Raw genomic sequence first — 57,671 nt, 5'->3', positions numbered from 1 at the left:
CTAGCTGAGATGTCAACATATTTTTTTTCATAGCTGATAGTTTTTATTGTGTTATTTATTGGAACTCCCCATATATTCCATCCATTCAATTTTTAGGTTTCTATCAAAGGGGAGTAATCATAGGGCTTGCCCATTTTAAAAAGTTCAACTACCCAAAATCAGTACTACTTACCGTCACGAAGGAATTCGGGTAGGATACAAATTTGCAAATGTTATTATATGAAGTCAATACAACCTTCTCAGGTTACCATGAACTTATTGGGATAATACCATAAAAAAATCCCTGCCAGAATTTCTGACAGAGATTAGAAACAATATAAGTGGAGAAAGGTAATAGAGGTAATAGGTAATAGGTAATAGGTAATAGGTAATAGGTAATTTACGATACTCACTTATAACCTCATACCTTTTACCTCTTACTTTTTACCTTTTACTTTTTACCTTTTACCTCTATCCCCTTTCTCCTTTTAAGCCATCATCAAAGGTGGCGCTAACTCTTTGCTATTCTTCAACACCTCAACGGTATTGGACAAGATATCAAAAGCATTTTCTGCCATGGTATTTCCTTTGTCCAACGTAGGATTGACCTCTACAATTTCCCAGGCACAAACCTTAGGACTCTGCACCAACAATGCATTCAAGTCTTTCGCTTCTTCAACCGTCAAGCCATTCGCTACGGGAGTTCCTGTCCCCATAGAAATGCTAGAATCCATACTATCGACATCGAAAGACACGTAAATAATGTCACAATCTTGCAAACGCTCCAATACTCGGGCTGCAATGGTTTTAACACCTTCTTTCCTTACTTCTTCTACAGAGAAATTCTTAATACCATGCTCTTTCATAAACACCTCTTCCGGCCCCTCTGTATCTCTTACCGCTACAAATACGATATCCTCTGGAGTAATCTTAGCTCCTCTGATTCCTGTATTCTTAATGGCTTCCCATTGGGCAATCGTCTCCTCATCCAACGTATTAACCTGCTGAGCGATGTTGTCAGACCCCGATACCATAGCCAAGGGCATACCGTGCATATTCCCAGAAGGCGTCGTGTAAGGAGAGTGAAGATCTCCGTGCGCATCAATCCACACCACACCTAATCGCTTTTCTGGATTGGCTTTCTTAATACCAGAGATCGTTCCAGCAGCAGTAGAGTGATCCCCTGCCAATACTACAGGAAAACTTCCCTCATCCATCACAGATGCTGTCGTCGCCGCTACTCTGTCCAATACAATCTTGACGCCATCCGCATATTTGGCATAAGGAAAACGGTTTTCTTTCAACAATACATTGTTCACATCTTCTACACCAACAATACTGTGCTCTGCAAAAAATGATGATTGCTTGGTTAATGATGCCACGATCATTGCATCTACGCCCAATCCTGCACCTCTGGTTCCTGCCGCAATTTCTGACTTTACGGTTACTAGTTTAATATTTTGCCTCATTTTCATGTCCTATTCTGTAAGGATAGTTAGTATGTGTATATATGTAAGTCTCTTGATGTACCCTACTGAAGAAGTAAAAGAAGAAGAGGTCTATCAACCTCTCCTTTTCCAAAATGAATAATTACTGCTTCTTATTACTGTAGGGTTAGTATGTGTTTATGGATGTAAATATACTGGGATGAAAAGTTCATTTACAAGGATTTTGTTAATTTTTTAATGAATAATCGATTTTATGTTAATATTTTAACAAAAGTGAGCAATAAAATAACTGCTGATACTCAAACTCATGCTGTCAATAAACCTCATTATGCTCACTTAATTTTCAGGAAGCTCCCCCATTCTCCTAAATAATTCTTAGTTTTGTGAAAAAAAAAGAAGGGAGATAAACATTTATCACCGAAATTTGTTATAGTTTTGCATTGAGGGTATTTTATTTAGATTTATACTAAATAACCTTTAATTTGCGAGACCTGTAATAAACTGTTTATATATAATGAGTGCAGAAAAAGATACACAAATCCTAGAGGAATTCACCTCCAAAGAATATGAGCATGGTTGGACGACTGATATTGAAATGGAGTCCGCACCCAAAGGACTAAATGAAGATATTGTTCGCTTTATCTCTGCCAAGAAAAACGAGCCAGAATGGTTATTGGAGTGGAGATTGAAAGCCTTTGAGCAGTGGAAAAAGATGACTTGTCCAGAGTGGGCAAACGTGGTATTTGAGCAAATCGACTACCAAGATCTTATTTATTATTCTGCGCCAAAGCAAAAGGTTGCTCCTAAGTCATTGGACGAAGTGGATCCTGAGTTGCTGAAAACATTTGAGAAGTTAGGTATCTCCTTAACAGAACAAAAGCGATTGACGGGTATTGCCGTTGATGCGGTATTTGACTCTGTATCGGTAGCCACTACCTTTAAAGAGACACTTTCTGAGTTGGGCATTGTATTCTGTTCTTTCAGTGAGGCAGTACAAGAGCACCCAGAGTTGGTAAAACAATACTTAGGTTCAGTTGTCCCTGTGAATGATAACTTCTTCTCAGCATTGAACTCGGCAGTATTCTCTGACGGATCATTCTGTTATATTCCAAAAGGCGTTCGTTGTCCAATGGAGCTTTCAACTTACTTCCGTATCAACGCTGCTAACACAGGGCAGTTTGAGCGTACGTTGATCGTTGCTGAAGATGAGTCATACGTATCTTACCTGGAAGGATGTACAGCTCCTCAACGTGACGAGAACCAACTTCACGCTGCGGTTGTAGAGATCTTCGTACACAAAGATGCTGAAGTAAAATATTCTACGGTACAGAACTGGTATCCTGGAGACGAGGACGGTAAAGGTGGTATTTACAACTTCGTAACCAAAAGGGGTATTTGTGATGGCGACAACAGTAAGCTTTCTTGGACACAGGTAGAAACAGGTTCATCCGTAACTTGGAAATACCCTTCTTGTATCCTTAAAGGAAATAACTCTGTTGGAGAGTTCTACTCTGTAGCCGTAACCAACAATATGCAGCAAGCGGATACCGGTACGAAAATGATTCACATTGGTAAGAATACCAAGTCAAGAATTGTTTCTAAAGGGGTTTCTGCTGGACGTTCTCAGAACAGCTACCGTGGACAGGTTAAGGTATTGAAGCAAGCTGAGGGTTCTCGTAACTTCTCTCAGTGTGATTCCCTATTGATGGGCGATCAGTGTGGAGCACATACCTTCCCATATATTGAAGTAGACAACAAAACGGCTAAAGTAGAACACGAAGCAACGACTTCCAAGATTGGTGAGGACCAGATCTTCTACTGTAACCAAAGAGGTATTGACACAGAGCAGGCAGTTGCTTTGATCGTCAATGGATATTGTAAAGAAGTATTGAACAAGTTACCAATGGAGTTTGCTGTAGAAGCTCAAAAACTTCTGGCACTTAGCTTAGAGGGTTCTGTTGGGTAAGCCACAGGACATTCAATAACTTATACATGAAGAAGCATTCCGGTAGTTGTTACTGGAATGCTTTTTTTAATTTTCAATTATTAATTTTCAATTTTCAGTTATTTATTCACTACTACTCACTGTTCACTGCCCACTGTTCATTGCCAGCAACTTACATTGTGGCATTATTTTTTCGGGATTTTGATTAACTTTTTTTTTCTGGAAAATCAACCATCTGCTTATTCATATGAATAGCCACCCCAAATATATATATATACTATTCTTTTGCTCCTTCTTCTTTTATGGACTGCTCTCTACTGCCTGTTCACAAGACATACAGCTCACGCAGTATTATGCAGCTCCCTTATATGCCAATCCGGGATATACGGGCATTGACGAAGGCACCCGAATCACAGCCAATTATCGTAATCAATGGTACCAGCTTCCTGTTAACTATGTTACACATATGGCCTCTTTTGATCATCGATTCAGAGATAAACCTATATCTTTGGGGTTACTTTTAAAGAATGATTTGATTGGTCCCAATGCAGACCTACCGATTTACCAAAATAGTGTTCACTTTTCGGTGGCCTACCTCCTAAAGGTGTCAAAAAAAATCTATATCAATAGCAGTATTCAGGGGGGAGTTATCCAAAGTACCCTCAACTACGCCAACTTCGTATTTGGAGACCAGATTGATAACTTGGGTAATATGAACGGAACGGCTGAAGCATTAAATAGGGAACGGATTTTTCAACCTGACATTTCCTTTGGTAGTATCTTGTACAGTGATCAATGGTGGTTAGGAGCCGCCTTCATGCACCTTAATGCACCTCGCTACTCTTTTTTGGGGGAGCAAATTGCACTACCTCTTAAAGTAGACCTACAAGCTGGTTATGTAATTCCTTTCGAATACAACAAACGGCGAGGATACCTTCCTACCTTGGACAATAAGACATTAACGGTCACCCTTCAATACAAATTCCAGGGAGCTTCAGATCAATTGAGTCTGGGGGTATACGGATATGCCAATAGCTTTATGCTAGGACTATGGTATAGAGGATTGCCAATTAAGGAAAATAGTGACCTGGTATTCAATCAAGACGCCCTGGCACTATTGACTGGTTATAGATACAAGAATCTTCAAATAGGCTATAGCTATGACATTGCACTCTCTAACCTACCGTTGGATAAAGCTAGTTCTCACGAGATCTCATTGTCTATTACCTTCAATGAGCCCAAACCTTATCGGGAAAAACCTCCTAAAAGGATTAAGGTCAATACCAAGTGTCCGAGACCATTTCTTTAATACCGTTTATTGTTTATCGCTTATCGTTTAAAATTTTTCATTAACTGTAGCAAAGCGATAAACAATAAGCAATAAGCGATAATATGAAACTATACTATACTACTCTTCTTATTTGGCTGATTTACTTGACAACAAGTTTCTCTCTGCAAGCCCAGCATTTAATTGCAACGGTAGATGGCACAGACTATCACCTGAACCAAACTCACATCAAGGGATGTGGTGGTGTCGCAGTGGCTTTTCGATTATCGGAGGAAAATGGTTTAATCAGTGTCAACTGGAACTTTGGAAATGGGAATACCTCTTCCCAAGTACGTCCATTTGAGCAGTTCAATACTATAGGAGTATTCACAGTCAAGGCTATTGCGGAATATGATAACGGAAACAGCGTTGCCTTGGAAGGAACAGTAGAGGTTTTTGATGCTACTCCACCTAGCATTGAGGTTGTACCCGAAGGGGGATGTGCAGGGACGACCTTCAGCATTTCCAATACAGACCCTACCTTGGAAGATGTTATTTATATTGTAGACAATACTTTGATCAGAGGTGATGCCATCGATGTTACCCTAAATAACCCCGGAAGCTATGATATTCGCTTACTTGCCATCAATGCCAACGGTTGTGAAGTTAGCGCTCTACTAAGCAATGGCATCACAGTAGTCGAACCTTTTGAGGTAACACTCAGCCCAAGTATTTCCATAGGATGCTCGATAACCCAGGAAGTCACTTTTACTGCTGATATTACCACACAAAGTGGTTTCCCTTTATCTGCTGTCGTTTATGAATGGAACTTTGGAGATGGCAATACTGTCACGACAGAAGTCCCACAAGTCTCCCATACCTATGCCAATTCACAGCAAGAATACCTGGCAACGGTTACGGTCAACTCTTATGGATGTCGACAGGTATCCGGTAGCAGTAGCGTAGCTTTTGCCAACATTCAAGAAGATATCACAATCAGCTTTCCAGAGACCTCTTATTGTGATCCTTATCGCCTAGTATCTTTCACACCCGACTTCCCTTCTTCCATGGATGGACTACTTGTACAATGGGAGTTTGAGGACGGCACTTTACTGGAGAGTACTTTACCTGAAGGCGTACAACACACCTTGACTAACAATAGTAATCAAACCATTACACAAAATATTCAGGTTACCATTGGAGAGGTAGCTTTATGCCAGGAAACCTATTCCTTTGAGGTGACTCCTACCCAACAAGTAACTATCAACGCCGTCACGTCCTATTGTGACAGCCCCTATACCCCTATCATTGAACTAGAGGATGATAGTCAACTAGGAAACTATTATTGGAGAATACAAGGCGACGACAATTTACAGTTTCCCAATACCATGACGCCATCCTTTGGGGCTTTTACTGGCAATACTACAATTGAGCTAGTAGAAGAAAAAGAAGGGACTATCTGTATCTTGGAAGAAGTATCCTTGCGTTACGCTCCCCTTTCGGTAGAGATCACTGGAGGCACATTAGGCTGTGCTCCTTTCGATGCTACACTAACAGCTTCTATCAATAACTTACCATCCGGCAGTACTATTACCTCCCATGAATGGATCTTGGAGGACATTACCGAGCAGCAGGTTGGAGCTACCGGAAGAGCGACCTACCCTACTACCTCCCAAAATGGCAACACATTTAGCCTAGAGAATCTACCATGGGGTGACTACCGTGTCAGCACTCAAATACAAATTCAAAATCCCGACGGACCACAAACCTGTATTGGAACTGCCGAAACATTAGTACAAGTTCGACTTTTGCCAACCTTATCCTTCACTCCTTCTGGTAATGATTTGTGCTTAGGTAATGCGATTCAATTGGAGAATACCTCTACTTTCTCAGACCCTAATTATCCCGACAGCTATGCCAATGAAGTAGTTTATCAGTGGGATTATGAAAGTGATAATATCTTTGTTCCTGCTGAAAATGACCGTGGAGATGGTGCCCATACTTATCAGGGCTGTACACTGAATATGTTACAGTTTCCTACACTATCGGCCTATTATCCGAATTATGCCTGTTCTGTACAAGAGCAACTCCCTATAGAAACCACCTTATGTTTATTACCTTGTCAGGAAGAAGCCTTGGCCAACGACCCATCCTTAGACACCTGTGACCTTATCACTCCCAGCGCCTTGTTCACGGTAACAACTACTCCTTGCCCTCTTGGCTTAACGATCAGTAATCAATCCATAGGAGATGTTTTCACTTGGGAAGTTACTGCCAAGGGGAATTCCACCACCTTTGGCCCTAATGCATCCCCTCTCTTTCCTGAAGATAGTCTCACACTATTTCTGGAGCCTTATGGAGGATTACAAAGTGGTGACAATATCAGTATTACCCTAATTTCAGGCACACTGCAATCTACTTGTACCGAAAGTAATAGTATCACGGTACAAATGCCCGATACACTCCCTACTCCTATGGTCTCATTTCCAGAGATCTTATGTACAGGAGAGGAAGACAGTGTAATTGTAGATAGTGAAGATGTCCAACAATATAACTGGACCTTAACAGATAGCCTTGGAGCTACGGTTATCACTAGTGCGACTAACACAGGAACGCTTCCTTTGAGCATAACGCAACCTGGAAGTTATCAGGGACAGGTTACTCTTGATTACGCAAACGGGTGTACGCAAACACTTTCCTTTGGTCCCATAGAGGTCAAAGGTATTTTCTTTGACCTTAACCGTAGTACTGCCACTACCTGTACAGATACAGAAGTTAATTTCTTTGTTGATTCCACCTCATTCAGTTCTTCTTCTGATAGTCTGCAATGGACATGGATCATTGATGAAGATACGATTGCAACTGGACAAAACAGCACAGGAGAAATCACACCTTTCTCCTATAGTTTCACTACTCCAAAAGCTCCACAAAGAGCACGTTATAAGGTGAAATTACAAGTGACTACCGAAAATGGCTGTGCTCATGAAGACTCTGTAACTATCAATGTATCACGTCCATCAATCACCTTGGATGATCTTCCAGTGGAATATATTTATAGCTGTGACACCACCTATATCAGCGTCAGCCCAAGCTTTACGGCTGATGAGGTCCTCAACCGTCCGGCTCCCTCTTTTACGTGGTATTGGGTAGATACCCTATCCAATCAAACGACCCTTTTACTGCAAGAAGAAAAAGACTTATATGCTGCATTACCTTCTGGAAGGAATGTTATTCGATTATTCGTTACTGATGCCAATAGCTGTATGGACAGTGCTGACTTGGCTATTGATATCCCTGAGCAGCAGTATCCTGTAGCAGCCTTTAGTGCGAGTGACACGGTATTGTCTTGCCCTGGGATCATCACCTTTAGTGATGCCATTGATGGAACAATTGGTAACAGTACTCCAAGACAGTATTATGACCAAGCAGGGGATTCCATGCAAGCCAACTACCCGGTAGAATGGATATGGGATTTTGGAGATGGAACGGTCAGAAGTTCAATCACCGGAAGTATTTCCCATTATTTTAGTCCACCAGAGGGTGATGGCTATTACGTCAGTATGTCGTTAAAAGAAATCCTGCCTACCGGAGAAATCTGTATCACGCCTTCTGACACCTTATTTATTCGTGTAGGAGGTGTTGCGGGAGCTTACGAACTCGATCGTAGAATCGGTTATGAGGGAACAGCCGTTTATATGACGGCACTACCAGAGAAAGACCCAGAAGAAACCTATTACCTATGGGCCTCAGGAGATGGACAAGCGGGACAAGTAGATACGATAAGAAATCGATTGCACTTCAGAAATCAAACGTTTCAGTACGAAGCAGTCAAAACTGCTCCCGGCCATACTCCATCCCTCACCTTTTATGATGAAGAAGGTTGTCCCTACCCTGCGGCCTATTCGGGTGACATCAATATTCTTTCCTGTCCAACACTATTATTTAAAGATAGTGCACATTGTTTAACGCAAGGAGATCTATCCATCAGCTTTGATGAGAATATACAGGCAGACGCTCTGATTCCCGGCGAAGAAGTTCTAGTATATACCATAGATGATGAATTTGGAAAAGCGGCGTATTACGCTACCCTACAGTACGCTTGGATACTATCCGATGGGTCTCTACTGCAAGGACAGAATGAACTTACGTTCTCTGCAGGTCCAAACGAGAATATTCTAAACATAGACCCTGACGGACCTGGGAAAACCATTGGCATCAAGACATGGATAGAAGCACGTTATGTTGACTTAGAAAACCCAGCCAAAAATATAACCGAAACGGTTTGTGAAGAGGAACTATCTTTTCATTTAAGCCTGTTTCCCTCCCCTGATATAAGCATAGAACACGGCACTATCTGTGAAGGACAATCCGTAGTATTCAATGCCTTACTGGACTATTCCCCTTTTACAGGTGAACAGGTACAAGAAACACTTATACTTTGGGATATCGATGGAGATGGTCAATTTGACGACGGCACAGGTGAGCAATTAGAATATACCTTCGAAAACAGTGGAATGGATTCTCTACAGGTATTGGTGAGTACAGAGAATCATTGTGATATTACGTTTACCCATTATTTCCAGGTCAACCCCATGCCTGTACCTGAAATCACTGTCGATCCAGTGTGTCTGGGAGAACCTTCGGTATTTACGATTACAGGGGAAGTTAGCGAGACAAGATGGAGGTTTCATAACGAAGGAAATCCTTCCCAATGGCACCTAACAACTACTAACACTACAGCTTATTATACTTATCAAAAGAGTGGTGTACAAACGGTTACGGTAGCCTACACCCTCCCTTCCGGATGTGAGGATTCCCTAACCCTACAAACAGAGGTTTTACCTCTTCCAAGTTACACCCTGAGTAATGATATCTATATATGTGAAGGAGCTACCGCCACACTCTCTATAGAGAGCAGTAGCACTCACCAATGGAGTACCGGAAGTACGGCGAACAGTATCACCGTTGCCCCTTCTGTAGATACAACCTACTATGTAGAGATTAGTGAAAATCACAACAGTGGTATACGTTGCGCTACTTTAGATAGTATTAAGGTCTATGTTATTCCAACCCCTCCCATTGCCTCCCAATACGAAAGTTGTGATGGAGAAGCCATCCTGGTAGATGGTCGAATTACAGACTATGACAGTCTTCAGCAAGTCTACCAATGGAAAAACGAAGAGGGCAACATACTTAGTCAGGAAGCTACTTTCAGCATTGAAAAAGAAGGCGTCTACACACTAGAAAGTATTGTAGAACATCTCAACGGTACAAGGTGTACTTATATACAGACCTTCGATGCCATCTTTCATCCTAACCCTCCCAAGGTCCTGCAAAAGCAAACCTTTTGCTTTGAGTTTGGTGATGTATTGACACTCAGTGGACCAGAAGGTTCACAATACCTATACACCTGGGGTGATGTCAGTACTGAGCCTACGCTTGAGGTATATGCTGAAGGGAGCTATACACTTACCACCACCGATACGACCTATAGTACCTGGTGTACCACAACAGAAGAAGTATACATTACTGATCTTTGCCCTCCAAGGGTCTTTGCTCCCAATGCTTTCACGCCCAACCAAGATGGACTGAACGACGAGTTTTATATCAAAGGTGCTAATATCAATACCATAGAGCTTTTAATTTACAACCGATGGGGAGAGGTGATTTTTAGTAATACCTATGACAATATTCAAGAAGCCCAGCAGCCAGGCAATGGGTGGAATGGTATGTATAAAGGGAAAGATATGCCCGCAGGAGCATACAACTATGTTATTCGATACATCAGTGACCTGGAACCCGATAAAGGTAAAAAAGCAGAATATGGAAGTGTAACCCTGATTCGCTAAGAAAGAAGACAGGTCTTGAAAGAACTCATTTTTGAGAATAAAGCTCCATGTAAAAAGTAAAAGGAGAAAGGAGAAAATTAATAATTTTCTCCTTTCTCCTTTTACTTTTTACATACTATTCTTTAACCATTCAATAAGATTATTCATCTCACCTTTCAAAGAAGCCTGGTTAAACTTTTCTTTAAGATCTTCTATTTCGTGAGGGTCTACTGAGAAACGCTCTTTCCCCTCGTCTAATTTATCTTTTGCTCTTTTGACCAATTGTCTGCAATGGTCTTTTTTCTTTTCAAAGATTTCTGTGATTTCGGAGTAATCGTAATTAAATACTTCCTTCATCAAGTATACTCCTCGTTCAGAAGGGGTAAGAGTCGTCATCAGTTTGGTGATACTGGTAGACACCTCTGAAGGCAAATCAATAAAACTGCCATTCAACTCAATATGCGGGAGCTTATTGGTAAGTTGCTGCATCAAATGCTGTATAGAAACTTCCTGTCTCTTCTTCAATCCCTCCAAATAATTCAGGCAGTTATTGGTGATCGCCCTGGCCAAGTAGTTTTTCTTGTCTTCAATCTTAGACAGATCCACCTTAAGTAGCTTGAGCATAGTATCTTGCACCAAATCCTCCGCGTCCATTCCTACTCCTACCATGCGGTTAGCGATGGCATATAATAAGGGCTGGTATTCCAACAATACATCTTGCGACCTCATAAAATTAAATCTAACGAATTTATATCTGCCACTAAAATAGTTTGACTATTCACAGCACCACAGATACATTCTCAGTAAAAAGCCATTGATAACGGTTAAACCACTGGTTATCAACATTTGTTATAATTAAGTCAACACGATCAAAAAACCTCATAGTCGTGTATTGATAAGGCAATTTTACAACCTTAATCACATAAATCCTAACTATTCATTGTCCAAAATATTATATTAATTGTCCTATTAGATTAAATCTTTGTGATTAGTGAATGTTTCCTTCTTTTTAGTATTACTGAAAGTTAACCATTGACTGTAAATTTAGCAATACTTCTATTTCACAAAATAATTGACTTCTATCAGCCGGCGATATGCGAGGTCGATTTTTCCGATTTATAGAGTAAATGCGTATTATTGGTCTTTATATCCATCAAAAAGTACATACCTTTTGGCTTTTTTGAACTAAGAACACAAACAATGAATAAACTAGCTTTACACTGGAAGATCCTCATCGGCATGGGGTTAGGTATTGCCGTTGGACTAACGATGAGTTTCACAGGACAGATTGAACTATTTGGAAACACCATCGACTTAACACGTTTTACTGCCCACTGGATTAAACCCTTTGGGGATATCTTCATCAAATTACTAAAACTGATCGCCGTTCCACTGGTATTGGTTTCTCTGATCAATGGGGTTTCCTCCATGTCAGATATCTCCAAGTTGTCCAAGATGGGACCAAAAACGATTGGCATCTATCTTTTGACCACCGTGATTGCGGTTTCTATTGGCTTGATCTTCGTTAACGTCTTTGAGCCTGGTAAAGGCTTCTCAGAAGAAACTCGTAACATGTTTGCCGACAAGTTTGCTTCAGCCGTTAGCAGCAAGCAATCCGTAGCAGCCAAAGTGGGAGATGCAGGACCCTTACAAGCCTTATTGGATATGGTCCCTTCTAACATCTTCGCTTCTGCCAGCGACAACGGTTCCATGCTAAAAGTAATCTTCTTTGCTATCCTTTTCGGAATTGCTTTGGTTATGATTCCTAAAGAGAAAGCGGCACCTGTCAAGGCCTTCTTTGAGGGAGTCGATGCGGTTATCCTTACCATGGTCAACCTGATCATGCTCTTTGCTCCCTTTGGTGTATTTGCCTTACTGGCTTCCCTTATCACTGATATCGCCAGTGGTGACCCATCCAAAGCCGCAGAGCTATTGATGACTTTATTGCAATATTCTGCAGTCGTAGTACTAGGATTGGCTACGATGGCCTTTGGTATATACCCCCTATTATTAAAAATCATTGGAAAATATAGCTATAGCAAGTTCATGAAGGGAATTTTCCCGGCACAAATCATGGCATTCTCTACGAGTTCCAGTGCAGCGACCCTGCCTGTAACGATGAAACAAGTAGAAGAAGAATTAGACGTCCATGAAGACACTGCTAGCTTCGTACTTCCGCTAGGGGCTACCATTAATATGGACGGAACCAGCCTTTATCAAGGAGTCGCTGCTGTATTTATTGCTCAAGCTTATGGCATCGACCTTAGCCTGGGACAGCAATTAAGTATTGTACTGACCGCTACCCTAGCTTCTATCGGCTCTGCTGCCGTTCCCGGTGCAGGAGTTGTTATGCTAATTATTGTACTAGGGCAACTTGGACTACCGACCTCAGGTATTGCCCTGATTTTGGCTCCCGATAGAATATTGGATATGTGCCGTACCGTCGTAAACGTGACAGGAGATGCTTCAGTATGTATTATGGTAGACCGCACCACTGAAGGACACGCACCGCTTAAATAATGAAGAATTATTAATGAAGAATGAGGAATCTTTGATTCCCTTAAAGTATAAGCCCATAAACGCTAAAGGCGTTTATGGGCTTAATTATTCTTCATTATTAATTCTTCATTCTTCATTCAAACTCACTGTGAGGAGACAAATGTTCTTCCCAAGTCAAAGAACCCAAAGGACTCTTGATAAACCCTAAATAAGTTACTCATATAATGGTCATAATACTCTGCCATTGCCATCATGACTTTTGCCTTGATATGCTTATTATTCTCAAATACCTCTTGAATATTGGTTGCAGGAATCACATAAAGCTCACAGCGATCTGAAAAACATATTGCATTATAAATACGTTTACGGTTCTCCAATAGTGCATTGGTTCCAAACACTTCTGTAGGACGCATATGTGTTAACTCCTCAAATTTATCTTCTACGTCAATATTGAGGGTCACGATTCCCTTATTAATCAAGTAAAGTCCTTGGCTAGGATCTCCCCTAAAAAAAATCACCTCTCCTTTTTCATAATGCCGTACGTACATAAAAGGCAAGAACTCGTACATCTCATCCTCACTAAGGGTAGAGAAAAACGTATTTTGTCTGAGGAAACGAAAAATCTTCTTTTCTTCTGCCGTATAGCTTCTTTTAAAAAAACTGAACATATATATCTATCGATTCTAGCCTTTGCTGTTAATTAAAGTGGTTGCTGCCAATCGTAAAAATACGGATAATCCTAAATATAGGAGATTATTGAAGTATTCATTGAAAATACTATCCCTTTTTATGTTTCAAAGTAATAGTCAACACCTCTGCAGTACTTTTGGTAACCTTGTATCGATCATCCATACGATACCCCATCACCCATATCACCTGCCCTCCACTACATAACACCTCCACTTGTGGCTTATCTATCGTTGGCACTTTGCTATCCTTTAGAAAATCACTCACTTTTTTGGAACCTCTCATCCCAATAGGGCGAAACTTATCTCCCGCTTTCCATTTACGAATCAAAAGAGGAAATACTAACTTAATTTGATCAAAATATGCGATAGTAGGTTCTTTAGATATTTCCAGATTGTCCGCTACAGAAGTAGTCATTTCACCTTCCCATAAAGCCGTTTTGAAATCCCTTGTTTCCTCTTCTAAATCGATCGAATCACTTACCTCATCTATCAGAGCACCTATAGGGGTGACTATAAAGGCACTCCGGTCACTACTCAACATATAAGCCTCACTTTCAAAAAACCTTCCAGCTCCTTTCTCCAGTCCTTCAAAAAACTGTTGCACCTGATCAAAATGAAAACCATATGGCTTAAGCAAATAATACAGCTTAATAAACTGCCTCCCATCTTCTTGCCATGGTTTTAGTTGATAAATCTCTCGACCCCTTTCCTGAGTAAGCATAACCTCTTTTAACTTATTCAAATCATTAAAAAATGCTTCCTCTACCAATCCCACTCGATAGGCTGTTTTCTCAATTCCCCTCGCTACCTGAGGAACTACTTCCTCCAACGCAGGGACTACTTCATTACGGATCTTGTTACGGGTATACTTATTGATTTGGTTAGAAGCATCTTCTCTCCATACAATACTCTTGACACCAGCATATTCTTTCAATGTTATCTTATCGGTAAATAATAAAGGACGGCAAAGTACTCCTTGCTTAGGTCGTATACCGTGCAATCCTTCTATTCCCGTACCCCTGGCAACATTAAACAATACCGTTTCAATCAAATCATTTTGATGATGGGCCGTAAGCAAGTAATCCAATTGATGCGTTTCCAATAGCTGATTAAACCACTTATAACGCAACTCCCTTGCCGCCATTTGTACTGACAACCCATGATCTCCAGCATACTCCAACGTATCAAACCGCTGTACATAACAAGCTACTCCTTGCTGTTCAGCAGTTTCTCTTACCATACGCTCATCCAAATCGGAGGCCTGCCCTCTCAAACTAAAATTACAGTGTGCTATCGTAATCTTATATCCGAAATGCTGTAGTAAATACCATAATACCATGGAGTCTACTCCCCCACTAACGGCAAGCAGCAATTGATCTTCTTTTCCAAAAAGGCCTTCCTGCTTAAGGTAATCCTCAAATTTTTCTTCAAAAGCTCTTTCGCTCTCCAAACCCATTTATCAATTTTTAATTATCAATTATCAATTATCAATTATCAATTATCAATTATCAATTATCAATTATCAATTATCAATTATCAATTATCTACAAAAAGTTATTTTATCTCAACCAATGATACAACTCATTAGTGAGCTCATGATGAAGTAAACTTATAGCGAAGTGCTATTTTCAAATGGTTGAAGGAAGAAGGATAAAGGATGAAAGATTAAAATGATTCTCCAGAAGTTATTTATTCCTTCCTCCTTCCTCCTTCCTCCTTCCTCCTTCCTCCTTCCTCCTTCCTCCTTCCTCCTTCCTCCTTCCTCCTTCCTCCTTCCTCCTTCCTCCATATTAAGGTATGTTAAAAACCTGCCCACTCCTATTCTTTCTTTGTCAAAACTCATAAAAGAAGCAATGATTTGATAATATTACATACATTTGTACTTCACCAAAATAATCAGGGCTGAAATATTAGAAAAAGTCAAAATCCTTTAAAAAAAGCTAAAGAAGTATACTTATCTGTTTTGAAGGATTACTTTATAAGACTATAGACCAACAATAGAGATTATGAGACAAAACATTTCGATTATTGGCAGCTTGCTTTTGCTGCTTTTGACGATCAACACGTATGCACAAGGTGATAAAATTAACTTTAAAGCCGCTAAGTTAAAATCTGAATCAGTAGGCGGTGAAAAATTCAGGGTCTTTTTGAGTACTCCTTCCCAACGAGTTAAAATCACCCAAGGAAATTCAACCGTATACTGTGATGTCGCTAGGGAAAATACCAAAACTCGTTTTGTAACAGCTACAGGAAATGTAAAGGTCGTAGATCAAAAAACGACTATTACAGGAGACAAGCTAACGTACAACCCGAAAAATTCAGAAATTGTCATTACTGGAAAAGAAGTAGTCTTGACAGATGAAGACCTAAAACTTTATACGGACAAACTGTACTATTACAGCAAAAATAAAACAGCCAAGTACCTGACCAACGGAAAGGTTTTCAAGAACACCATGACACTAACCAGTAAGGAAGGTTATCTGAAAGAAGAAAAACTAGACTTTAAAGGCAATGTAGTCATTGATGACCGAGAAAAGGATCAACACCTGGAAAGTGAGGCTGTAACCTATCATAGAGACACAGAAATTGCCACATTTAATACAGAAACCACTATTACTTCCAAGGATGGTGATGTAGTTGCTCAAGCAGGTAACTACAATACCAAAACAGGAGAGGTAAACTTTGAAGGAGAGGCAGTTGTTGAAAATGACGATTACGTGATCGTGGCTGATTATATTGACTCCCAAAAAGACAGTGGTGACTCTTATGCCAAAGGAAATGTTATTTTCTACAGCAAGACAGACTCTGTTACCATTTTTGCTGACGAGGTAGTCCATGAAGGTAAAGAGACCAAAGCATATGGTAATGCACTAATGGCCCGTCCAATGCAAGGAAGCTTCAAGAACTTACTTTACATGGCCGCTGACACCTTGTATTCTTATAATGATACATTGACAGAGGAAACTACACTATATGCTTATCATGGTGTACAAGTATACAATCAGGATATCAAGTCGAAGTGCGACTCCCTGGTATACTTCTATAATGACTCTATGATTTACTTCTATGAGGAACCTGTGATCTGGGCACAAGGCACTCAAATGGAAGGACGTACCATCAAGGCCCAAATTACTTCCAAGGGAATGGAAAAGATGTACCTTGACCGAGATGCCTTTGTAATCTCCAAAGACAGCACCAACAACTACAACCAGATCAAGGGACGTAAGATTATTGCCAATATGGATGGTAAAAAGATCGACTATATTGATATCAATGGTAACGGCGAAGCTATTTACTACGTGATGGACGATCGCACCAAAAAAGTAGAAGGCATGAACGTTACCAAATGTGCCAAGATGACCATGGACTTTGATGATGCTGGCGAGCTTAATGAGCTGAAATACCATGCCCGTCACGATAGCCAGATTGTTCCTCCGGAACAAATCACCAAAGAGAACAGCCGTCTATCTGGCTTCAAGATCAGAGAAGAGGAAAAACCAAAAGAAACAGAGGTAGTAAGTAAGGTACGTAAACGTAGAGGCGTACCAAGTCATTTGCCAATTGCTTTCTTTACGAAGAAGAATAATTAAATCAATAAAAAAGCGCTCTCAATGTACCGAGGACGCTTTTTTATTAATTTATCCAAATTTTATTTGGACAATTAAACTTTATTATCAATATTCGTGCAACAAATCTTTAAAAGAGAGATACCAATGTTATTCAGTATAAAACATATCGCCCCATCTACAAGCTATAACGCTATCGGACTAGAGCAGTTGGATAGAAGTTATAATGGGTTGGCTGTATGTAGCGGTGTTTTCCGAGAAGGGAAATGCTGATTATCCTGAATAAGGAAAATATACATAAGCCGATCCTTCCAACAAGGGATCGGCTTTTTTATTGCCCCACAGAAGCGTATCTCTTCTATTCTTAAATTATTTATTCACCATTTAAAAACTACTGCGATGCTAAAAAGAGCAGAACGTGGAATAGGCCTACCTACCGTAGGTTTAGCACAAGGCACACTGATGCCTTCAAACAAACGTAATCACAACATGAACTCAAAAGAAACTCAAGACACTGGACCTGGACCGGTACCTCTTGCCCCTTAGATCGATTAGGCAAGATATCACACGGTCCTCCATTAACACAATTGAATTATGGAGACGATCAAAAAACTATTGAAAACTATTATTGTGCTAACGATTCTTGCTGGAATCATTCATTACAACCAAGACCTTTGGACATTAGCCAAAGGAATTGCTCCCGCTTTATGTATCTTTATGGGTATGGTATGGTTTATCCTTCACGGTGCTAAAAAGAAAGCCGTTAAGAAAGAAGAGGAAAAAGCAACCACCAAAGAAAAAGAAGAGTTGGTATTGGCCGAAAATATCTTTGAAACAATGGATAACTGGTCAACACTAGCTAGCGGCACCAAAGTAGGTAGCAAGGTATTGAAGAAAGAAAATGGGAAGGAAACCCTATTGACCGTTACCCTAGTAGAGAAAGCGCTACAAGCGTAACAGTGATAGGATGTTATCTCTTCTTTAAAGTTCTTCAGCACACCTCACCATAAAGCGTATGCTTATGTTAATTAAATTTATTGTATCACCTTAAGCGCCCCGATTGCATTGTTCAAATGTATCGGGGATTTTTTATTGCGCAATAAATTGTTCTCCCATATTATACCCTGTACCTGCTTGAGCGATCACATGGGATCGCCCCTACCTTTTACCTTTTACCTTTTACCTTTTACCTTTTACCTTTTACCTTTTACCTTTTACCTTAAAAAATTATATCTTTGTCTGTTCAGGATGCCATTCATCACTAATCATCCTATGGATTAAAGCCGTTTTTTTTTGTTATATCTATAAACCAGAAGTAGCCCGTGTCGTCTGCAGTTAAGAAAAAAGTCGGTACCTACCCATACACCAATGTACTTTTCAGTATGAGTAGCGCACTGTTTATGATAGGACTTATGCTTCTTTTTTTAAACTACGCCCGCATCCTCACAGAAGAAATGCAAAATGCTGTGGAAATGCAGGTGGTATTAAAAAAAGGTATCTTAGAGGAGCGTATACAAAAGGTAGGTAAATCTCTATCTTCCAAACCATATATCTCCAAGAAACATCCTATTACTTTCACCTCCCGAGAAGACGTTGCTGCCAAAGTAAAAGCAGAAACGGGTGAAGACTTTATGCAACTATTGGATGAAAATCCACTGAGGGATATTTATACGATTATCGTCCGAAAAGAATTCCTTACCCCTACTCACACCCAGCAGATCGTCGCAGAACTTTCTCGGATGGAAGAGGTACACGAGGTGATCTATACCCCAAACTTAATCAAGGAAATCAGAAGAAATGTCACCAATGTAAGTAAGGTATTAGGGGTGCTAGCGTTGGCTTTTATATTAACCTCTATCTTTTTGATCAATAATTCGATCAAACTGGCTTTATACTCTCAGCGCTTCCTGATCAGAAGTATGCAATTAGTAGGAGCAACTAATGGGTTTATCAAAAAGCCATTTTTATGGAGAGCATGTTACCATGGCATTATCGGTGGAAGTATTGCCACACTTTTGATTGTGGGACTCCAGTATATGATACAATACTCCTGGCCTGAGATACAAGAAATTTCTGATTATTATTTCACAGGCTTAATCTTTGTCAGCTTAGTACTATCCGGTATTTTGATTGGTACTTTAAGTGTTTACGGAGCGATCAGCAAATACCTTAAAATGAGATTAGACGACCTTTATTAATACGTCTATTAAAGAATAAACTATTTACTCTTAACATAAACAATTTAGATTAAGATGAGCGATTCTAAAAAAGCATTGGCCTTTGGCAAACGTAATTATATCCTAATGTTGGCAAGTGTACTCGTCATTGCCCTTGGATTTATCCTTATGGCTATTGACAGCGAGCCTCATGGCTTTGGTGTATTAGGCCTGACTGTAGGACCGATTACGATCATGGTTGGGTTTGTCCTTTCTGCTGCTTCCATACTGGTCAAAAGTGAAGAAGAAACTAACTAGATCATCAATACTTAAGCATTAAACTTTAACAATCATCATGGAGATTATCGACGCAATTATTCTTGGTATTATCCAAGGACTTACAGAATTTTTACCCGTAAGCAGTAGTGGGCATCTGGAGCTAGCCAAAGCCATTTTGGGTGATGATAGTGTAAAAGAAGAAAGTATGTTATTTACGGTAGTACTCCATGCAGCAACAGCCTTGAGTACAATTGTCATCTTCCGTAAAGACATTTACTTTATCCTCAAAAACCTATTGAAATTTGAATGGAATGAGGATACCGCTTTTTCTTTTAAGATTATTCTTTCAATGATTCCAGCTGCTTTTGTAGGGATGTTCTTCAATGATGAACTAGAAGCGCTATTTAATAAACAAATCTTATTAGTAGGCTCCATGCTAATTGTAACGGCTATCCTACTAATCATGGCTGATAAGGCTAAAAATACGGAAAAGAATGTCACTTTTTTCCATGCACTTGTGATCGGTATATCTCAAGCTATTGCCATTCTTCCAGGTATTTCCAGATCAGGAGCTACGATCTCTACGTCTGTATTACTAGGAATTGACCGTGACCGAGCAGCCCGCTTCTCTTTCCTAATGGTTGTTCCATTGATTTTGGGTAAAATGGCAAAGGATGTTATGGATGGCGCTCTTACAACAAGTGACGACACTTTTGTGCCTTTGATGGTTGGCTTTTTAGCAGCCTTTATTTCTGGGTTGATTGCTTGTCACTGGATGATTGCTCTGGTAAAAAGAAGTAACCTAAGTTATTTTGCGATCTATTGTTTAGCTGTAGGTGGAGGATCGGTACTGTATACCTTTCTGGTATAGATCGTTATCAACTGCCTTTAGTGCAAAAGGATCTATCATTCATAAAGAGATTATTCAAAAATGCCGGTTTTTCACCGGCATTTTCTATTTGCTATATTATATTTGAGCGATAAAAGAAGATCAAACCTCAAAAGGAAATATTGGAATAACTATATTTTAGACTAAAACATAGCGTTCTATTTCCCTTTATAAACCATAAATTCATGTCGAAGAGAAAGCAACGTAGAGAAGACTTTGACTTTGCCGCAGGTGAAGTATTATTGATCGACAAACCTTATGAATGGACCTCATTCGATGTGGTCAACAAAGTAAGGTACGCTGTAAAAGTAAAAAAGGTGGGCCATGCGGGTACCCTGGACCCATTAGCGACAGGATTGTTGATTTTGTGTACAGGCAAAATGACCAAGCAAATTCAATACATCCAAGCAGAAGAGAAAGAGTATGTTGGACAAATGGTTATTGGTGAAACCAGACCTTCTGTTGATATGGAAACAGAAGTTGACAGCACCACTGATTACAGTCATATCACCGAAGAGGACGTAAGAAAGTTACTTCCGGAGTTTACGGGATTAATACAACAGATCCCCCCTGCCCACTCAGCTGTAAAGGTAGGCGGAAAGCGAGCGTATAACGCTGCCCGTGAAGGAAAAGAGATTAAGATTGATCCTCGTGAAGTGGAGATAAAAGAATTAGAGATCTTACATATAGACTTCCCTACTATCGATTTTAGAATGGTATGCTCTAAGGGTACCTATGTCAGAAGCTTTGTGCGTGACTTTGGAGAAAAGCTAGGTGTAGGAGCCTATATGTCCGGTTTAAGACGTACTCGTATTGGTGAACACAAACTTACTGATGCTTACGCCTTGGATAAGTTTATAGAAATGATCAAACAAGAACAGTAGGCATCTCATCAACATGAAAGTATACCGCAGCATAGAGGAGTTTATTCCACCCCCAAAAACAGTAGTGACAAGTGGCACCTTTGATGGCGTACATTTTGGCCACCAGCAAATCTTGAAGCAAATTACCACAGCGGCAAGAGAGGAAGGAGCCGAAACTGTGATGATCACCTATTGGCCACATCCACGTTTTGTGCTGTTTGATGATCCTCAAAAACATCCAAAACTACTAACTACGTTAGAGGAGAAAATTAAGCTTCTCGAACAAAATGGATTGGATCACCTGATTGTTTTGGAGTTTAATAAGGAGTTCTCCAAGTTGACTTCCATGGAGTTCATACAACATATTCTTATTGATGGGATACAGACCAATAAACTGGTGATTGGCTACGACCATAAGTTTGGCCGTAATCAGGAAGGTAGTTTTGATTATCTAAAAGAGCACGCTCCTTCTTTTGGATTTGAGGTCGAGGAAATCCCCAAGCAGGAACTCGAGGAAGTAGCCGTCAGTTCAACCAAGATCAGGGAGGCTTTACATCAAGGGGATGTCAAACGAGCTAACAAGTACTTACGCTATCGGTACATGATCCATGGTACCGTTACGGATGGTAATAAGTTAGGGCGTAAAATCGGTTTCCCCACAGCCAACATCAAAGTGGATGTGGACTATAAACTGATTCCTAAAAATGGCACCTATGCTGTGGAAGTAGAGATCAATCAAAAGCGCTATATGGGTATGCTTAATATAGGCAACAAACCTACTGTAACTGATGGATCGCAAAAAACTATAGAAGTCAATATCTTCCACTTCAATGAAAACATTTATGGGGAAGAGATTAGTGTCCGATTCGTAGACTTCTTACGCAATGAGCAAAAGTTTAGCAATGTCGATGAACTGATTCATCAGCTGAGCATTGACAAACAGAACACCTTACAGCTTTTTCAAAGCTAGCAGTTGTTCATGATATTTAGTTGAGCTTCGCTCGTTGATGATGTTTAGTTGATTAGATAAGTAAAACAACTAAACATTATGAACGAGCGAAGCTCAACTAAACATTATCAACAGTTTCAGACTTGTTTCCTATAACCGGCAAGGTAATCACATAATCTGTTCCTACCTTAGGGACGCTGTTCACCTCAATCCTCCCTTTGTGGTCTCTTTCGATCACTCCTTTACTCAACCATAATTCATGCTGGGCAAACTCACTACGCTCAGATCGATAATTATTCATTTGCTTCAATAGATCGTCCTCTAAGCCTTCTCCATTATCCGTTATACTAACTTGTAAATCTCCCATCGACATATAAATAGAGATTTGCATCTTCCCTTTTCCCCTAATAGAATCCATAGAGGTTCGTAAGATATTGGCAAAAGCTGATCGTAAGGCGTGCGGACGACATATAATGTCAGGGGTGTTGGCTATAGAAGTTTTAATGGATATTCGATTGGGGTCATAAATCTCATTAAGTTTCCCTAAAGCATCTTTTAAGATATAAGAGATATTATCTCTTTGATAATCGTTATCAGTAACTTCCTTGGTCACTAACTGCTTTAGCTCTTGATATAGTGGGCTATCTTTTATAATAGGAGCCACTTCATCTTCCGGAAGAAAATTAGATAAGTCTGCCCCTACTCCTTCCAGTTCATAAATTCCCTGCAACTTATCAGTAGTAAACTCCAGAATTTTTTCTGTAGTATTTTTCAACTTCAACTCCGAAGCCCTTTGATGCTTCAATTCTGACTCTGTTTTTTGAATCAAACTTTCGAGCTGTTGTATCCGCTCCCGGTACTCTGTCATGGTTTCTCTCTTGCTTTCGATCCGCTGCAATACATTTTGTTTCATTGAAAAGAGGCGAATCATTGCCCATAATAACATTCCAAATAATAGCAAAATAATAGCAAATGAAGCATACTGTTGTTGGGTTTGTACCTTGAGACGTTCCTCCATGGCAATCAATTGATTATTAAGAAAAGTAGCTTGATCCTTTGTATCTAGCTGCTCCACTTGTCTGACAGTTGCCGATGTGTCTTGGGTTAGTGCAACCGTTTGTACCATCACCCCTACCGTTACCAAAAAGATAATGATTAGGCTCTTTCTCATGTTTGTTTATATTGTTGGGTAAAGAATGCAAATGAATGTACTTGGCGACATTTACGTTTTGTTGATAGTGTTCTTTATAAACTAATAAATAACAGTGGAATAAACACTTTTTTTCAAGAAAAATATAACGAAATAAAGGTGGTAGTGACTTTACAACAGTATTAGATTCACTTTACAAGGGCAAAACACAGAATTTAAAACAAAAAAAATGAGTTATTTATAAACGGCAAATCGAAATGTGATCACGATTCACCTTGATTTGTGCACAAGATAATAAAAAATAAAAGGCTACTTAAACAATGATTAAACACTGTTTAAGTAGCCTTTTATTTTTTACAATATTGATTGATGAAGTAGTTTAATTTCATCAATAGATAACACCCTCTTGTGGATCACAGCTCCATGAGTCCTGACTGTATGTACTCCAGAAGTCTTGCCGGATCGTATTTGATGAACTGTTTGTGCAGCACTCAAATCAATGTTTAATTCATCTACATAATCACCATTTACATACAATTTTAACGTTGAATTAGACGCTGAATAAGTATATGTGATATAGTTAATTTGATTAGCGATAAGACTTCCTGCTTCCAAAACTCTACTAAAACCGCCTCCATTCATTCTTACACCTAAAGCAGCTTTATGATTATCATTAGTGTTTTGTCTATAAGATGATAATTGTAATGTATCTCCAGAACCTGTACCTCCTTCTGTGTCTAAAGCTATTATATTCCCTCCTTCACCGGTTGATGAAAGCTGTAAAAATGAAGCAGATAATGAGAAGTCATTGAGAGAAAAAGGTGTAGATAATGTTTTTTCGATTCTTGACCCACTTCCTGTATAGATTAAACCATCACTTTGAACGTCAATAGCATTCCCATAGCGTTCATCTAACGATAAACTTTTGCCTGATTGATCAAAAAATGTAAGTAGATGCCCGTATTCATCATTCCCATTGATACTGTTGTAAAAAGGTCCATCGTAGTTTTTTTGAATAACTTTATTGAAATGATACGCAAAATCCGCATCAATAGACAATACAGAGTCTATTGATACAGTCACTCCGCAACCACGTTCATTTACAGGAATAGCCTTATACTTCACCTCAATCTCATTCCCCGTACTTAGATTATCTATCGCAAAAGCCCTAAGTCCTAGCCTTTCACCTTCACTCCAAACCTTGCTCTCCAAATATGCATTGATATACGCTCGCCCCTCAGCAAGTAATCCCGTCATTGCCTGAGCATCCGCCTCACTAGGGTAAAGCTGAATTATCATATCATCCCCCTCAATCTTCTCTGTACTCAAAATTTCCGTAGTCTCCTCCAGATAAGTCACCACATCGTAAGAGTCCCCGCTATTCATTTCCAGCCACTTAACACAGATCTGCTTAACCGTAGTAATAAGCCACCCCACACCATTCACATCCGTAGTCCCAAGCGCAAGAATCTTCTCCCAAATCAGCTTCTTCTCCGCATCCTCAGTATCAAACTCAATAGGATCAGTGGAAGTTCCGATGTTAAAAACACGATCCTGTACAGGCGTAGTGGCTGTAGTCGAATACCCCACCTGAGCACTATCATAAGATCCTTCACCATCCAAAGCCGCCGGATCACCCCCGTTGGCAGTGATCAGGTTATCAATACTAGCCTTGATATTCGCTATAGTCACCAACGAGTTTTCTGTATCCAGGGTAACGTTTGCATTCTGCACCCAAGCGCCAGGCTTCAATACAAAGTTACCATTCCTAGCCGTAAGCGTTCGCAGAGCTGTAAAGCGGTCATCCACCTCCAACGTGCTACGGAGCTGTGCCAAGTCATCGACAGAAATAGCCGTAACTTGGGCAACGTTATCAAAGTAAAAGCGCACTCTCGCACCGCCTGCCTGATTAATCGTAAGAGAACCAGGAAGCGAATGTGTATTAAGCGAATAAGCACCCGAAACAAAACGCCAAGTAACATCCTGAGCAGCCGAAGACGTAAAGTCCACCGTCATTGCATCAGCGGTAAAGAACAGCTCCAAGTCATAATCACGGGTAATTGCCGTAGCCTCATTACTATCAATAGAAGAGCCAACAACGTTGGTGGCTACCACCTTATAAGTATATGAGGTATTATCAAGTAGCTCCTCATCAAGATAAGTCTCTACGTCTGCCGATACCTCGGCAATCTTCTCATAGAAGCCTCCTTCTTGCTTCCTGAAGATCTCGAACTTGTCCTCATCATTGCTATTATCTGCCCAATTCAGGCGGATAGCACCGATACCCTCCGGCAGAGCAGTAAGGTTATTAGGCGCAATAGGGAGAATCACATCACCTGTATTGACACGAGTCTTATTGCTTGCCAGGTACGAGACAATATTGTCATTTACTACATTGTCTGTATCAATAATAAGGGAATCTCCGGCTCGCATTACCTGGTTAATGGATACGCTCGGATTATCGGCAATAAGCTGGGATACTGCCTCGGCAGTACCGTAATACGTTATAGCAAGATCAATAAGATTTTGCCCCTCGGTTATAGTGATTCTCTTCCTCATTTAATCAGTGCTTAAACGGTGTTTATAATGCGCTTAATTCGGTGTTAAGGCGGGTAATTTCGGATTCTAGCCAAGCCTTAATTGCGGATATTCCTTGTGTCTGTGTGCTTTGATGCAAGTCTGCATTAGCAAATACAAAACTTTTCTTTTCGCCTGTAAGGGCATGGCAGATCACACGAAAAGGCTGCCCGTCTGCGGTGTTCTTTTCATAGGAGATGGCTTTTGCCTCTCCTGCATTTACGCACTCCTCTAATTCCTCATACTGTGCATACTTCTGTATCACAGCATCCAGCTCATCCTCTTTTGCTTGCCGTGCCGATCGGGCGGCAATGATTTCATCTACAGTTGCCATATGTTTGTATGTTATAGTTTCATAATCTTACCCAATACCATGAAAGGCATACGGTTATCATGTGCCTCATCGCCTCCGATACTGTCCATCGTCAAGGCATCGTTGTTTAGCTCTGCATTGACTTGGAAGTCATTCGTACCGTCATCCAATAAGCCCCAATCAAATGCCTGGACATTACCGCCTCCACCTGTATCAGTAGAAGTGGTCTTCACAAAGTCCTGACTAATGGACACACCATCTTTTAGGATGTCTACATCAACGGCTTTGGATGCCAGAATACCCGTAGGTGTGTGAGTAGGTAATTGTGCCTCTGTAAGGGTAGTTTCTCTTTCGCCTCCAATGTTTCCAATCTCAAAATATTCGGACAGGTTGGCTTCTGGGTTTCCGTTGGCTAGTGCAGAATCTGCTTTACCAACGATCACACGCCCTCTTAGGTCTGGCGTTTGGATATTACCGTGTTTCTTTCCGTTACACAACGCAAAACCAACCATGTCGCCAATCCCGAGACCTGAAGCGTCGAAGTTGGCAAGGCTACCATAGTAATCGACGATCATTCCTGACTTCAAACCTTGGAAGTTGGCAATCGCATCAGAGTTTCTTTTGACAGGATTGTTGATGACTACATCAAAGTCAAACTCTCCAGTACCTCTTGCCCCAAAAGTAGGGACAAGCTTTTCCTCTTCTGTCCAGGTGAAGTCACCTACCTTCTGAAAGCCTTCAAACTCGTCGTGTGGCTCATGGGCTAAGGGCGTTTTGACAATGTTGAATACAGGTACTTCACTTCCTGTTGCTGTTCCTTGGAAAGCATCTACCTTATAGTGTTTTCCCTGGTAAATAATGACTCCCTCTGTGCATTCATAATCGAGACCATCAACGGTCCATTCTACGCCGTATGCTCGGGAGGGTACGGAAGACTCCTGCAGGATCTTGGCAACGATTTGCGCTATATCTTCAATCCCTCCGAAGATGTGCGTAAAGTCTTCCGTCACTGGGCGAATACTTCTTTGTGGTTGATTAAGTAATTTCATATTAGACGTATTGAATCTCGTAAATAAATCCTGCGTGCAGGTAGTCCTGCAGAATCGCCTTTAGCTTGTCTTCCTGACTTGATAGGTAGGAAGGTATTTGCACCGTGAGTTGCGCCTGCTCCAAAGAGACTCCTTCACCGGAAGTCCTCAGGTAAGAGCTTCCCAGACGTGGCGTCATCGATTTGTAAGAAGATGGTGAGAGTAGAAATTCATCATAATTCACCAATACGGTTGTGATGTAAATCTCATCATCATCAAACTCCTGTCTTAATAAGGTCTCTACCGAGATCTTGGAGCGTCCCCAGGATAACTTATAGGTTGTGGTATTTCGGAACGAAATGAGTAATGCTTTCAATGCCACCAATGGAGTAATCAGCACCCGAACAAAGGCAATCAGTTTTTCTCTCAACTTGGGAGGTAGCGATCGATACGACAAAAGCTCAGAATCAAGATCAAACATCTGCAATATTGGTTATGTTGTAGGTTTCTATTTCCATCCAGCCACTCGCTGGGTAATAGCGAGCTTCAACAGGAGCATAGGTCCCTGTTTCAGATCGAGCCTGTATTACTTGTGGGTAAAAGTCCGTCACCCCTTCCACTTGCTTTACCAGGTTCACCATGTCGGACACCTGAAACATGCCGTTGAATGGCAGGTTCTGTATATAGTTGATCACGACTTGCTGTACTGCAGGGGCAATGACATTGACATCAAACTCAGGCTCGTAATACAACTTAGCAGTAAGGCTCAGTTTATCGGAGGGTAATGACACCACTGCAAGCTGCGCCCCAGGTTCCGCAATATCCCGCAAGTAGGCTTCTGCTCCTGAGCGTTCCGCCTCTGTCAAGGCGCCAGACTCTCCCTTTAACTTTACAATCGCATACCCATTGCCACTTACCGACACGTTGGAGATAATCTGCTTACTATCATCAATCGTATCGTAATAAGGTTGCTTGGTCTCCAGGTTAAAAAGGAGTGTATCCCCGTGTTGGTATTGCAGCATCTTCTCGGCATACCACTCTTTCGTATGCACCTTTGCCGTGAGGATCATTCGCTCTACCTCTGCTTTGTGTGTATCGAAGATCACCTCATGGATATGGATCACATAAGCCACTACATACGCCACTAGCCTCCAAATAGAATACTTACTATTGTTATCAATATCGACCCCTTCCAAGGCATCCTTGATATCCTTTTCTTCAGAGAGTGTTGCCAGCTCCGCAACCTCTTCTTTCTTGGTCATCATGGAATCGAATATCTCCTGTACACTCCTTGCCATAGCTCCTTATATTTAGTAAGTGAAAATCACTGCCTGCGGCAAAGACGGGTCGTCATCCACATGCACAAACTCCTCTGCAATCCCAATGCGGGTAAATCCGGCAAAGAGTGCAGCCTGTACTGCCTTGTATCTTTCTGCAGAGGAACTGATACGAATGTCCACTGCTCTGCCTCGGGTATGGGATGAGTTCGGCGCACCGCCTACCTTTTTATTATACTCCTTGTCCCTGTAGGTCGAGGTCAATACAAACGGAAAACCTGCGATGGTCCGCATGGCGTCAAGCTTTGCTAGCGTATCCTGGTGCATGTGTTTATACACCTCTTTGTCGCCCATCTTAAACTCTCTCTTCTCAAAATTTATCATCTTCACTTTTCGTTTAGGCTTCTTGGAAAAAATAGCCACCACCGCTATGATCGTGATGGTGGCTATTGTTATACCTATTACACTCACTGTACACTAACGTTTAGTAGTGTTCGTTCTGAAAGTCTGGAACTCTCCAGCTTCGGGGTCTTTCCCTGCAGCGGCTTTGGCTTGTACCAAACCAGGCCGTATCACCTCGTCGAGTCGGTCCAAATAGCCTTCTTCATCCGCTTCCTTCAATAACTCATGCAACTTGCGAATCCCTCCCCCGGATTTCTCGAGCAATTCTATGGTCTCGACCGCCATTTCAATGTTGTCCTCCGTGAGTTCAACCTGTCCAAAAATCTTTTTCAACTTTTCACCTGCTTTCTGCAGGGCTTCCTTGTTCTTCACCAGGTTCACCCCTGATACAATCAGGTTGATGATGATCTGGATCAACCAGCGGAACTGGATGGCTTTCTGTACCAATTCGATAAACTTCATACAATTAACAGTTATATGCTGCCGCTATAATAAAGTAAGCTTCTTCCATTAGGTGGGGTAAACCTTATCACTTACCTTTAATTCCCCTTTGTACGCTCTCTCTGTTCTTTTTTGAACTCCTTGAACTCCTCCCTCAACTGCTCAAATTCTGACTGATGGGAGTTCTGCAATGATTCAATGGTATTGCCTAGTTGGACATATGCTTGTGTGTTCTTTTCGACCACCTCTGTCATCTTATTGGAAAGGCTGAATACTTGTACCGATACAGCCGTTAATGCTGCAGACAGTCCGAGCATAATTCCAACCAAGAGCTTTACGGTATATGGTTGGTCTTTTGTATCCGCAACCAACTCGCCTGCTTTCGCTAAATTCATATCTTCCATCCCTTCTATAGTTTTTCAAATTCTAAATTGAAGTCCTCAAACCCCTCATCGATATCCAGCGACTTCAAGCGATACCCATCTTGCCTTAGTGCCTGCTGCAGCTCTGCCTTGAATCGGTTTGTGTCTGCCTCACTGGACTTGATAAAACGATCAATGCCAAAGCCTGCTTCTGGGTGTTGCCTCCAGTCTCCCTTGTGACTGACCAGGTTTAGGCGGATATTTTGCTCATCGGCTTCTCCTACCACAAAATCACCATTCACTATCAGCAGCTCATTATTCTCATTGAGTAGTATATCCTTAGCCATGACGAAGCTTCTTGTTTTCGATCTGTGTAAAGTCTGGCTGCTCCTTGGATAGCTGGGCAATCATATTGGTCTTGAAGGTTGCCCCTCCGTCCGATGGGGCTACTGCCGCCGTGTTGATTGCCTGGATAATGGACTGCACTTGCTTGCTTAGGGTATCGAGTTGCTTTGAAAGCTCCTCACCCTTGACCATCGAACTCTCTCCAGAACCGACCACCACCTTGTCCACACTCAGCTCAACCTCTTCCAAGTCGGAGTATTTCAGGATGCATGCATTACGGGTATTTCCTTCCAAAGCACCACATACCACACTGGAACCTACTTTGGGATAAAGCACCATGCTGCTCTTTCCCTCAATCGCTGCTAACCTCACGGAGTATATCTCCTCTTCCTCCGTTTCCACGGTACAGGTCTTGGAGGTTCTATCCACCTTTGTCACGGTAGCATCAAAGAGATGCTCCTGCGACACTTCACGCTTGATGATCTCTTGGATCAGCTTTACCAAATTGTCCATTACACCTTAAATCCTAGTTTACATTTGCGGCTAAACCCTGAAGTAGAGAACTCGGTTTCTACTTCCTGCACCGTAAAGGTTCCCTCAAACTCCTGATAAGAACTGGAGGGAATCAGTGCTACCTGATCACCTGCCTGCACCAATGGGTAGCCAAAACCTGTGACTGTTCCCTCTACACCATCAAACTTCCAGTTGGCAAGCTCCTGCTCTGCAATCTTCTGCAGCTCTACCTTGCTTTTATCCAGAAAGTTCAAGGTTCTTACGGCTCCGTCCTTATCTCCTGCAGTAGCAATCACCTTCTTTCCTGTTCTGGAATTGGAGATTGCCTTTACCAGTATCTTGGTATCCCTGGCTTTCTTTAGCTTCAGTGAATGCTTACGCACATTGTAGCGCATATCATACACATAAGTTTTGAAGCTGGCAGAATAGCGGAACCCGACACAGAGCTTCCCATCCCGGAAGTAAGTAAGCAAGCCATAGTCTCGAAGCTTGTCCAATGCCTGGACACCGGTAGCGTTCTTCAGGGCGATACTTCCAAGGCTGGTATTTTCATCCACGAAATACTGCTTGGAATAAGCAGGAGCGACATGGTTTAAAAGGTCTTTAAGCGTTGCCTTTTCAAAGGACCTATCCGCTACTGCCGTCTTGAGCTTGTACATCTCATCCTCGCACTCAATCTTTAGAGGGTAGCCGGTTGCAACACTTTTCACATACCCTTCAAACTCCTTTTGCAACCGGCCATCATAACCCAACCACACCTGTACCTTGTCACCCTCCTTGATATACTGCTCAATCAACCTATCCTTTAACATCAAAGCCCTCGGTATATATAAGGTTGCCGTGTCGGTATTTTTCTCTACCGACTTTCTGATCACTACCTTATTAATACCGGTATTCAGGTCTGACCGTATCTCCAGCTTTCCGATAACAATCCTGCTGGAAAGTGTATAGACATTGCTCATAGCTCCAACAGGTTTAATTCCGGTTCCCGAACACTCCTTGCCGTGATTGTGAACTCTTGCGTATCCACAAACCCAGCTTCCGAGGGGATATCCATATCTACCAGCAGGATATCCACAATTCCCAAGGCGGTCAACTTCTCATTGTAGGCCTTGATATTCTTGTTGTACTCAAAGAAGTCATTCAGTGCCCTTACCTGGTCATCGGGGTACTGGTGGGTATCCCCATCCACCAGCCTTCCCCGAAAACTCAGTTCCCAACCCTTCATCGAGATCACTTCCACCACTTCACTCTCCCCCTCATTTACTTCTGTCACCACAATATGCTTGCGGCGACGGGCATTGATCACCGGCGTCTCCTGGAACACAAACCTTGAGGAGCCATCCACCGCCTCCAATGTCAGCTTCATGGGATCAGGAGCCACAAACACCTCAGGCTTGTTATATACCTTGGGCTGCTTGTTGTCTGCTACGATCTGTGATGCTACATTATGTTCCTTTACCTTAAACCTCATTGCCTGATTCCTAAAACGCCTTGCTCCGAGAGCCATTCAATCTGTCTTACTTTTTCCCAGAATACCTCATCCGGTAACTCTTCAGGAAAGGGGATATGAAAAAAGAAAGTAATTAAAGCATTAAGCTTCCTTATTTCATCATGCCCTTCCCGGGTATCAATTCGAGGCGCTCCCTCTACAATGGCGAGAGGGTCGCCTTGGGGACGCTCATCAACTCAAATAGCGTATCCGTTACCGAGTAGAAAAGCTGATCATCCGTGGTTACTTCTTCCTTGCCGGTCAACAGGCAATTGGAAAGGATAATCTTTCGTGCCTTCATGGGGTCCTTGTCAATATACTTCTCCACTTGTGAGCGAGTATGTCGATCTGGACGGCAAGCAACGTATTCCTTTTCATCCCCTTCTTCGGTCTCTACAGACAATACCGATAGCTTACCACGCTTTGCCTTCCATGCCTTGCGCTGGCTCTCCGTAGAGCCTGCAATCAAAATTTCTTCTTTCTTCTCTTCCATTAGACGTTATACTTGATATCAATTGCAAACATATCAAACTGCTTTGCCAGTCCCATCTCGCCTGTGACCTCTCGGCCCTGGCTCTGGAACTTCACCCATAACTTATCCGTGATCACGTTGCCGGACTCATCGGCATAAGTTACCGTTACCTGGAAAGGCTTGATTTTGGTCAGATCCTTGTCGCCTCCCATCGCATTCTCTACCGCCACCACTTCCGACATATACAATGTCAAGGAAGCACTGTGGCTATACTTGCCCATACTGTAAGACGTCGCCTTGTCATTGCCCAATGAATAGTTCAACTGGTGCTCTCGCTCCGTGCTGTAGCTTACCTCAGAGATTTCAATGAGGTCCTTGCCCAGCAGGTTGACATTCACATCGGCACTGTCGTACGCCTTACCGTTTATCTTCGCTGTTGTGCTCATAGTGCTTTCCTAAGATTTACCGCTCCACGGATCACACCAATGTGACCGAATGGAACCACTTCAAAATCTACCAATAGCTCCTTGGGAGGTGTCAACAGGTCAGAGTTTGGATCTACCACCGTGCGGCTCTCCACAATCTCCTGGTTCGCTTCCATGCGACCCAGTGCCTGTTCCCCGATACCCTCAAAGTATTTGATGACGGTCATTGGCAACTTTCCGGTATTCGGATCGACAGGTTGCGTACTCTTCACCTTTGGCAAGAGTGCCTGTCGCAATACTCGCTTTGCCTTGTTGACGGTACGCCCCAAGCTGATTGAATGCTCATTGATATTTCCCTGTGCATCCTGCTCCACTGGCGTACAGGTATGATCATCATTCCATCGCACCCCATCCAATCCCGTATAGCGGATTGGGAAGATGTACCCTTTCAGGTCGAGGGTGTCCCATTCTGCTTCCATAGAGGCAGAAGTAACATGAGAACTTACACCCGCCGTAAGCCAATCGCCTGTCGTTGCATCCGTCAGGTTCATGGTTTCTACTTCTGCGATGTTCCCGTTTACCGGCACTTTTGCCACGCAACCCAATGCCGTACCCACTGCCGCATGCTTTTGTCCGATGCTGTCCTGTGTAGCAGCATAGTCGTAATCCTGACCGATCACGACAGAAACATGGGTAGCCTTCAAGTCCGTCAGGTCTCTTAGGTCTCCTGCCGCTGCTGCCGTACCATTGAAGGAATACCCTTCCAGCAATACGTTAATAGGGCGGAAAGTCGCCTGCGCCCAATCTGCCAGTCCTTGCGCCTTGGCAATCGCTGCTACCACCTGATCGTCCAGACCGTCCAATGCTGTAGAGACATAGCCTGCAGCAGGATTATAAGCCACTGCCATCTGGCGAATCTCACCGGCAGCATCCACGATTAGCTTTTTCGCATACTGACTGGAGACATCCTCCAGCATATCCGACAGGCTTACCGATTGATCCACCAGCATCAAAAACAGCTTAGTCCCTTCACCTGCAAAGCGGAAAAATTCCCTGATATGGTAATGTACCCTTACTGCATTGGTGCTGTCATACTCTGCATCCAATCCCAAAGCCTCAGCATCATTGACGGAATACAGCTCCACGGTCTGCAGCAAATCGATATTATCCGCAATCGCCACCCCGTGGGCAATCAAGGCAGAGGTTCTATCCAAGTCTCCCAGGATAGAAGCTCCCACTTTGCCTGAACCTATGATTACTCCCTTTGTGCTCATGACTTATCCTCCTTTTTCTCGTCCTGCTCTGCCGTTGCCTCCTCCTTTGGCTCGTCAGCCACTGCCTCCGATTTCTCAATCAGGGCAATGTGCTGCTCCTCCATTTTCACGGAGTTCAACGCCAGGTTCTTTGACGTAAAGAATTCTCCTTTCTTGTTCACGTACAGGGCATCATGGCCGTGCTTCTCCATGATATCCTGTGCCTGCTCCTTTTGCTTCTTCGTTGGTCTCATCTACTGCTTAGGCTTGAGGTGATACAATTGCACCGATATACTTACCCGTTTTCGGTACACACATAAAATAGGTACGGAAACCTACCACTGAACTTCTGCGCTCAGGATCAATCTTGGAATCACGGAAGTACATCTTCGTCTTCGCCGATCCCTGACCGTCGCCCTGCGCTTTCAAGGTCTTCGGTGCGTAGAAGAAGATAGAAGAGATTCTATCCGTTGCCCCTGGTACAGCGCCAAACGACTTCTTGGCATTTGCCGCATCGTAATACACTGGCTCGGCAAACTCATAGATCTTGAAACCGCAAAGGTTCAAGACTCTGCCAGTCTGAAGATTGTAGTACTGATCCTTGAAGGATTGATCTACCATCAACAGGTCATTTACATGGGCAGGAGACAATACCAGGATACGACCCATTGTACCGATCTTCATGTTGTCGCACTTCAGCTTCAACGTTGCCAGGTCCTGCGGTGTCAAACGGTTTCTACCCGTTCCATCATCCGCTCCAGTCGCTTCCACTACTGGCGTAAATGCACCATCGGCTGCAGGCGCCAAGGAATGCAATCCCAACGCACCGATCTTCTCACTCAAGGTATCGGCATGCTGCTGCGTCTTCTCACGGATCTTGTCGTAAGAGATGGCGTGAAGCTCATCGTCTGTCACTTCCGTGTTGGTCGTGTCCAGCTTCTTCAATACAATCGTTACGTCCGTGTCTGCAGAAGTACTGGTTGCAATCGGATACACCGTATTGTCAATCAATACCTGCGGGTCTGCGCCCAGCTCCGTAAGGTGAATCACCTTGTTGCCAACCAGTGCGGAGCGGTCCGGCACTTCACTAAGGAAAGAAGGAGTAGCACGCATTGCCTTCTCCACTTCCCTGATCCAAATTTCCTTATGTACTGCCATTCTTATTTAGCGGGTTTAGTTCCAAACTCTTTTTCGTACAGGGCTGCAAACTTCTCAAAGTTCTCCTGCTCCATAGCCTCCAGCGCCTCGGGAGCCTTTGCCTGGAAATCCTCCCAAGTCCATTGCGAGCGATCCTCACCAGCTTCCGGGGCTGAGTTCTTACCTCCTGCGCCTTGCAGCTGATCGGTGATGCTTGCCCTTACCGGCATCTTGCCAATGATGTTCTTCACTGACTCGAAACCTTCATCGGACTGTGCCAGGGTTTCATACAATGGCTTCTGCTCTGCGATGATGCGGCCATCCTTTACGGCTGCTTCCAACAAATCAGTGACCTGTTGCTTGCGTTGTGCTGTCACGGCCTCTTTCATCTCATCAAGCTGGGCGGATAGTTCCGTCACCTTTGCCTGAAGACCTGAAGTGTGCGCCACCAACTGAGAGACCATCTGGTCTTCATCCGTTGCGGTGACAGACGATACACCAAGTGCCAAAATACTTGCCTTCGTAGTGTCTTTCATCGTGTGTTCTTCGTCTTCTTCTTCCTGTAATAAACTGTTCTCAAATACAGCATCGATACTCATGTTTGCCGTCCCTAGGTTTTCCGGCAGTTGCACTTTCGAGGATGTGGAGATTACCTCTGTGATAATCCCCAGGTCTTTACATTCCTGAGCCGTGAGCCAATGGTCTTCGCCATCCATCATTTTCTTGATCTTCTCCACGGCCTCTGGAGGGATGACCTCCAGGTAGTGCTCAAACAGGCTCTCTGTTATTTTATCGAGCAGGTCTGCTGTTTTCCTAATTTGTTTTGCGTTGCCTCTTGTATAAGTGAGTGCCTCGTGAATCATCTGGTAAGTGTTACGAGGCATATACACCTCGTCACACGCCAGAATTACGATGGTCGCCATACTGGCTACTATCCCGTCCACATAAGCTATCACCTTCATATCGACGTTGCGGATCGCATTGAACATTGCCAACCCCTCCATTACGTCACCACCATTGCAATGCAGGTGCAGATGCATCTCATCATGCTCCTCCGCCAGTTGATCCAGGAACTCATTGAAGCTTCGGGCATTGTTTCTTCCCCACTCAGAGATATCTCCATAGAATCTCACTTTCACTACTCCGTTCCCTTTTGCTATGATCTTCATTCCTGGTTCATTCTGTTTTCGTTTTGACAATCGCTATGGTGGCAATAAGTACCTATCCCATCGAACCGGTGAGAACATTGCAGAAATTTGACACATGTTTGCGCCATCTCGTCACATGTTTGTAACGGGATGAGGTTTTCTATGCTCATTGCTAAAAAAAGGAAGACCATGACAGCAAGTGAGAAAAAGAAGGCGATGGCCGAGAGGCTATTTATCAATGATGGGGAAAGCACGCAGAAGATTGCCGAGTTCATGGGCGTGACGGAGCGAACCATCCAACGATGGGTAAAGGAAGGGGATTGGCAAAAGAGACGTGAGCTCCTGCTTTCTGCACCCCATAAAATCAAGGAGTACCTGGACAAGATGATCCTGGACTCCATGAAAGAGGACTCGGACTCAGGCGCACTGGCAAAGAAGGCGGACGCCATCAACAAGATGGTCAGTGCCAGGGAAAAGATGGGCGACAAGATCACGGCCAATACGGTCGTATCTGTTTTCAAGGAGTTCAATCACTTCCTGATAGAAATCGATAATCAATTTGCGGCACAGCTCACCAAGTACGAGATGCAGTTTGTGCAGCACAAGGCAGAGCTAGAGGTATAATAGGATGACGGATAAGCAATATGAGAAGCTCCTAAGGGAATTCAGGGAGCATTGTGAGCGGGTAGAGAAGACTACTGCAGTAGATTTAAATGAGACCGTAAGGGAGAAGGTCAAGCGGATCGAGTGGCTGGAAAAAGATTATGTCCGATGGTTTGAATACTATTTCCCGGACTATGCAAAAAGCCCTTGCGCCCCTTTCCACAGGAAGGCAGCCAATCTGCTTGTCAAGTACCCAGTTATACAATTGCTCCTGGAGTGGTTCCGTGGGGCGGCAAAGTCGGTGCATGTGTGTATGGGAATTCCTTTATTCCTGATGGTGAAAAAGGAATTGAAGTTCATGCTTCTGATTGGTGAAAATGAAGCCAAAGCCAAGAAGCTTCTTTCCGATATACAGGCACAGTTGCAGTTTAACCAACGCTTTGCCAATGACTACGGTAAGATGTATCAGCATGGAGATTGGGCTGATGGCAACTTTATGACCACGACGGGTGTGCATTTCTACGCCTTGGGATTGGGGCAATCCCCCCGTGGTGTTCGTAATGGATCGCAACGCCCTGACTACATCGTATGCGATGACCTGGACACAAAGGAGCGTTGTAAAAATCCTAAGCGTGTACGGGAAGCTGTGGAATGGATACAAAAGGACTTGTGGGGATGTTTTGATGAAGGGCGTGAGCGTTTCGTCATGGCAAACAACCGTATTCACAAGAACTCTATTCTTGCCAATATGGTCAAGCATCACGACCAGACAATCAAGCTTTGCAAGGAGGAAGGTTTTAAGATCACCAATTTCCATCTCAGGGTCAATGCCCTGGATAAAAATGGTGAACCAACATGGCCTGCCAAATATACCAAGGCGTACTGGAAGGAGAAGTTTACCAAGCTGGGCTATCGTGCTGCACAAGGGGAATATATGAACAACCCCATTGAGGACGGCAAGATCTTTAAAAGGGAATGGATACAATACACCAAACCTTTGTCCCTGAGGAAATATGATGCCTTGGTGATCTATGGGGACTTATCCTACAAGAAGTCGGGGGACTTCAAGGCCTTGAAGCTTTGGGGAAAGACCGGTAGGCAGCTTCACCAGTTGCACTGTTTTGTACGGCAGGCATCAAGGAAAGAGGCTGCCGAATGGCTGTATGATCTATATGAGGACCATAACCTACAGGGTGCTTCCATACATTATTATATAGAAGGCCTTTTTGCCATGGATGAATTTGTCCATGAGTTTGACGAGGTGGGTGATGATCGGGGATATTATATCCCAATAGTAGCGGACAAGGGAAGGAAAGACAACAAGTTTACCCGTATCGAGGCGATTGCTCCTTACTGGGAACGCAGGAACGTCTTTTACTCTGAAAAGTTGAAAGATACCTCGGACCATATGGCAGACCTCGACCAACTTCTTGCCTTCGAGGAAGGGAGCGGCGCTCCTGATGATGCGCCCGATGCAGACCATGGCGCCATCTCCAAGCTAAATGAATTTACCGCCAAGCAACGCTTCAAGCCGAGGCTTGGCAAGAGAAAACCTAAACGAGACATATAATGATACGATACTTGATTCCTTCCGACTACAATATGCAGCTGCAGTCCGAGATCAGGACTTTCCTGCACGGAACCTCTGACACCCGCATGCTGCAAAGTGAATCGGCGGCACTTTCCCAGGTGAAGTCTTACCTGATGGGAAGGTATGATGTAGCAAAGGTGTTCCCGAAACTATTCCTGTTTCAGGATGGGGTGAGCTACAGTGCCGAGGACTACTGCTTTTTCAAGGGAGAACTGGAAGATGACACTGCCTACAAGGTATACCGCTGCCTGCAGGATACCGCAGGTGAAACACCCTTGGATACGGACTACTGGGAAGAGGATGATCCAAGGGATTCCTTGGTGGTGATGTATTCGATTGATATTGCCTTGTACCACGCCTATTCTGCCTTTGCGATGGGAGATGTTCCCGCACATCGAAAGCAGCGTTTTGACGAGGCGATGGAATGGCTTGCCGGTGTTGCCCAGGGACAGATCGAGGCAGACCTTCCCCGGAAGGAGATCACCGAAGGAAACCCGTTTATATCCCTTCGGTACGGCTCTCACCTTCGGGAAGACCACAGGTATTAAGATACACTGTTTAAACACTGTTTAAATTCGCTCAGAATCGACGATCATATGAAAAGCAATAAATCATACCACAAAAGGAGTAGAAGCCGTCAGAAGGGAAATTACAAGGTCATTGCCGCAGGCGGGCAAAATGGCTTTGAGCGCAAGAACAACAAGTCGGTACTTGCCAAGTTACAGCAAGGTTACAGGGATCGCTCCCGCAAGGATATCCGCAAGTGGCGGGATGCCCTGCAGCAAGCCGAGTATCCTGAGCAAAGCGACCGCACCGCCTTGATCCATCTTTACGAGGAAATCAAGTTGGATACACACCTGCATGCCCAGCTGCAGCTGCGTCAGGAGTCCACCCTTTCACGCCGTTTCTACCTGTCCAGGGATGGGCAAAAAGACGAGGATGCTACGAAGCTGTTGCAACACCCTGTTATCCGAAAGTTTATGAAGCTGCTGCTCGATACCCTTTTTGATGGGGATGTGGTGCTGGAGATTGAAGGCATTGCCGACGGCATGATTACCGGCATTCAGGAGATCCCCAGGGAAAACACGGATTGCAGAAAGAAACGTATCTACCTGTCAGAAGATCGCAGGAGCTATATCGATTACAGCGAATCGGCATACAAGCCGTGGGTCATTGAGGTCAGGTCTCCTTATGGACTGGGACTCCTCAATAAGGTAGCTCCCCATATCATCTGGAAGCGCAACAGCTTGCAAGCCTGGGCGGAATACTCCGATATCTTCGGTATCCCGTTTCGCCATGCGACCACCAATAGCAAGGATGAAAAGGAGATCGACCAGATTGAGGAGATGCTGCGTGAGATGGGCAGTGCTGCCTATGGCGTGTTCCCACTCGGTACAGAGGTGAAGATCGAGGGAGGCAATACGCCAGACGCTTACCGCATCTTTGACAAGATGGTGGACCGTGCCAATTCCGAGGTCAGCAAGGCGATTAACTCCGTAACGATGCTTTCTGACAACGGCTCCAGCAAGTCCCAGTCTGAAGTGCATGAACGCATGCAAGGGCGTATCATGGCCAGTGATGGGCATTTTGTAGCGGAAATCATCAATACCCAGCTTTTACCGCTACTGGTGCAGCACGGCATTCTATCGGAGGGTTACACCTTCCAATGGGACAATACAGAGAAGCTGGGCAAGGACAAGCAATGGGAGATTGTGCAGAAGCTTCTGGAGACGCACGATATTCCGGACGAATGGATTAGCGACACCTTTAATATCCCTATTGAGGGAAGGAAGCCGGTAAATTTTAATAAGGGGACTGAGCCTGTCGCTTCTGCTCAGTCCCCGGGGATCATAGCCATGATTCAGAAGCCGGACTACCCAGCGCCTTGCTGTGGGGAGATTGAAGCCATGCAAACCAGCCGATTATTGAAAGCCCTGGAGAAAGGGATGATCGATAAGGTGGCAGGTGGTGGTGAAGCTCCTGTGTGGCAGATGGGCGCAGAGCTTGCCCGTATCCTTTTTGAAGGACTGCAGGAAGGCTGGAGTAAGCGACTGACAGCGGTAGAGAACGTGTATAATGCCATTGATCACCGTGAACTGACGGCTATGGAGATGAATATCTTTCATTTCTCTTTTGCCAAGAGCAATGCGGCACTGATGGAATTGAACAACCTTTTGGTCAATGAGGATGGCACGATCAAGACCTTGCAACAGTTCGAAGCAGAGGCAGAGCATCTTCTGGAGGAGTACAACCGTAACTGGCTGCGTACCGAGTACAACCGTGCAAGAGCCGTCGGGCAAAATGCCGCCGCCTATCATCAATTCTTTGAGAAGGAGGAAAAGGAAGCATTCCCCTATGTACAATACCAAACGGTAGGAGACAACCGGGTAAGGGAGAAACACGCCAAGCTGGACGGCATGGTCTTCCTGAAAGATGACACCAGTTGGCGCAAGTTCTTGCCGCCCAATGGGTGGGGTTGCCGTTGTGAGATTATCACCTATCTGGGAGGCACACCGCCCAAGGTTTCCAAGGGAACGGACATTATCCGGGAGCTGGGCAGTGAGGAATATGATCGCCTGAAGAAAGGAAGGTTCGATGTGAACTACGCCGATCAGCAGGAGGTGTTCTCTGCCAATGAACGCTATCTGAAGGACTGGGATATTGCCAAGAGTGTCAAGGGAGTGGACGCCAGTACGCTAAGGCTAAAGCCCTATGCTGACCTGAGAAAGAAGCGTAAAAACATCCCGTGGGATACTGCTGTCACGGAAAAGAATGCCCTTGACCTATTCAAGGAAGGTAAGGATATGAAGGAAATGCCTTTCAAGGATTACCAGGGAAGGGTGATCAAGCTGACCAAAAAAGCCTTTGAAGCACATATGGACCCAAAGGGAAAAGACAGCAAGAAGTATTTCAAGGAGCCACAAAAACGGCATCAACTGTTTTCGCTCATCCCTGAGGTACTGTCAAAACCCGATGAGCTTTGGGTACAGCCCTATAATAAAGGTGTGCTGTTCAACTACCGCTACCTGAAGCTTTACCAGGATACGGTGATGGTGGTGGAGGTGAAGTATGATGAGAAAAAGGGCTTGTCGATTGGAACCTGGTATCCAGCCTATAGCCAGCAACGCAGCATTGATAAGGAAATCAGGGTCGGTATTCCTTTGCTGTCGGCAAAAAAATAAGGTCTCCAGAAGGAGACCCTAAGCGGGTCCAGTTGCCCGTCCTCGGGTTAATCTATCCTCAGGGGATAGCCGCACCGGTATTCCTGGCGTCACGTACCGCTAAGTGTTGCGCCATTATTGCCGGACTGTAGCAACCATATAAAGATACGAAATTCACTGTAAAAAGATGCATTATGTCAAAGAACAGGGTACAGGTCATCCTTGAACTGAAAGACCGATTGAGTAGCGGCCTGAAGAAGGCACGCTCTGCCGTGGGTGACACCGTAGGCAAGGTAAAGGGCAAGCTTGCCGACCTGAAGGAGAGCCACCAGAAGGCATTTGGTGCGATGAAAGACCAAATACCGGGCTTTGCCTCCGCCATTGAACTGCTCTCCAATCCGTATGCCCTTGCAGCGGCTGCCGCCGTCGCCTTGGGGCTGGCTGTGTTTAAGCTGGGATCACACCTCTCTGACCTGAGCAAGGAGGTCAAGAAGGTACAAATGGATGTACGGGCCACCATGGGCCTTACCGGGGATGCACTCAAGGAGGCGACCGCCAACGTGCAAGCCCTGGAGAACAGGTATGAGGTAGGCCGCCGGGAGATTATCGATGCCGGCAATGCCATGGTCAGGGAACTGGGGGTATCCCATAAGGAAGCATTTAACCTGATTGAAAATGCCATGATCGCTACCAATGGCGCACTCGACATTGACCAGGTGAAAGAGTATTCCGTGCAAATGAAAGCCGTTGGACTGAATGCAGACCAAACCATGGGGCTGCTCACCAAGGCATTCAAGGAAGGGGTATACCAGGACAAGGCGATTGACTCCCTGAAAGAGGCGAATATCCGACTGCAGGAAATGCCCAAGGCTACGGCTGAGGCGGTCACGGGACTGGGCCTGAATGTTGCCAAGCTGCAAACCGGACTGAAGACCGGTACACTATCCACCATGGATGCGGTGCGTATGGTTTCCGAGCAACTGGGCAAGGTGGACAAGCAGGTACAGCAAACCGCCATAGCGAACATATTTGGAGCAGCAGGCGAAGACGCCGGGAAAACGTGGCTTCTGGGACTCTCCAAGGCAGAACTGAGCATGAGTAATATGGTGGACCTGCAGGACCCTTATATCAAGAAGCAGAAGGAACGGTTGGGACTTGAAAAGCAGCTCTCCCTGAAGGTGCAGGCGTTTTCCGATGATGTCAACGGGCTAACCTCCTACTTTGAGGTACTGGGAATGAAAGCCAAGATCGTGTTTTATGATACGGTGGGAAAGGCGATCACCTACATCAAGGAGAACCTTTTTTGGGTGTGGGATATTCTCAAAACCAACCTTATGCCCGCTTTTATAGCGATTAAGGTCGTACTTGCAGGTCTTAAATACACCTGGGACGGCATCCTGAATGCAATTACCCTGGTAAGCTCTGCCGTGATTGGCTTGCGCAGGCTCTTTGGCTGGCTTGGCAAGAAGGTCACAGAGTTTTTCCACTGGGTGTATGAGGTAACGGGCGCACGCTCATTCCTGCACGACCTGTTCGGGTTGGATGAGAAAGACTCCATTAGCAATACGATCAAGGAGTTGTTTGACGAGGTGACGATACGCTTTGAAGCGCTTTCCAAGGTGGCGCAAACTGCCTTCAAGGGGATCAACCATGCCTTGAGGGGGGATTTTTCAGAGGCAAAACAGTCCTACAATAGCATCAAGTCACAACTGTCGGACATCTTCTCCGAGGGCTATGTGCAGCGCCGAAAGGCTGCCATGGGCGTACAGGAGGAGATCAAGAAGCCTGCAGCGGCAGTGACCACCAAGACGGCACAGTACCTATCTACCGGCACACTGCCTGCAGGAGATGGCAGTACTACCTCCTCCAGTACCTCGATTGGTCAGGGAGCCAAGGCGGCAAGGAACATCATTATCAATGCCGATATGAAGCAGACGGGTGATATCAACCTTTATCAGGATGCCAGCCAAGGCAGAACTGCCGAGGACTTTATGAGCGAATGGCAGGACATGATAGCACGTACCCTTAACGATTACACAAGAGCTTACGGATAATGGATATCAAAGGAATACAGGGAGTCTTGAACTCCCTAAACAATATGGATAAGGTGGCTCGTCAGGTTCCTACGATTGTAGGGCAGACGGCCACCAACTTCTACAAGGAGCGTTTCCGACACCAAAACTGGGTGGATACCGGCACAGAGCCATGGAAACCCCGCAAGCAAAACACCTGGACAAAACAGAATAACCGGGGCAAGGCAATCCTGGTACAGTCCGGTGCATTGAAGCGGTCGATACGGGTGATCAGCAAGAGCAGTAAGCGGGTGGTGGTAGGATCGGTCAATATCCCTTATGCCGAGGTGCATAATGAGGGGTATCGTGGACCCGTAAAGCAGCGGGTAAAGTCCTTCAGGAGAAAGGCACATACCCGAACCCTTTCCAATGGGGAAGTAAGGGGCTTCTTACCCCAGCAGGTAAAAGCGCACTCCAGAACCTTGCATGTCAACATTCCCAAACGTCAATATATGGGAGGCAGTAAAGTATTGGACCGACGTATCGAGCGCATGATTATTCACAGAATCATTAAAGCAAGCAAATAATGTTACCCATTTTCACAGCGATTAAAGAGCGTTTAAACAGTGTTTCCGCAAAGTTTAACGCCGCAGGGTTTCCTGCAGTAAAACATGTAGACCTGGACAAGGGACAGTACCTGCAGCCGGAACTGCATGAGATCTTCCCGTTGCCCGCCGTCTTTTACAGCTCTACGGTAGACTGGAGCACCACCCCCGGCAATGTGCAGAAAGGAACGGCTATCATAGAAACCGTCATCGTCCTGCAGAGTAGTGCCAGCGCCGCCTATGGGAGCAGCACCCTGCAGGAAGCGGAAAAGGTACTTGCCTATCATAGCCAGGTACACAAATATTTACAGGGGCTAAAAGGTGTTTGTTTCACATCATTGAAACGCCTTAGAAGTGGAGACGTACCGGTAGCTGCAGGATTCTATGCCTATGCCACGACATACCAATGTGAAGTAACTGACAGCAGCACTCATCTATTAAGTGATTATGTGGAGGAGACTATGGATGATGTAGTCGTTACCCGTAAGCCCCTAGAACCTTACGCCCCCAAAGAAGAGACAGGTTTTATCGTGGATGATGTGGGATAAATGAGGAAATATGGCTAATTTTAGGTACTAAAACCCCTTTTTCATATGAATGCACTATCAAGTAGAACAATCAATTACCAACTGAGATACCATGCCATACAGGAACAGTTTTACCACAAGTACAATATCGAGCGCAAGCGTATTGATGATGTATTTGAGGAACTGGAGCAGGAGTTTTATATCAAGGAGCGTTCGATCAAGCGTATCCTGTCACTGAAGCTGATCAGCAAGGAGCAGCTCAGTAATGCCCAAAGACGTCGCTTTTTGAAACATGCTTAAAACTACTTATACTTGTATATGGCATATATGATCAAATCTCCGCAGAACAAGAAGCCTGCCGCCCCTAAAAAGCCGCAGGCTTCCTTGTCTTTACACTTGCAGACTTCCCCCCTGCATGTGGCGCTCCTCGATGGCAACCTCACCCAGGTCATCGAAATGCAGTACGAACTCAAGCTAATAGAAGCTAAGCAAGGCGTGTCCATTGCCAAGATCCGAAAGGAAGACCCGGCAATCTCCAAGGCACTTTTGCACAAGGCACTGGAGTCCGTACTGAATGCATACAATATCAAGAACAAGCCCGACACCCCTGAACATTATCTTGATATCATCTATATGATACAGTCCAAGTATTATTATATGAGTATAGAAGAGGTGCTGTACTGCTTTCGCAATGTAAAGCAGGGCAAGTATGGCAAGCTCTACAACCGCATAGGACTGGATACGGTATCGGAATGGCTGGAGCGGTACGATGTAGAAGAACGCACACCCCACTCGGTTACTTCCCAGGTGAATACCAATAATGAGCATAAAAGTGGCTTTAAGCCGCTGGAAGGTGAGATGATAGACATCTACCGGCAGTTTAAGTCTGGTAAGTCTGCCTACCATGTTTCGGAGGAGAGTCGAAAGAAGAAGAGTAACCAGGAAGAGCAATACCGCCGTTATCGACAGCAGTATATGGTCAAGAAGATTCAGGAACAATCATAAGCCCCCTATATGGAGGGCTTTTTTATAGACACCTTATAAAAGAATACAAAACATGAATAACGATAAGCTAATATTTATATCCTCCTTATTTGCCGCCGTGAGTGATCTGTATGATGACTTTGTGCAATACTCAAAGAGCCTTGACAAGTCCTATGAGTTCTGGACCGATAAAGAATGTGGTGGATTGGAATACCGTGGAAATGTTTTGGCAATGGAAGCTTCCTATTCGTATTGCAGTATGCACGTACCTATTAATACGGTCAGGAAAGTGAAAAGGACGCCAGCAAACGCCCAGTATAAGATGAGCGTTACCTTTTATCTTGAGGATGACTTATTGAACAGCAAAAGGAGGGTAGTATCCATCGCTGTCAATTCCAATATCACCTACAAGCAAGTATTCAATAGGGTGATCAAGGCTGTTGATAAAATTGAGGACTTTATCGCCGTAGAAAGCGTAAGAGGAATAGATCTCAATGATCTCTTGAAATAAAGAAAGCCCCTTACCAAGTTAGGTAAGGGGCTTTTTATTAATCTTCTACATCATCTTCCTCAACAATCCACTCATACGTGCCGTCTTTCAGCTTTCTATAATCCTTCCTGCAATTAGGGTGTATTTCAAAAAAGAGCTCGTAACTTTCTTCTTCTTTACCCCTCAGATCAATTTGTTTGACCTCCTCTCCATTCTTGTAAGCATAGATTCCTGAGTACTCACCAGGGCATTCATCCACATACTTGACCTCGAACTCAACTTCTGGATACATTTTTGAAAGTTGGGCTATCACCTTGTAGGGGCTAATCCAGGCGGTTTCGAAATAGATAGCATTGTCCTGCCCATCTACAAGATACTGGTTGTAAGCATTCCACTTTGTTCCCCAATGTTCTTTTGACCACTCATACCAAGATGCATGCCCATACTTTTCTTGGTTGGATTGTCTAGTTAGGGCAATCTCCACATACTTCTTTCTACTTTGCTCATCCATATCAGTAAGCACCCTTTGTGTTACTAAAATGAGTTTTAAACTCAATTGATCATTTCCAAAAAGTACATCTTGAATATTCATTGAGTAAGACTCCTCATCTATAAATAGTGACTCAGGCATTCTGATAATCTTATTGAAATCAATGATACCTTGTTCACCATTGATCGCTTCCAGTACTTCAGACAGTTGATCGTCTGTTCCTTTTATCTCTAATCTATTTGTGATATTGTTTGGCATTTGTTTCAGGTTTATGAATTGTACGATCTTATTTTAAGGCTTTCTGAAGAGTTGGCACCTACCGGCTTCTGCACCTGCTCCTTAACCCCTTCCCGGTATCCGTCACCCTCGGCTCTGTGGTTCCTCTTGATTTTTCGAGGGTTGAAGTGGTCAAACTCTTTTTGTCTGATATAGACCTCAAGAGGATCAACTTCTACCAATCCGGTTTCCTCTGCAGAGTGTACCACCCGCTTAGGAATAAGGTGATGGATGTTTTGGTAAACTCCCGTTACCCAACCCAGTGCAAAGCTGTCTTTCATGGCTGTTTTACGTGCTCTTTTTGCCTTACTATTGCTCTTATAATCATTTCGGGCTTTGGTCAACTTCTTATACAGCACATCAAAGGTATAGCAGCAAATCGAGTAGTACGGGTCTTTGCCGTAAAAGACGGGATAGACATGGTAAATAGGCTTGTCATCATATAGCCCGTACTGAATCTTCGTTTGCCAGTATACTCCGCACTGGAAAAGCTGGGCGATCATATTGGCAAGATGTACCGAATACTGGTTGGGCTTTCTGGACTTCATGCCCTTCTCGGTAATCTGCTCCTCTATATCCAGCACCTGCAGGTCATCCATCTGTATGCCATGCTTATCCATTAGCTCCCTGCAGCGTTGGAGTGCCAGTGCTGCCTCATGCTGCTCCGTGCTCTTGGAGAGGGCGAGCAGCTTCTTGATCTTACCGATTACGGGGTTATTAGGCTTCTTCTTCATAATAGCAGATATAGTATTTGAGTCCTTTTTCATGATCATAACCATGCTCCAGGTTATGCTGGTTGCCGTTGACGGTAATCTTGATCTTGTTGCCATCAAGCTTTATTTCTGACTTGAAATCCTTGATAGAGCGTTTTACCGCTGTGGGATTGATCGTGAATTCCGGTTTCAGCATCACCTCGTAGGTTTCCTCAAAACTCTCCATGCCGTCCATCCATGCGCTGATCACTGCCGGCTCCTCCAGTACCTCATGCTCAAACTCTATGGCATTGAAATATTCCCTTTCCCCAAAATACTTTATGATGCGTTTCTGCAGATCGATCTGGTCGCATCGGTCTACCCCGTGATCCTCATTGAAGATGTCCTCAATAAAGCGTTGGCTAAATTTTAGGTGAAGCTCCGTGTAGTAGTAGCTATCTTCACGGGGTCTTAGTTTCAGGAAAGCTTCCTTGAAGTACAAAGCCTCTATGGCCTTTCTAGTTTCTTCCTTTACTACGATCTTATAGCCCTTTTCCTTCTCTGCCTTGATAATCAGACAGCCCTTATCCAGTCGCTTGATTGGTGCTCCTGTGGCATTCGTCACACTAAAGGAGTCAGACACATGCTTTGTCTGTAGTACGACTTCCTTCTTTTCGGTCTTGAATAACCCGATTGCATCCACTACGCCCCCGTCAACAATACAGTCTTTCAGGTAAGCTACATAAAGGTCTCCTCCCTTGATTCTGGGGTGCGTCTGGCTTCTGTACAGGTGTTTTGCCACTTCCTGGGACTGTACCTGAAAACGTTCTTCCGTGTTCTCAAAAATGCTTTCGCATAGCTGGTACATCTCGTTGTACGTGAAATTCTTACCACCGTCTCCATCGGAGAAATGGTACTTCTTTCCATCCTTGAAAGGCTTTAAAAGATACGACAGAAGGTATTTCTCATCTTCTGTCCCTACAAAGATCTCTTGCTCTGATAGGATCAACTTCTCTTCGTTGATTTTACTACCTACCTGGTGCATGGTGATCTTTTCTAACTTAACGTTACTTAGGTCGATCATTTTAAACAGTAATTAAAGGGTGATTAAATTAATAATGCTGCATGACTATTTACAGCTGCTTTTATTGCCGCATAATGCTGTTGCGTTGGAAAGTCCCATTCATCATGATTCCATCCGAATACAACCTTATACCTTTTATCAGATAATATTTGATAGACTCTCCAATCATCAGATATGTGGGCAATTGCTTTCAGTTCAAATTCGTGAAACTCTAATGGGTACTTCTCCATCAAAGCATCAATACATTTAAACCACATTTCCACTAGAGATAAATCAACTTCTTCTTCATCTGAGAAGCTTACCACTCCATTTGATTCCAAATGCTCTATACCTCTGTACATAAGGATATCATCTTGCAATAGACTTAAAAAATGAACAGGTTGAGATTCCCAGGCACTGAACAAGTCTTTAACTTCCAGTCCTGCTATATCCTTGAGTGTTACATTTTTCACCCCTTCAAAGTGGTAAACGTGACCACAGTGGTCTCCTGTTACTATAAGCCTGTTTCGCTCCAATATCCACTTCTGGCTGTCTGTGAAATGACTTTCTGGATTCTCTCCTGAAAATTGATACACCTTAATTTCAGGTGTTTGAATCAAGATTTCCAGATTAAAATTGCTGTACTGCTGTATCAGGTATTCCATACTTGTTCTCATAAAGCGTAAGAGTAAAAAAGGGTATAAAATAAGCCTCCCCGAGCAATCGAGGAGGCCGTATAAACTTAGGATGCTTGCCCGAATATCTGGGGCATCACCTTGATCGCTTCCTCAATAGTGCCATAAATGCAAGATTCTGACACGTATCTGGTTTCTGGGCCATGGCAGTATCCTACCGTGTAGCCCAATTCTGCCTGTTGGTCTTCATCAGCCGCTTCAAAGAGCGAAATGTTGTTGATTTCCCCTTTGAAAACCATATCAGCTACGACTACGAATACTTTTTGTCCAATGAAAAACTTGTTTTTAATCATCGCTTAAACTCTTTATTAGGTATGGTATTAAAAAAACTTGCGGAGCTTGTCCAGGTGCTCCAAGAACTCTTGTCGGATTTCCGGTTCCAGATCGTTAGACTTTAGAAGGGTATGGTACAGGTCCATGACAATATCCTTCGGTATCGGCACTTGCTCAGTATCCTGTACGAAGCGGTACTGCTCCAGCCATTTCTTTACTCTCTTGGATTGTGGCGAGTTGACAATCTGTGAAATCTTGATTGCCCCGTTCCTGGTCCAAAGGGTTGCCTGCTGAAAGCCTTGCTCCGTAGGGATGCGGGTCTGTGTCCAGTCTTCTCCCTCAAAGATCTTGTCCTGGTTGCGGTGCTTGATCGTGCGTACCATCGGTTTCTTGATGTCCAGTACCCTTGCCAGTTCCTTGTTTGAGATCAGGAAATGTTCCTCCTCAGAATCCCCTTGAAAAAATGTGATGTTTAAACCCTCACTGATTTTTAATGTTAGCTCTTTCATTTTTAATTAATTGTTTACGATAAATAGTATTGGGAATTACCCTTTTGACGCTTTGGAGATGCCCAATGTCACCAAGACACTGTCCAGCTCCTTGTTGACTTTCGCTCTCTCGATATTGTCACGCATCATTTCGAATTGATTCACCAATCCTACCAATTCCCCGGTATTGCGATAGGCATTGAAGGCCTTGCGCAGGTAGGAATACTTCTTGAACCAGCCGTTCAGCTTGGGCCAGTTCACTTGCTCCTGCCGCTCATCCTTCGCAAACCCTATCTCCAGTGCTATACGTATGCATTTGGCTCTCATCTTACGCTCGCTCTTTCCCCAGGTGTTTGCCTGATTCTGCATCGTTTTCAGCATTTGCCATGCCTGCTCCTCAGGCAACTCCCTCTTGCTGGTAGTCTCTTCTCCCGAATACTGCCAGATCAAGTCTTCCTGTGCTTCCTTGTCTAGCCCCAAGCTTTTGCTCAGGGCCATGAAAGTTTTGATCTGTCCGGTGGTCATGAGATGTCCTCTTCTTTCACTTCGATAAAGAATGCCTCATCCTGCTTGATCTCCAGTCCGTAGACGGCAATGTCCTCCTGAATCTTTGCCGGATTGTCTCGGTAGCCCTCCAGGATTGCTGACTTGTTCAGCTTGACTTCCCTGGAGAAATAGGCGGCATCATCGTGGCTGACGATACTCTCGAGTGCCTTCTTCATGGTCCATGCCTTGCCGTCATCATCCTTGCGACCCCTGATGACCGATACTTTTGGGGGATGGGTACGGAACCCTACAGCCGCATGCGCCCAGCTCTCAGTCCTTACCAAGTCGAAGTTGTGTTTGTTTGCCTCTGCCCATACCTGTACTACTTTTCCAGATGCATCCATTGCTGCCTTCAGCTGGGTAAAGCGAGGGGAGTACTCCTCACGGATCGCCGCCAGTCGCTGCTCCATTTCTGCCTCTTGTGCTTTCAATTCGTAATATGCCTCTGCATATTTCTGATGCTGTGCAACAGCCTCCTCTTTAGAGGGCAATGCCGAAACGGTATTTGTTGCTCTTCGTTTCACCATAATCGTTTTTAAGTTAAGTATTAATAAAATAAACTATCGAATATATTGAGGATACAGAGAGTTGAGCAGGTGGCCGTCCATCGGCTCCCCCGTCTCCTTGCTGTATTTCAATGCTCCTTTGACTACTCGGGAAAGGCTGCCAAAATTGCGTGTATTCTTGAACAACCAGTTCTTCACGCTATTGACCGTGATGCCTAATCCTCTGCATACCATAGACACATCTTCCAGTGTCATGTCATTCATGAAGGTCCATGTTCCCTCGAAACGGCGTTCGATCTGTGGGAAATGCTTCTTCATGCGTCCTGCCTTGCGGGTGATATCCTGCTGGATATTCATGCCTGCCAGTACAATACCGGCACGGTGCTCCAAGTCATCGTAGATCGCCTTCAGTGCTCCCCAGGAACCGTCCCTCAGGTTTTCTGCCTCGTCGATAATGATCAGGGGCTTATCCATGTTCATCACCTTGCGGCAAATCTCCCGACGCAGCTTGTAACGGCTTCCCCCCACCGATACGCCTACCTTTCTGCCCAGCTCCTCGATCACATCCTTTACGGACATATCATCCGTCACCTTGATATAGTAGGTCTCGTTGGGGTTCTTTCTCACGTAGCTCTCCAGACTGTAGGTCTTTCCTGCTCCCGTGTACCCGTCAATGCCACGAGGTTCCCTGTACTCCCTGGCTTCCATGCACGCCAGGCGGATTGCCTTGTAGTTTTCCGTGTCAAAATGCTGCCAGTAGCTTTGCTGAATCTCATAGCCTACCGCAAGGGCAAGCTTGTTGAAAGTAGCATCTTTTATAGCCACTGCCTTTCCTCCTGAGTTTGGAAAGCTGTTCCACTCACCTTTCAAGATATAGGTGATGTAGGCTGACGATACCCCAGCACTTTTGCTTAGGGCATTTTGCGAGACGTTCTTTTGGTCCATGTAGTCACGGATTGCCTCGCTGATCTCAAATTTCTGCTTCTCAGAAATCGTGTTCATAGTATTCAAGCGTTTTAAAAGGTTTGTAATTGGTTTTTCCCAGAGCCATCCAAGAATCACCTTTCCTCTTTACGCCTTGAGATATTGAGCTGTGACAGGGAGGGGGATCGAACCCCTCAGTATCCTCATGCCTGTCGTAATGGGCAGGCCGGCGGCATCGCCCCCGGCTTGCACCAGCAAAAGGGTGTGCCGTCTAATCGAGATCGACCTGGTCGCCTCGATCCAGCATCTGCAGCTTCCGCTCTCGTATTGACCGCTGCCTGTCGGCAAGGCGGTCCCGATCGTCCTGAGCCATAGGAGCGTCGGGGATGCGAACACCAGCCACCCGCTGGCTATCTTCAAACATCCTGGAGAGGGCGGCTGCCTCGGCACTCTGCTGATACTCTTTGTGCTTTCTTCTGCCCCGTGTAAATGGAAGGGTCACTTCCCCAAGGTCTATTTCTTGCTCAAACAGTTCCTGTATTTCTGCATTCTCTTCCTCTACCTGCTTGCGCATATCGTCCCTGCGCTTGATCTGCTTGCCAAGGCTCTCCTTGGTTTCTTCCGTCTGCTCTGCCCATCCCTTTGCCGTTTTGCCTTTCTCCTCAAAGTCCTCGATGAAACGATCATAGTCGGGATTGTCTGGGTGCTTGGGATCGTAGTTGTAGACCTGTATGTATTCCGGGCAATCATCATCATAGTAGAGCACTACCTTACCCTTGTTTCGGTCATCGATGTACTTGGCCATCTCGTAAAAGTTGTCTGCCGCATACAAACGCTGCTTACCGTCCACCGTAAAACTGATTTCTCCACGGTTGACCTTAACGGGCTTGGAACGGAGTCTGTTGGCACGTAACGCCATTTCCTGATCGACCTGTTCACAGAGGGGGTTGATATCTTCATGGAATGCCTGCATGCGGCTTCTTCCACAGTCCAACACCTCACTATTATAGGCTTCGATCTCCTCAATTACTGCCCTGATCACCTCCTCACGGGTCATCAAATTGTCCTCCTTTGGGAAGTAGTCCGGGTTGGGACGTAGCGTCCCCTGACTGGTGATATTCTCACCGACCCATCCCTCGTAAGACGAAAAACGCTGCTCGATAATACGCACCATTCCCTCTGCAGGGTTCTGCTGTGAGTTACCCACCTTGATAGGGGAGTCTTTCTCAAAAACCACCTCTACCAGTTGTCTTGTCAGGTGATTATTGAAGGCAGAACCGTTGTCACGGATCAGCTCCAGTCCCCTATGGTAGCCAGAAACCTTCCATGCCATTTTAACGGCACGGCGTGCAGCATCCCCTGTTTCCGTATCCGAGATATGAAAACCGATCACGGCTGAAGTATGGTGATCCGAAAGAAAAACCATGTTGAGTCTTTTACGGGTAACGCAACGTCCCCGCTCATTGTAGAATTTATAGTAGATGCCCAGTACGCCACCATCCATAGACACGATGGACAAGGATTTCTTGGAGCGCAGAGCGGAAATGTACGGGCTATAGTGGTCATTGAATGCCTTATAGCCTTCTCGCTCACGGGCAGTAAGTATGCGTGTAGAAAGGCGGTTCAAGAAGCCTTTCATGGTGGTGAATCCACGGGGCGACATCTTGCGATCCTCGCAGATGGACTCATATATACTGTATACCGTTTCCTTTGTGTATTTGGCAGAACGACCATAATTCTCCCACAACCCTATCCAGATGATCTCATGCTCTGTCATGCCTACCTGCCCAATGACCGTACCCTTGCGGTGGCGGTTCTTGTACTGCCCGTGCACCAGGAGCATGCGGCGGTCGCTCTCCTTGGTCTCCATAAACTGGGAGAACTTGCGGGCGAAAGCACGGGGGTTGGAGATGTCCAGCCCGGTAAATGCCTGTGGATTGCTATCTTTTGCCTGTTGTATCATCGCAATAATTGCCTTGCGGAAATCGGTTATATTATTAATTGCCTGAAAAGTATCAGCTACCTTTTGCTTGTCGGTAAAGTCTGCACACATTTTCAATAATGTGTAAGACCTTCCCATCTCAACCGCCTTGCGGTCGGTAATGCCTTTGTATTCCTGCTGCAGTGCCTTGTAGAAGTTCATGTCTTCATACGTGCTGTAGGACTTGAGCAGTTCCTGAAGCTTCGCCTCGTCATAGGCCCTTTGTGCTTCTTCCTGTTCTTTTAGCAGCCTTTGTGCCTCCAGCTCCTGCCATGCTTGCCAGTCGCTGATCAGCTGCTGCTCCTCGGGAAGCTTGTATTTTTTAGCCGTTCTTCCCGGAATGCTTTTGTAAAGTATTTCCTTCTTTCTCTTGTCCTGGAGAGAGGGACGGTTTACCCATGTTTTTATGATACCTTGTCGGTTTCTACTACATCCGGAATTGATACTTTGAAATGGAACCTTAATATTTTCAAGGTAATTCCAACTCACCCAAAGCCCTTCCTCGTCCAGTATAAAATTATTGTATTCTTCCATACCCTTTTGCTTTTGTGGTTTCTCACTGGCGGAAGCGGTTTGGGTGGCTCTGTCTTCCTGATACGCAGTGGAGAAATCCGTTTTGAATAATTGCTCAAAATCTCAAGCGCAAAAGTTAAGGTGCTTCCTTAGCTTTTAGCTGGCCGTCAGTAACTCTTCTACTGACAGGTCAATGTTTTGTTGTCTCTTCTTGGCGATTGCTGAGGCACATTCCAAGATCAGGCGGTTTGGGTAGCCACCGTTTAGTGTGCGGTATACAGTGCTTCTGGATACTCCTGTGATTTGGGCGATGATTTTCTTATCGCCTCTTTTTAGGTGTTTTGTGATACTTTTTAGTTCCATTGTCTTATTTTTATGATTCATAAAGTTTTACTGAAATACTTTGTGTGTCTTTATGTATCACAATAATGAAGATAAATATCCAAACTTCAAAATAAACGTGGATAATTATCTATAATTTTTTTCATAATGTTTATCGAAAGACTATCTCAGTTTATTGAAAATGAAGGTATTAGTATAAGATCTTTTGAAAAAGAAATTAATGCTAGTAGCGGAATGATAAGCAAAGCTATTAGACAAAAGTCTGGAATACACAGTAAATGGCTTGAAGAAATCGTGGATAAATATCCACAACTAAATCCTACTTGGTTATTAACTGGTAAGGGAAGTATGCTATTGGAAAATGAGCGTAAAGAAGTTAAAACCATTAATGACCCTCACGAAAATGATGTATTAGTGCCCGTCTATAATATAGAAGCCTCTGCAGGAATTGGCTTTTTAAATGGCAGTGAGTATATCATGGATCAAATCAAGATTCCTTTTGCTGAGAAAGGAGATGTTGCTATTTCCATTAATGGGGATAGTATGTATCCCGTGATTGACGATGGAGATCTGGCAGTTATCCGACAGTTTCCATTCCATGATTATGTGATGTATGGGAATATCTATGTGATTGTAACCGATGAGGCTTCTTTCTGTAAGGTTATTAAGAAGAGTGATAACCCAGAGACACTATTGATGAGAAGTCTAAACAAGGAATACGAAGACTTTGAAATCCCAATAAGGCTTATTCGATATGTATATCTGGTGGTGGGGGTAGTGCGTATGAAGAAGTTTATCTAATGCACAACTAATTTTAGTGAATTATGCACAACTAATTTTTACGAACCTTCGTTTTTTGTATCAATAGACAGGTCGGTGCAAATATTTTGGTTGTGCATTCTGTATTATTGATAATAAATAACCTAAAAGCCGTTACACAAACCCCATCGATCGCCACTATACTTCTCTAGAATCAACAGCTATGCAACGGGCTTCTGCCAGGGTAAATTATGATAACCTATTTTTGGCAATCTTTGATAACCTAATCGCTGGATATCTTCATTATTAATACAAGAGAGCTTATTCCGTAAAAAAGCTTAGGTTATCATTAGCTGATGCACGACTAATTCTGGACAATTATGTACGACTAATTTTTTCAGACCTTTGATTCTGGTATCGGTAGGGGTGTTGGGTGGGATATTTTAGTCGTGCATACAGCAGGGCAAATAAAAAGCCACCCAGGGGGCGGCCTCTTACAATTAGTTATGTCACTAACTAAATACGTAAACAATTATAATTCGCTTCACTACATAAATATAGCAGTGGGGAAAATTTTCCTATATATATAAGGTGTGGGTACTACAGGATCTCCATCTCTCCAGGCTTTACGTCAGAGGTTCTGATGATCTTCATGCCCATATACTTGCGTATTACGCCCATAGAAGAGGTAAAGGCATAGTCATGCGCTCCTTGTATGGCTTTAAAGTCCTGGTAGTTGATGAGCAGTCTGGTTGGGGGCTGTCCTCTGTGCTCCTGCTTCCATTCGTGGTATAGCTGGACAATCTTGTTACTTACTTCCTCGTAGTTGCTCTGAGGGTATTCTGTGGTATGAGAATGATCGATCATACGAAAACTGTTTAAAAGGTTCTTAAAAGCCTTAATATATGCATTTAAACACCCTTTAAACGACAAAATCCGACAAAACCAACCGAAAAACGACAGAAATACGACGCCATCCGACACGATACGACAAGCGGCACATTTTGAAATAAAATTAGGTGTACATTCTTTTTGGAAGGAAAACAGCTCTCTTGCTATCGTGAGCCAACATTTTTAGTACCTTTACCTCCATGAACCAACTACACCTATATGTCACAATTTATACTACCCCCCTTATATTCATCAAATATCAATTTGAGATAACTCATTTTTTTATAGGTAGAACCTATCGCGCTTTTACCTGCTCACCGCTTTATCTGTCCCTGTAATCATCAAGGAATAATCCTGTGGGCTTTTTTCCATAGCTGGAGATGGAGTATTCTTTTTCATTGCATTAATCGAATAAACGGCAGCGATAACCAATAACAAGAGTATGAGCTTGGATGTGTTATTCATGTTGGAAGTATACTTTTTCTATAAGCCTTATTTTTTAGTAACTGAGCTTTCGCTCAGTTAATCTTTGGATAAAACATAATTATCCTGAGGAGAGTACTCAAG

60 protein-coding genes (1 of these 60 running past the window's edge) are annotated in these 57,671 nt (G+C 43.9%); 22 read left to right on the top strand and 38 right to left on the bottom strand.

Translation table 11 applies throughout. From position 1 onward, the window contains the following. On the bottom strand, positions 1 to 31 hold the beginning of the coding sequence (trhA, locus tag ABD985_RS03935; RefSeq protein WP_345369377.1) for a PAQR family membrane homeostasis protein TrhA. The gene continues 635 nt to the left of window position 1, outside the view; only the first 31 of its 666 coding nucleotides appear in the window; the start codon lies at positions 29 to 31; its stop codon lies off the left edge, out of view. A 436-nt stretch (positions 32 to 467) separates the two neighbouring features. Beyond that, entirely contained in the window at positions 468 to 1,448 is a 981-nt protein-coding gene (gene rocF, locus ABD985_RS03930; RefSeq protein WP_345369448.1) for an arginase, read from the bottom strand. A 493-nt stretch (positions 1,449 to 1,941) separates the two neighbouring features. On the opposite strand from rocF, the gene sufB reads away from it, so the two are divergent. The 3 genes from sufB (at position 1,942) to ABD985_RS03915 (ending at position 10,488) form a co-directional block, all read left to right on the top strand. Then, a complete protein-coding gene (sufB, locus tag ABD985_RS03925) occupies positions 1,942 to 3,393 on the top strand; it encodes a Fe-S cluster assembly protein SufB (RefSeq protein WP_345369375.1) in 1,452 nt (483 codons plus the stop codon). 226 nt (positions 3,394 to 3,619) lie between these two features. Beyond that, positions 3,620 to 4,681: a PorP/SprF family type IX secretion system membrane protein gene (locus ABD985_RS03920; protein ID WP_345369373.1), complete on the top strand. Its 1,062-nt coding sequence runs from the start codon at positions 3,620 to 3,622 to the stop codon at positions 4,679 to 4,681. Between the two features lie 83 nt (positions 4,682 to 4,764). Continuing rightward, on the top strand, positions 4,765 to 10,488 hold the full coding sequence (locus ABD985_RS03915) for a PKD domain-containing protein (RefSeq protein ID WP_345369371.1): 5,724 nt from the start codon (positions 4,765 to 4,767) through the stop codon (positions 10,486 to 10,488). A 108-nt stretch (positions 10,489 to 10,596) separates the two neighbouring features. Here ABD985_RS03915 and ABD985_RS03910 read toward each other — a convergent pair whose 3' ends face one another. Next, positions 10,597 to 11,196, bottom strand: a complete 600-nt coding sequence (locus tag ABD985_RS03910) for a sigma-70 family RNA polymerase sigma factor (RefSeq protein WP_345369369.1) — start codon at positions 11,194 to 11,196, stop codon at positions 10,597 to 10,599. Positions 11,197 to 11,667: 471 nt separating this feature from the next. Here ABD985_RS03910 and ABD985_RS03905 point away from each other — a divergent pair, with 471 nt between their 5' ends. After that, positions 11,668 to 12,987, top strand: a complete 1,320-nt coding sequence (locus ABD985_RS03905) for a dicarboxylate/amino acid:cation symporter (protein ID WP_345369367.1) — start codon at positions 11,668 to 11,670, stop codon at positions 12,985 to 12,987. A 122-nt stretch (positions 12,988 to 13,109) separates the two neighbouring features. Here the strand turns inward: ABD985_RS03905 and ABD985_RS03900 are convergent, their stop codons facing one another. From ABD985_RS03900 to ABD985_RS03890, 3 genes are all read right to left on the bottom strand, one after another. Then, complete coding sequence (locus tag ABD985_RS03900) at positions 13,110 to 13,634, bottom strand: Crp/Fnr family transcriptional regulator (RefSeq protein WP_345369366.1); 525 nt, start codon at positions 13,632 to 13,634, stop codon at positions 13,110 to 13,112. 109 nt (positions 13,635 to 13,743) lie between these two features. Further along, entirely contained in the window at positions 13,744 to 15,111 is a 1,368-nt protein-coding gene (gene tilS / locus ABD985_RS03895; protein ID WP_345369364.1) for a tRNA lysidine(34) synthetase TilS, read from the bottom strand. Positions 15,112 to 15,264: 153 nt separating this feature from the next. Next, entirely contained in the window at positions 15,265 to 15,498 is a 234-nt protein-coding gene (locus tag ABD985_RS03890; RefSeq protein WP_345369362.1) for a hypothetical protein, read from the bottom strand. A 163-nt stretch (positions 15,499 to 15,661) separates the two neighbouring features. Between ABD985_RS03890 and ABD985_RS03885 the strand changes: the two genes are divergently transcribed. The 7 genes from ABD985_RS03885 (at position 15,662) to ABD985_RS03855 (ending at position 22,378) form a co-directional block, all read left to right on the top strand. After that, on the top strand, positions 15,662 to 17,245 hold the full coding sequence (locus ABD985_RS03885; RefSeq protein WP_345369361.1) for an OstA-like protein: 1,584 nt from the start codon (positions 15,662 to 15,664) through the stop codon (positions 17,243 to 17,245). 570 nt (positions 17,246 to 17,815) lie between these two features. Further along, positions 17,816 to 18,178: a hypothetical protein gene (locus ABD985_RS03880; protein ID WP_345369359.1), complete on the top strand. Its 363-nt coding sequence runs from the start codon at positions 17,816 to 17,818 to the stop codon at positions 18,176 to 18,178. A 365-nt stretch (positions 18,179 to 18,543) separates the two neighbouring features. Next, entirely contained in the window at positions 18,544 to 19,419 is an 876-nt protein-coding gene (locus tag ABD985_RS03875) for a cell division protein FtsX (RefSeq protein WP_345369358.1), read from the top strand. A 54-nt stretch (positions 19,420 to 19,473) separates the two neighbouring features. Then, positions 19,474 to 19,695 carry a DUF3098 domain-containing protein gene (locus tag ABD985_RS03870; protein ID WP_345369357.1) on the top strand — a complete coding sequence of 74 codons (222 nt, stop codon included), beginning with the start codon at positions 19,474 to 19,476 and terminating at the stop codon, positions 19,693 to 19,695. Positions 19,696 to 19,732: 37 nt separating this feature from the next. Then, complete coding sequence (locus tag ABD985_RS03865) at positions 19,733 to 20,527, top strand: undecaprenyl-diphosphate phosphatase (protein WP_345369355.1); 795 nt, start codon at positions 19,733 to 19,735, stop codon at positions 20,525 to 20,527. A 203-nt stretch (positions 20,528 to 20,730) separates the two neighbouring features. Beyond that, positions 20,731 to 21,429: a tRNA pseudouridine(55) synthase TruB gene (gene truB, locus ABD985_RS03860; RefSeq protein WP_345369354.1), complete on the top strand. Its 699-nt coding sequence runs from the start codon at positions 20,731 to 20,733 to the stop codon at positions 21,427 to 21,429. Between the two features lie 13 nt (positions 21,430 to 21,442). After that, positions 21,443 to 22,378 carry a bifunctional riboflavin kinase/FAD synthetase gene (locus tag ABD985_RS03855; RefSeq protein WP_345369353.1) on the top strand — a complete coding sequence of 312 codons (936 nt, stop codon included), beginning with the start codon at positions 21,443 to 21,445 and terminating at the stop codon, positions 22,376 to 22,378. A gap of 97 nt (positions 22,379 to 22,475) precedes the next feature. Here the strand turns inward: ABD985_RS03855 and ABD985_RS03850 are convergent, their stop codons facing one another. The 19 genes from ABD985_RS03850 to ABD985_RS03760 form a co-directional block, all read right to left on the bottom strand. After that, the gene (locus ABD985_RS03850) at positions 22,476 to 23,528 is read right to left on the bottom strand and encodes an ATP-binding protein (protein ID WP_345369352.1); all 1,053 of its coding nucleotides are present in this window, start codon (positions 23,526 to 23,528) and stop codon (positions 22,476 to 22,478) included. A gap of 333 nt (positions 23,529 to 23,861) precedes the next feature. Further along, the gene (locus ABD985_RS03845; protein WP_345369351.1) at positions 23,862 to 26,066 is read right to left on the bottom strand and encodes a LamG-like jellyroll fold domain-containing protein; all 2,205 of its coding nucleotides are present in this window, start codon (positions 26,064 to 26,066) and stop codon (positions 23,862 to 23,864) included. 22 nt (positions 26,067 to 26,088) lie between these two features. Next, the gene (locus ABD985_RS03840) at positions 26,089 to 26,418 is read right to left on the bottom strand and encodes a hypothetical protein (RefSeq protein ID WP_345369349.1); all 330 of its coding nucleotides are present in this window, start codon (positions 26,416 to 26,418) and stop codon (positions 26,089 to 26,091) included. Positions 26,419 to 26,429: 11 nt separating this feature from the next. Beyond that, entirely contained in the window at positions 26,430 to 27,446 is a 1,017-nt protein-coding gene (locus ABD985_RS03835) for a hypothetical protein (RefSeq protein ID WP_345369348.1), read from the bottom strand. Position 27,447: 1 nt separating this feature from the next. Then, on the bottom strand, positions 27,448 to 27,906 hold the full coding sequence (locus ABD985_RS03830; RefSeq protein ID WP_345369346.1) for a hypothetical protein: 459 nt from the start codon (positions 27,904 to 27,906) through the stop codon (positions 27,448 to 27,450). Further along, the gene (locus ABD985_RS03825) at positions 27,899 to 28,723 is read right to left on the bottom strand and encodes a hypothetical protein (protein ID WP_345369344.1); all 825 of its coding nucleotides are present in this window, start codon (positions 28,721 to 28,723) and stop codon (positions 27,899 to 27,901) included. Before ABD985_RS03825 ends, ABD985_RS03830 begins: the two co-directional genes overlap by 8 nt. A 12-nt stretch (positions 28,724 to 28,735) precedes the next feature. After that, entirely contained in the window at positions 28,736 to 29,029 is a 294-nt protein-coding gene (locus tag ABD985_RS03820; RefSeq protein WP_425550433.1) for a D-Ala-D-Ala carboxypeptidase family metallohydrolase, read from the bottom strand. Positions 29,030 to 29,179: 150 nt separating this feature from the next. After that, positions 29,180 to 29,566, bottom strand: coding sequence for a hypothetical protein (locus tag ABD985_RS03815; RefSeq protein WP_345369342.1), 387 nt, complete (start codon positions 29,564 to 29,566; stop codon positions 29,180 to 29,182). Positions 29,567 to 29,643: 77 nt separating this feature from the next. Next, positions 29,644 to 29,949 (bottom strand): hypothetical protein, encoded by a 306-nt coding sequence (locus ABD985_RS03810; protein WP_345369341.1) that lies wholly within the window; start codon positions 29,947 to 29,949, stop codon positions 29,644 to 29,646. Between the two features lie 5 nt (positions 29,950 to 29,954). After that, the gene (locus tag ABD985_RS03805) at positions 29,955 to 30,254 is read right to left on the bottom strand and encodes a hypothetical protein (RefSeq protein WP_345369339.1); all 300 of its coding nucleotides are present in this window, start codon (positions 30,252 to 30,254) and stop codon (positions 29,955 to 29,957) included. Next, positions 30,247 to 30,765, bottom strand: coding sequence for a hypothetical protein (locus ABD985_RS03800; RefSeq protein WP_345369337.1), 519 nt, complete (start codon positions 30,763 to 30,765; stop codon positions 30,247 to 30,249). Before ABD985_RS03800 ends, ABD985_RS03805 begins: the two co-directional genes overlap by 8 nt. Continuing rightward, a complete protein-coding gene (locus tag ABD985_RS03795) occupies positions 30,765 to 31,727 on the bottom strand; it encodes a hypothetical protein (protein WP_345369335.1) in 963 nt (320 codons plus the stop codon). Before ABD985_RS03795 ends, ABD985_RS03800 begins: the two co-directional genes overlap by 1 nt. Next, positions 31,724 to 32,239, bottom strand: coding sequence for a DUF6046 domain-containing protein (locus tag ABD985_RS03790; protein ID WP_345369333.1), 516 nt, complete (start codon positions 32,237 to 32,239; stop codon positions 31,724 to 31,726). Before ABD985_RS03790 ends, ABD985_RS03795 begins: the two co-directional genes overlap by 4 nt. A 175-nt stretch (positions 32,240 to 32,414) precedes the next feature. Next, positions 32,415 to 32,750, bottom strand: coding sequence for a hypothetical protein (locus ABD985_RS03785; RefSeq protein WP_345369332.1), 336 nt, complete (start codon positions 32,748 to 32,750; stop codon positions 32,415 to 32,417). Then, complete coding sequence (locus ABD985_RS03780; protein ID WP_345369330.1) at positions 32,750 to 33,127, bottom strand: hypothetical protein; 378 nt, start codon at positions 33,125 to 33,127, stop codon at positions 32,750 to 32,752. The genes ABD985_RS03785 and ABD985_RS03780 overlap by 1 nt, the downstream gene beginning before the upstream one ends. Positions 33,128 to 33,171: 44 nt before the next feature. Beyond that, positions 33,172 to 34,428: a DUF2586 family protein gene (locus ABD985_RS03775; protein ID WP_345369329.1), complete on the bottom strand. Its 1,257-nt coding sequence runs from the start codon at positions 34,426 to 34,428 to the stop codon at positions 33,172 to 33,174. Further along, complete coding sequence (locus tag ABD985_RS03770) at positions 34,425 to 34,661, bottom strand: hypothetical protein (RefSeq protein ID WP_345369328.1); 237 nt, start codon at positions 34,659 to 34,661, stop codon at positions 34,425 to 34,427. The genes ABD985_RS03775 and ABD985_RS03770 overlap by 4 nt, the downstream gene beginning before the upstream one ends. Before the next feature lie 7 nt (positions 34,662 to 34,668). Then, entirely contained in the window at positions 34,669 to 35,565 is an 897-nt protein-coding gene (locus ABD985_RS03765) for a hypothetical protein (RefSeq protein ID WP_345369327.1), read from the bottom strand. 2 nt (positions 35,566 to 35,567) lie between these two features. Next, positions 35,568 to 36,713, bottom strand: coding sequence for a head maturation protease, ClpP-related (locus ABD985_RS03760; RefSeq protein ID WP_345369326.1), 1,146 nt, complete (start codon positions 36,711 to 36,713; stop codon positions 35,568 to 35,570). A gap of 168 nt (positions 36,714 to 36,881) precedes the next feature. Between ABD985_RS03760 and ABD985_RS03755 the strand changes: the two genes are divergently transcribed. The 10 genes from ABD985_RS03755 (at position 36,882) to ABD985_RS03710 (ending at position 46,686) form a co-directional block, all read left to right on the top strand. Continuing rightward, a complete protein-coding gene (locus tag ABD985_RS03755; RefSeq protein ID WP_345369325.1) occupies positions 36,882 to 37,316 on the top strand; it encodes a helix-turn-helix domain-containing protein in 435 nt (144 codons plus the stop codon). A 4-nt stretch (positions 37,317 to 37,320) separates the two neighbouring features. Beyond that, positions 37,321 to 38,865, top strand: coding sequence for a hypothetical protein (locus ABD985_RS03750; protein ID WP_345369324.1), 1,545 nt, complete (start codon positions 37,321 to 37,323; stop codon positions 38,863 to 38,865). Then, positions 38,865 to 39,434 carry a phage protein Gp36 family protein gene (locus ABD985_RS03745; protein ID WP_345369323.1) on the top strand — a complete coding sequence of 190 codons (570 nt, stop codon included), beginning with the start codon at positions 38,865 to 38,867 and terminating at the stop codon, positions 39,432 to 39,434. Before ABD985_RS03750 ends, ABD985_RS03745 begins: the two co-directional genes overlap by 1 nt. 48 nt (positions 39,435 to 39,482) lie before the next feature. Then, a complete protein-coding gene (locus tag ABD985_RS03740) occupies positions 39,483 to 42,068 on the top strand; it encodes a phage portal protein family protein (protein WP_345369322.1) in 2,586 nt (861 codons plus the stop codon). A 173-nt stretch (positions 42,069 to 42,241) separates the two neighbouring features. After that, positions 42,242 to 44,101 (top strand): phage tail tape measure protein, encoded by a 1,860-nt coding sequence (locus ABD985_RS03735; protein WP_345369321.1) that lies wholly within the window; start codon positions 42,242 to 42,244, stop codon positions 44,099 to 44,101. Then, positions 44,101 to 44,646: a phage virion morphogenesis family protein gene (locus ABD985_RS03730; protein WP_345369319.1), complete on the top strand. Its 546-nt coding sequence runs from the start codon at positions 44,101 to 44,103 to the stop codon at positions 44,644 to 44,646. The genes ABD985_RS03735 and ABD985_RS03730 overlap by 1 nt, the downstream gene beginning before the upstream one ends. Further along, positions 44,646 to 45,212 (top strand): hypothetical protein, encoded by a 567-nt coding sequence (locus ABD985_RS03725; RefSeq protein ID WP_345369317.1) that lies wholly within the window; start codon positions 44,646 to 44,648, stop codon positions 45,210 to 45,212. The genes ABD985_RS03730 and ABD985_RS03725 overlap by 1 nt, the downstream gene beginning before the upstream one ends. Before the next feature lie 45 nt (positions 45,213 to 45,257). After that, the gene (locus ABD985_RS03720; protein WP_345369316.1) at positions 45,258 to 45,491 is read left to right on the top strand and encodes a hypothetical protein; all 234 of its coding nucleotides are present in this window, start codon (positions 45,258 to 45,260) and stop codon (positions 45,489 to 45,491) included. 18 nt (positions 45,492 to 45,509) lie between these two features. Next, positions 45,510 to 46,196, top strand: coding sequence for a hypothetical protein (locus ABD985_RS03715; RefSeq protein ID WP_345369314.1), 687 nt, complete (start codon positions 45,510 to 45,512; stop codon positions 46,194 to 46,196). 52 nt (positions 46,197 to 46,248) lie between these two features. Next, positions 46,249 to 46,686 carry a hypothetical protein gene (locus tag ABD985_RS03710; protein WP_345369312.1) on the top strand — a complete coding sequence of 146 codons (438 nt, stop codon included), beginning with the start codon at positions 46,249 to 46,251 and terminating at the stop codon, positions 46,684 to 46,686. Positions 46,687 to 46,723: 37 nt separating this feature from the next. On the opposite strand, the gene ABD985_RS03705 is transcribed toward ABD985_RS03710, so the two are convergent. The 11 genes from ABD985_RS03705 to ABD985_RS03655 all read right to left on the bottom strand — a co-directional run bounded on the left by ABD985_RS03705 (position 46,724) and on the right by ABD985_RS03655 (position 55,496). Beyond that, entirely contained in the window at positions 46,724 to 47,413 is a 690-nt protein-coding gene (locus ABD985_RS03705) for a DUF1281 family ferredoxin-like fold protein (RefSeq protein ID WP_345369310.1), read from the bottom strand. 11 nt (positions 47,414 to 47,424) lie between these two features. Then, the gene (locus ABD985_RS03700) at positions 47,425 to 48,165 is read right to left on the bottom strand and encodes a DUF2786 domain-containing protein (RefSeq protein WP_345369308.1); all 741 of its coding nucleotides are present in this window, start codon (positions 48,163 to 48,165) and stop codon (positions 47,425 to 47,427) included. Next, positions 48,149 to 49,207 carry a nucleoid-associated protein gene (locus ABD985_RS03695; protein ID WP_345369306.1) on the bottom strand — a complete coding sequence of 353 codons (1,059 nt, stop codon included), beginning with the start codon at positions 49,205 to 49,207 and terminating at the stop codon, positions 48,149 to 48,151. Before ABD985_RS03695 ends, ABD985_RS03700 begins: the two co-directional genes overlap by 17 nt. Before the next feature lie 23 nt (positions 49,208 to 49,230). After that, entirely contained in the window at positions 49,231 to 49,863 is a 633-nt protein-coding gene (locus ABD985_RS03690; protein ID WP_345369304.1) for a hypothetical protein, read from the bottom strand. 65 nt (positions 49,864 to 49,928) lie between these two features. Continuing rightward, positions 49,929 to 50,174, bottom strand: a complete 246-nt coding sequence (locus tag ABD985_RS03685) for a hypothetical protein (RefSeq protein WP_345369302.1) — start codon at positions 50,172 to 50,174, stop codon at positions 49,929 to 49,931. A gap of 27 nt (positions 50,175 to 50,201) precedes the next feature. Further along, entirely contained in the window at positions 50,202 to 50,663 is a 462-nt protein-coding gene (locus ABD985_RS03680; protein WP_345369300.1) for a hypothetical protein, read from the bottom strand. A gap of 36 nt (positions 50,664 to 50,699) precedes the next feature. Further along, positions 50,700 to 51,140 (bottom strand): hypothetical protein, encoded by a 441-nt coding sequence (locus ABD985_RS03675; RefSeq protein ID WP_345369299.1) that lies wholly within the window; start codon positions 51,138 to 51,140, stop codon positions 50,700 to 50,702. A gap of 23 nt (positions 51,141 to 51,163) precedes the next feature. Then, positions 51,164 to 51,715 carry a host-nuclease inhibitor Gam family protein gene (locus ABD985_RS03670; RefSeq protein WP_345369297.1) on the bottom strand — a complete coding sequence of 184 codons (552 nt, stop codon included), beginning with the start codon at positions 51,713 to 51,715 and terminating at the stop codon, positions 51,164 to 51,166. A 33-nt stretch (positions 51,716 to 51,748) separates the two neighbouring features. After that, positions 51,749 to 52,696: an AAA family ATPase gene (locus ABD985_RS03665; RefSeq protein WP_345369296.1), complete on the bottom strand. Its 948-nt coding sequence runs from the start codon at positions 52,694 to 52,696 to the stop codon at positions 51,749 to 51,751. A gap of 193 nt (positions 52,697 to 52,889) precedes the next feature. Next, complete coding sequence (locus ABD985_RS03660) at positions 52,890 to 55,133, bottom strand: hypothetical protein (RefSeq protein WP_345369295.1); 2,244 nt, start codon at positions 55,131 to 55,133, stop codon at positions 52,890 to 52,892. Positions 55,134 to 55,268: 135 nt separating this feature from the next. Next, on the bottom strand, positions 55,269 to 55,496 hold the full coding sequence (locus ABD985_RS03655) for a hypothetical protein (RefSeq protein WP_345369294.1): 228 nt from the start codon (positions 55,494 to 55,496) through the stop codon (positions 55,269 to 55,271). A gap of 192 nt (positions 55,497 to 55,688) precedes the next feature. Between ABD985_RS03655 and ABD985_RS03650 the strand changes: the two genes are divergently transcribed. Then, positions 55,689 to 56,255, top strand: coding sequence for a S24 family peptidase (locus tag ABD985_RS03650; protein WP_345369293.1), 567 nt, complete (start codon positions 55,689 to 55,691; stop codon positions 56,253 to 56,255). 558 nt (positions 56,256 to 56,813) lie between these two features. On the opposite strand, the gene ABD985_RS03645 is transcribed toward ABD985_RS03650, so the two are convergent. Then, a complete protein-coding gene (locus ABD985_RS03645) occupies positions 56,814 to 57,080 on the bottom strand; it encodes a hypothetical protein (RefSeq protein ID WP_345369291.1) in 267 nt (88 codons plus the stop codon). A gap of 330 nt (positions 57,081 to 57,410) precedes the next feature. Continuing rightward, the gene (locus ABD985_RS03640) at positions 57,411 to 57,569 is read right to left on the bottom strand and encodes a hypothetical protein (protein WP_345369288.1); all 159 of its coding nucleotides are present in this window, start codon (positions 57,567 to 57,569) and stop codon (positions 57,411 to 57,413) included. Positions 57,570 to 57,671 lie beyond the last annotated feature (102 nt).

The organism is Algivirga pacifica, from assembly GCF_039543525.1.
In the GTDB taxonomy this organism is placed as follows: Bacteria; Bacteroidota; Bacteroidia; order Cytophagales; family Flammeovirgaceae; genus Algivirga; species Algivirga pacifica.
Note: the sequence above shows the minus strand (reverse complement) of the source record. Positions and strands in the feature narration are given on the sequence as shown.

Coding starts and splice junctions, on each gene's coding strand:
- rocF (WP_345369448.1), bottom strand. CDS start 1,448: ATGAGGCAAAATATTAAACTAGTAACCGTAAAGTCAGAAATTGCGGCA.
- sufB (WP_345369375.1), top strand. CDS start 1,942: ATGAGTGCAGAAAAAGATACACAAATCCTAGAGGAATTCACCTCCAAA.
- ABD985_RS03920 (WP_345369373.1), top strand. CDS start 3,620: ATGAATAGCCACCCCAAATATATATATATACTATTCTTTTGCTCCTTC.
- ABD985_RS03915 (WP_345369371.1), top strand. CDS start 4,765: ATGAAACTATACTATACTACTCTTCTTATTTGGCTGATTTACTTGACA.
- ABD985_RS03910 (WP_345369369.1), bottom strand. CDS start 11,196: ATGAGGTCGCAAGATGTATTGTTGGAATACCAGCCCTTATTATATGCC.
- ABD985_RS03905 (WP_345369367.1), top strand. CDS start 11,668: ATGAATAAACTAGCTTTACACTGGAAGATCCTCATCGGCATGGGGTTA.
- ABD985_RS03900 (WP_345369366.1), bottom strand. CDS start 13,634: ATGTTCAGTTTTTTTAAAAGAAGCTATACGGCAGAAGAAAAGAAGATT.
- tilS (WP_345369364.1), bottom strand. CDS start 15,111: ATGGGTTTGGAGAGCGAAAGAGCTTTTGAAGAAAAATTTGAGGATTAC.
- ABD985_RS03890 (WP_345369362.1), bottom strand. CDS start 15,498: ATGAGTTTTGACAAAGAAAGAATAGGAGTGGGCAGGTTTTTAACATAC.
- ABD985_RS03885 (WP_345369361.1), top strand. CDS start 15,662: ATGAGACAAAACATTTCGATTATTGGCAGCTTGCTTTTGCTGCTTTTG.
- ABD985_RS03880 (WP_345369359.1), top strand. CDS start 17,816: ATGGAGACGATCAAAAAACTATTGAAAACTATTATTGTGCTAACGATT.
- ABD985_RS03870 (WP_345369357.1), top strand. CDS start 19,474: ATGAGCGATTCTAAAAAAGCATTGGCCTTTGGCAAACGTAATTATATC.
- ABD985_RS03865 (WP_345369355.1), top strand. CDS start 19,733: ATGGAGATTATCGACGCAATTATTCTTGGTATTATCCAAGGACTTACA.
- truB (WP_345369354.1), top strand. CDS start 20,731: ATGTCGAAGAGAAAGCAACGTAGAGAAGACTTTGACTTTGCCGCAGGT.
- ABD985_RS03855 (WP_345369353.1), top strand. CDS start 21,443: ATGAAAGTATACCGCAGCATAGAGGAGTTTATTCCACCCCCAAAAACA.
- ABD985_RS03850 (WP_345369352.1), bottom strand. CDS start 23,528: ATGAGAAAGAGCCTAATCATTATCTTTTTGGTAACGGTAGGGGTGATG.
- ABD985_RS03845 (WP_345369351.1), bottom strand. CDS start 26,066: ATGAGGAAGAGAATCACTATAACCGAGGGGCAAAATCTTATTGATCTT.
- ABD985_RS03840 (WP_345369349.1), bottom strand. CDS start 26,418: ATGGCAACTGTAGATGAAATCATTGCCGCCCGATCGGCACGGCAAGCA.
- ABD985_RS03835 (WP_345369348.1), bottom strand. CDS start 27,446: ATGAAATTACTTAATCAACCACAAAGAAGTATTCGCCCAGTGACGGAA.
- ABD985_RS03830 (WP_345369346.1), bottom strand. CDS start 27,906: ATGTTTGATCTTGATTCTGAGCTTTTGTCGTATCGATCGCTACCTCCC.
- ABD985_RS03825 (WP_345369344.1), bottom strand. CDS start 28,723: ATGGCAAGGAGTGTACAGGAGATATTCGATTCCATGATGACCAAGAAA.
- ABD985_RS03820 (WP_425550433.1), bottom strand. CDS start 29,029: ATGCACCAGGATACGCTAGCAAAGCTTGACGCCATGCGGACCATCGCA.
- ABD985_RS03815 (WP_345369342.1), bottom strand. CDS start 29,566: ATGAAGTTTATCGAATTGGTACAGAAAGCCATCCAGTTCCGCTGGTTG.
- ABD985_RS03810 (WP_345369341.1), bottom strand. CDS start 29,949: ATGGAAGATATGAATTTAGCGAAAGCAGGCGAGTTGGTTGCGGATACA.
- ABD985_RS03805 (WP_345369339.1), bottom strand. CDS start 30,254: ATGGCTAAGGATATACTACTCAATGAGAATAATGAGCTGCTGATAGTG.
- ABD985_RS03800 (WP_345369337.1), bottom strand. CDS start 30,765: ATGGACAATTTGGTAAAGCTGATCCAAGAGATCATCAAGCGTGAAGTG.
- ABD985_RS03795 (WP_345369335.1), bottom strand. CDS start 31,727: ATGAGCAATGTCTATACACTTTCCAGCAGGATTGTTATCGGAAAGCTG.
- ABD985_RS03790 (WP_345369333.1), bottom strand. CDS start 32,239: ATGAGGTTTAAGGTAAAGGAACATAATGTAGCATCACAGATCGTAGCA.
- ABD985_RS03785 (WP_345369332.1), bottom strand. CDS start 32,750: ATGGAAGAGAAGAAAGAAGAAATTTTGATTGCAGGCTCTACGGAGAGC.
- ABD985_RS03775 (WP_345369329.1), bottom strand. CDS start 34,428: ATGAGCACAAAGGGAGTAATCATAGGTTCAGGCAAAGTGGGAGCTTCT.
- ABD985_RS03770 (WP_345369328.1), bottom strand. CDS start 34,661: ATGAGACCAACGAAGAAGCAAAAGGAGCAGGCACAGGATATCATGGAG.
- ABD985_RS03765 (WP_345369327.1), bottom strand. CDS start 35,565: ATGGCAGTACATAAGGAAATTTGGATCAGGGAAGTGGAGAAGGCAATG.
- ABD985_RS03760 (WP_345369326.1), bottom strand. CDS start 36,713: ATGAAGATCATAGCAAAAGGGAACGGAGTAGTGAAAGTGAGATTCTAT.
- ABD985_RS03755 (WP_345369325.1), top strand. CDS start 36,882: ATGACAGCAAGTGAGAAAAAGAAGGCGATGGCCGAGAGGCTATTTATC.
- ABD985_RS03750 (WP_345369324.1), top strand. CDS start 37,321: ATGACGGATAAGCAATATGAGAAGCTCCTAAGGGAATTCAGGGAGCAT.
- ABD985_RS03745 (WP_345369323.1), top strand. CDS start 38,865: ATGATACGATACTTGATTCCTTCCGACTACAATATGCAGCTGCAGTCC.
- ABD985_RS03740 (WP_345369322.1), top strand. CDS start 39,483: ATGAAAAGCAATAAATCATACCACAAAAGGAGTAGAAGCCGTCAGAAG.
- ABD985_RS03735 (WP_345369321.1), top strand. CDS start 42,242: ATGTCAAAGAACAGGGTACAGGTCATCCTTGAACTGAAAGACCGATTG.
- ABD985_RS03730 (WP_345369319.1), top strand. CDS start 44,101: ATGGATATCAAAGGAATACAGGGAGTCTTGAACTCCCTAAACAATATG.
- ABD985_RS03725 (WP_345369317.1), top strand. CDS start 44,646: ATGTTACCCATTTTCACAGCGATTAAAGAGCGTTTAAACAGTGTTTCC.
- ABD985_RS03720 (WP_345369316.1), top strand. CDS start 45,258: ATGAATGCACTATCAAGTAGAACAATCAATTACCAACTGAGATACCAT.
- ABD985_RS03715 (WP_345369314.1), top strand. CDS start 45,510: ATGGCATATATGATCAAATCTCCGCAGAACAAGAAGCCTGCCGCCCCT.
- ABD985_RS03710 (WP_345369312.1), top strand. CDS start 46,249: ATGAATAACGATAAGCTAATATTTATATCCTCCTTATTTGCCGCCGTG.
- ABD985_RS03705 (WP_345369310.1), bottom strand. CDS start 47,413: ATGCCAAACAATATCACAAATAGATTAGAGATAAAAGGAACAGACGAT.
- ABD985_RS03700 (WP_345369308.1), bottom strand. CDS start 48,165: ATGAAGAAGAAGCCTAATAACCCCGTAATCGGTAAGATCAAGAAGCTG.
- ABD985_RS03695 (WP_345369306.1), bottom strand. CDS start 49,207: ATGATCGACCTAAGTAACGTTAAGTTAGAAAAGATCACCATGCACCAG.
- ABD985_RS03690 (WP_345369304.1), bottom strand. CDS start 49,863: ATGAGAACAAGTATGGAATACCTGATACAGCAGTACAGCAATTTTAAT.
- ABD985_RS03685 (WP_345369302.1), bottom strand. CDS start 50,174: ATGATTAAAAACAAGTTTTTCATTGGACAAAAAGTATTCGTAGTCGTA.
- ABD985_RS03680 (WP_345369300.1), bottom strand. CDS start 50,663: ATGAAAGAGCTAACATTAAAAATCAGTGAGGGTTTAAACATCACATTT.
- ABD985_RS03675 (WP_345369299.1), bottom strand. CDS start 51,140: ATGGCCCTGAGCAAAAGCTTGGGGCTAGACAAGGAAGCACAGGAAGAC.
- ABD985_RS03670 (WP_345369297.1), bottom strand. CDS start 51,715: ATGGTGAAACGAAGAGCAACAAATACCGTTTCGGCATTGCCCTCTAAA.
- ABD985_RS03665 (WP_345369296.1), bottom strand. CDS start 52,696: ATGAACACGATTTCTGAGAAGCAGAAATTTGAGATCAGCGAGGCAATC.
- ABD985_RS03660 (WP_345369295.1), bottom strand. CDS start 55,133: ATGGAAGAATACAATAATTTTATACTGGACGAGGAAGGGCTTTGGGTG.
- ABD985_RS03655 (WP_345369294.1), bottom strand. CDS start 55,496: ATGAATCATAAAAATAAGACAATGGAACTAAAAAGTATCACAAAACAC.
- ABD985_RS03650 (WP_345369293.1), top strand. CDS start 55,689: ATGATAAGCAAAGCTATTAGACAAAAGTCTGGAATACACAGTAAATGG.
- ABD985_RS03645 (WP_345369291.1), bottom strand. CDS start 57,080: ATGATCGATCATTCTCATACCACAGAATACCCTCAGAGCAACTACGAG.
- ABD985_RS03640 (WP_345369288.1), bottom strand. CDS start 57,569: ATGAATAACACATCCAAGCTCATACTCTTGTTATTGGTTATCGCTGCC.